General features: G+C 42.9%; 48 protein-coding genes and 2 tRNA genes (1 of these 50 running past the window's edge). 31 read left to right on the top strand and 19 right to left on the bottom strand.

What is annotated here, in order from left to right; translation table 11 throughout:
• Positions 1-288 precede the first annotated feature (288 nt).
• The 7 genes from M0Q51_00825 to M0Q51_00855 form a co-directional block, all read right to left on the bottom strand.
• Entirely contained in the window at positions 289-519 is a 231-nt protein-coding gene (locus M0Q51_00825; GenBank protein ID MCK9398522.1) for a hypothetical protein, read from the bottom strand.
• Positions 520-668: 149 nt separating this feature from the next.
• Positions 669-1,718 carry a DUF4263 domain-containing protein gene (locus tag M0Q51_00830; GenBank protein MCK9398523.1) on the bottom strand — a complete coding sequence of 350 codons (1,050 nt, stop codon included), beginning with the start codon at positions 1,716-1,718 and terminating at the stop codon, positions 669-671.
• Positions 1,718-2,041, bottom strand: a complete 324-nt coding sequence (locus M0Q51_00835; protein ID MCK9398524.1) for a hypothetical protein — start codon at positions 2,039-2,041, stop codon at positions 1,718-1,720. Before M0Q51_00835 ends, M0Q51_00830 begins: the two co-directional genes overlap by 1 nt.
• 225 nt (positions 2,042-2,266) lie before the next feature.
• A complete protein-coding gene (locus tag M0Q51_00840) occupies positions 2,267-2,512 on the bottom strand; it encodes a hypothetical protein (GenBank protein ID MCK9398525.1) in 246 nt (81 codons plus the stop codon).
• 7 nt (positions 2,513-2,519) lie between these two features.
• Entirely contained in the window at positions 2,520-2,909 is a 390-nt protein-coding gene (locus M0Q51_00845) for a hypothetical protein (GenBank protein MCK9398526.1), read from the bottom strand.
• A 301-nt stretch (positions 2,910-3,210) separates the two neighbouring features.
• Positions 3,211-5,946, bottom strand: coding sequence for an adenosylcobalamin-dependent ribonucleoside-diphosphate reductase (locus tag M0Q51_00850; protein ID MCK9398527.1), 2,736 nt, complete (start codon positions 5,944-5,946; stop codon positions 3,211-3,213).
• A 343-nt stretch (positions 5,947-6,289) separates the two neighbouring features.
• Positions 6,290-9,628 (bottom strand): hypothetical protein, encoded by a 3,339-nt coding sequence (locus M0Q51_00855; protein MCK9398528.1) that lies wholly within the window; start codon positions 9,626-9,628, stop codon positions 6,290-6,292.
• A gap of 84 nt (positions 9,629-9,712) precedes the next feature.
• On the opposite strand from M0Q51_00855, the gene M0Q51_00860 reads away from it, so the two are divergent.
• Positions 9,713-10,354 (top strand): MBL fold metallo-hydrolase, encoded by a 642-nt coding sequence (locus tag M0Q51_00860; GenBank protein ID MCK9398529.1) that lies wholly within the window; start codon positions 9,713-9,715, stop codon positions 10,352-10,354.
• Here the strand turns inward: M0Q51_00860 and M0Q51_00865 are convergent.
• Entirely contained in the window at positions 10,327-11,316 is a 990-nt protein-coding gene (locus tag M0Q51_00865; GenBank protein ID MCK9398530.1) for a glycosyltransferase family 9 protein, read from the bottom strand. The two genes, M0Q51_00860 and M0Q51_00865, sit on opposite strands and share 28 nt — an antisense overlap.
• A 55-nt stretch (positions 11,317-11,371) precedes the next feature.
• Between M0Q51_00865 and M0Q51_00870 the strand changes: the two genes are divergently transcribed.
• From M0Q51_00870 to M0Q51_00900, 7 genes are all read left to right on the top strand, one after another.
• Positions 11,372-12,160: a TatD family hydrolase gene (locus M0Q51_00870; protein MCK9398531.1), complete on the top strand. Its 789-nt coding sequence runs from the start codon at positions 11,372-11,374 to the stop codon at positions 12,158-12,160.
• Positions 12,161-12,215: 55 nt separating this feature from the next.
• Complete coding sequence (locus M0Q51_00875; protein ID MCK9398532.1) at positions 12,216-13,247, top strand: type I asparaginase; 1,032 nt, start codon at positions 12,216-12,218, stop codon at positions 13,245-13,247.
• A 140-nt stretch (positions 13,248-13,387) separates the two neighbouring features.
• Positions 13,388-13,475, top strand: a tRNA-Ser gene (locus M0Q51_00880).
• 52 nt (positions 13,476-13,527) lie between these two features.
• On the top strand, positions 13,528-14,304 hold the full coding sequence (locus tag M0Q51_00885) for a MotA/TolQ/ExbB proton channel family protein (protein MCK9398533.1): 777 nt from the start codon (positions 13,528-13,530) through the stop codon (positions 14,302-14,304).
• A gap of 9 nt (positions 14,305-14,313) precedes the next feature.
• Entirely contained in the window at positions 14,314-14,730 is a 417-nt protein-coding gene (locus M0Q51_00890; GenBank protein MCK9398534.1) for a hypothetical protein, read from the top strand.
• Between the two features lie 11 nt (positions 14,731-14,741).
• Positions 14,742-15,320 (top strand): biopolymer transporter ExbD, encoded by a 579-nt coding sequence (locus M0Q51_00895; GenBank protein ID MCK9398535.1) that lies wholly within the window; start codon positions 14,742-14,744, stop codon positions 15,318-15,320.
• Positions 15,321-15,331: 11 nt separating this feature from the next.
• Positions 15,332-15,796 (top strand): biopolymer transporter ExbD, encoded by a 465-nt coding sequence (locus tag M0Q51_00900; GenBank protein ID MCK9398536.1) that lies wholly within the window; start codon positions 15,332-15,334, stop codon positions 15,794-15,796.
• Between the two features lie 51 nt (positions 15,797-15,847).
• Here the strand turns inward: M0Q51_00900 and M0Q51_00905 are convergent, their stop codons facing one another.
• Positions 15,848-16,792: a CPBP family intramembrane metalloprotease gene (locus M0Q51_00905; protein MCK9398537.1), complete on the bottom strand. Its 945-nt coding sequence runs from the start codon at positions 16,790-16,792 to the stop codon at positions 15,848-15,850.
• A gap of 114 nt (positions 16,793-16,906) precedes the next feature.
• Between M0Q51_00905 and dusB the strand changes: the two genes are divergently transcribed.
• The 14 genes from dusB to M0Q51_00975 all read left to right on the top strand — a co-directional run bounded on the left by dusB (position 16,907) and on the right by M0Q51_00975 (position 29,837).
• Entirely contained in the window at positions 16,907-17,833 is a 927-nt protein-coding gene (dusB, locus tag M0Q51_00910) for a tRNA dihydrouridine synthase DusB (GenBank protein ID MCK9398538.1), read from the top strand.
• Between the two features lie 55 nt (positions 17,834-17,888).
• Positions 17,889-18,968 carry a ketoacyl-ACP synthase III gene (locus M0Q51_00915; protein MCK9398539.1) on the top strand — a complete coding sequence of 360 codons (1,080 nt, stop codon included), beginning with the start codon at positions 17,889-17,891 and terminating at the stop codon, positions 18,966-18,968.
• A gap of 43 nt (positions 18,969-19,011) precedes the next feature.
• Positions 19,012-19,338, top strand: a complete 327-nt coding sequence (locus tag M0Q51_00920; GenBank protein MCK9398540.1) for a metalloregulator ArsR/SmtB family transcription factor — start codon at positions 19,012-19,014, stop codon at positions 19,336-19,338.
• A gap of 104 nt (positions 19,339-19,442) precedes the next feature.
• Positions 19,443-19,682, top strand: a complete 240-nt coding sequence (locus M0Q51_00925; protein ID MCK9398541.1) for a thioredoxin family protein — start codon at positions 19,443-19,445, stop codon at positions 19,680-19,682.
• A gap of 72 nt (positions 19,683-19,754) precedes the next feature.
• Positions 19,755-20,177 carry a nitrophenyl compound nitroreductase subunit ArsF family protein gene (locus M0Q51_00930; protein MCK9398542.1) on the top strand — a complete coding sequence of 141 codons (423 nt, stop codon included), beginning with the start codon at positions 19,755-19,757 and terminating at the stop codon, positions 20,175-20,177.
• Positions 20,177-20,878, top strand: coding sequence for an aromatic aminobenezylarsenical efflux permease ArsG family transporter (locus M0Q51_00935; protein ID MCK9398543.1), 702 nt, complete (start codon positions 20,177-20,179; stop codon positions 20,876-20,878). The genes M0Q51_00930 and M0Q51_00935 overlap by 1 nt, the downstream gene beginning before the upstream one ends.
• Before the next feature lie 50 nt (positions 20,879-20,928).
• Positions 20,929-22,269, top strand: coding sequence for a permease (locus M0Q51_00940; protein MCK9398544.1), 1,341 nt, complete (start codon positions 20,929-20,931; stop codon positions 22,267-22,269).
• Positions 22,270-22,323: 54 nt separating this feature from the next.
• Positions 22,324-22,737 carry a rhodanese-like domain-containing protein gene (locus tag M0Q51_00945; GenBank protein ID MCK9398545.1) on the top strand — a complete coding sequence of 138 codons (414 nt, stop codon included), beginning with the start codon at positions 22,324-22,326 and terminating at the stop codon, positions 22,735-22,737.
• A gap of 104 nt (positions 22,738-22,841) precedes the next feature.
• Complete coding sequence (gene arsB, locus M0Q51_00950; GenBank protein MCK9398546.1) at positions 22,842-23,885, top strand: ACR3 family arsenite efflux transporter; 1,044 nt, start codon at positions 22,842-22,844, stop codon at positions 23,883-23,885.
• A gap of 231 nt (positions 23,886-24,116) precedes the next feature.
• The gene (locus tag M0Q51_00955; protein ID MCK9398547.1) at positions 24,117-25,331 is read left to right on the top strand and encodes an ABC transporter permease; all 1,215 of its coding nucleotides are present in this window, start codon (positions 24,117-24,119) and stop codon (positions 25,329-25,331) included.
• 3 nt (positions 25,332-25,334) lie between these two features.
• Positions 25,335-26,033, top strand: coding sequence for an ABC transporter ATP-binding protein (locus tag M0Q51_00960; GenBank protein MCK9398548.1), 699 nt, complete (start codon positions 25,335-25,337; stop codon positions 26,031-26,033).
• Between the two features lie 115 nt (positions 26,034-26,148).
• On the top strand, positions 26,149-26,481 hold the full coding sequence (locus tag M0Q51_00965; GenBank protein MCK9398549.1) for a metalloregulator ArsR/SmtB family transcription factor: 333 nt from the start codon (positions 26,149-26,151) through the stop codon (positions 26,479-26,481).
• A 27-nt stretch (positions 26,482-26,508) separates the two neighbouring features.
• Positions 26,509-27,252 (top strand): hypothetical protein, encoded by a 744-nt coding sequence (locus tag M0Q51_00970; protein MCK9398550.1) that lies wholly within the window; start codon positions 26,509-26,511, stop codon positions 27,250-27,252.
• 221 nt (positions 27,253-27,473) lie between these two features.
• Positions 27,474-29,837, top strand: a complete 2,364-nt coding sequence (locus M0Q51_00975) for a CotH kinase family protein (GenBank protein ID MCK9398551.1) — start codon at positions 27,474-27,476, stop codon at positions 29,835-29,837.
• Positions 29,838-30,140: 303 nt separating this feature from the next.
• On the opposite strand, the gene M0Q51_00980 is transcribed toward M0Q51_00975, so the two are convergent.
• Positions 30,141-32,399 carry a YCF48-related protein gene (locus tag M0Q51_00980; protein ID MCK9398552.1) on the bottom strand — a complete coding sequence of 753 codons (2,259 nt, stop codon included), beginning with the start codon at positions 32,397-32,399 and terminating at the stop codon, positions 30,141-30,143.
• A gap of 150 nt (positions 32,400-32,549) precedes the next feature.
• On the opposite strand from M0Q51_00980, the gene M0Q51_00985 reads away from it, so the two are divergent.
• A complete protein-coding gene (locus tag M0Q51_00985) occupies positions 32,550-35,258 on the top strand; it encodes a carbohydrate-binding protein (GenBank protein ID MCK9398553.1) in 2,709 nt (902 codons plus the stop codon).
• Between the two features lie 57 nt (positions 35,259-35,315).
• Here the strand turns inward: M0Q51_00985 and M0Q51_00990 are convergent, their stop codons facing one another.
• Together M0Q51_00990 and M0Q51_00995 are read right to left on the bottom strand one after the other, a co-directional pair.
• On the bottom strand, positions 35,316-36,161 hold the full coding sequence (locus M0Q51_00990) for a prohibitin family protein (protein ID MCK9398554.1): 846 nt from the start codon (positions 36,159-36,161) through the stop codon (positions 35,316-35,318).
• A gap of 425 nt (positions 36,162-36,586) precedes the next feature.
• A complete protein-coding gene (locus tag M0Q51_00995; protein MCK9398555.1) occupies positions 36,587-39,049 on the bottom strand; it encodes a T9SS type A sorting domain-containing protein in 2,463 nt (820 codons plus the stop codon).
• A gap of 303 nt (positions 39,050-39,352) precedes the next feature.
• On the opposite strand from M0Q51_00995, the gene M0Q51_01000 reads away from it, so the two are divergent.
• The 3 genes from M0Q51_01000 to M0Q51_01010 all read left to right on the top strand — a co-directional run bounded on the left by M0Q51_01000 (position 39,353) and on the right by M0Q51_01010 (position 43,778).
• Entirely contained in the window at positions 39,353-40,432 is a 1,080-nt protein-coding gene (locus M0Q51_01000) for an energy transducer TonB (GenBank protein MCK9398556.1), read from the top strand.
• Between the two features lie 445 nt (positions 40,433-40,877).
• Positions 40,878-41,957, top strand: a complete 1,080-nt coding sequence (gene amrB, locus M0Q51_01005) for an AmmeMemoRadiSam system protein B (GenBank protein ID MCK9398557.1) — start codon at positions 40,878-40,880, stop codon at positions 41,955-41,957.
• Positions 41,958-42,002: 45 nt separating this feature from the next.
• Complete coding sequence (locus tag M0Q51_01010) at positions 42,003-43,778, top strand: M28 family metallopeptidase (GenBank protein ID MCK9398558.1); 1,776 nt, start codon at positions 42,003-42,005, stop codon at positions 43,776-43,778.
• Between the two features lie 98 nt (positions 43,779-43,876).
• Here the strand turns inward: M0Q51_01010 and M0Q51_01015 are convergent.
• A tRNA-Ile gene (locus M0Q51_01015) sits at positions 43,877-43,950 on the bottom strand.
• Between the two features lie 246 nt (positions 43,951-44,196).
• Between M0Q51_01015 and M0Q51_01020 the strand changes: the two genes are divergently transcribed.
• Positions 44,197-45,327 carry a T9SS type A sorting domain-containing protein gene (locus M0Q51_01020; protein MCK9398559.1) on the top strand — a complete coding sequence of 377 codons (1,131 nt, stop codon included), beginning with the start codon at positions 44,197-44,199 and terminating at the stop codon, positions 45,325-45,327.
• Complete coding sequence (locus M0Q51_01025) at positions 45,324-45,893, top strand: hypothetical protein (GenBank protein MCK9398560.1); 570 nt, start codon at positions 45,324-45,326, stop codon at positions 45,891-45,893. The genes M0Q51_01020 and M0Q51_01025 overlap by 4 nt, the downstream gene beginning before the upstream one ends.
• Before the next feature lie 52 nt (positions 45,894-45,945).
• Here the strand turns inward: M0Q51_01025 and M0Q51_01030 are convergent, their stop codons facing one another.
• Positions 45,946-48,744, bottom strand: a complete 2,799-nt coding sequence (locus M0Q51_01030) for a cytochrome c3 family protein (GenBank protein MCK9398561.1) — start codon at positions 48,742-48,744, stop codon at positions 45,946-45,948.
• A 229-nt stretch (positions 48,745-48,973) separates the two neighbouring features.
• Between M0Q51_01030 and M0Q51_01035 the strand changes: the two genes are divergently transcribed.
• Entirely contained in the window at positions 48,974-49,537 is a 564-nt protein-coding gene (locus M0Q51_01035) for an HAD family phosphatase (GenBank protein MCK9398562.1), read from the top strand.
• Here M0Q51_01035 and M0Q51_01040 read toward each other — a convergent pair.
• From M0Q51_01040 to M0Q51_01050, 3 genes are all read right to left on the bottom strand, one after another.
• Complete coding sequence (locus M0Q51_01040) at positions 49,534-51,789, bottom strand: patatin-like phospholipase family protein (protein MCK9398563.1); 2,256 nt, start codon at positions 51,787-51,789, stop codon at positions 49,534-49,536. The two genes, M0Q51_01035 and M0Q51_01040, sit on opposite strands and share 4 nt — an antisense overlap.
• 96 nt (positions 51,790-51,885) lie before the next feature.
• Positions 51,886-52,785 (bottom strand): DMT family transporter, encoded by a 900-nt coding sequence (locus M0Q51_01045; GenBank protein MCK9398564.1) that lies wholly within the window; start codon positions 52,783-52,785, stop codon positions 51,886-51,888.
• A 41-nt stretch (positions 52,786-52,826) separates the two neighbouring features.
• Positions 52,827-53,714, bottom strand: a complete 888-nt coding sequence (locus tag M0Q51_01050; protein ID MCK9398565.1) for a hypothetical protein — start codon at positions 53,712-53,714, stop codon at positions 52,827-52,829.
• 123 nt (positions 53,715-53,837) lie between these two features.
• Between M0Q51_01050 and M0Q51_01055 the strand changes: the two genes are divergently transcribed.
• Positions 53,838-54,944: a hypothetical protein gene (locus M0Q51_01055; GenBank protein MCK9398566.1), complete on the top strand. Its 1,107-nt coding sequence runs from the start codon at positions 53,838-53,840 to the stop codon at positions 54,942-54,944.
• Between the two features lie 53 nt (positions 54,945-54,997).
• Here M0Q51_01055 and M0Q51_01060 read toward each other — a convergent pair whose 3' ends face one another.
• Positions 54,998-55,252: a HypC/HybG/HupF family hydrogenase formation chaperone gene (locus M0Q51_01060; GenBank protein ID MCK9398567.1), complete on the bottom strand. Its 255-nt coding sequence runs from the start codon at positions 55,250-55,252 to the stop codon at positions 54,998-55,000.
• A gap of 236 nt (positions 55,253-55,488) precedes the next feature.
• On the opposite strand from M0Q51_01060, the gene hypA reads away from it, so the two are divergent.
• Positions 55,489-55,830 carry a hydrogenase maturation nickel metallochaperone HypA gene (gene hypA, locus M0Q51_01065; protein MCK9398568.1) on the top strand — a complete coding sequence of 114 codons (342 nt, stop codon included), beginning with the start codon at positions 55,489-55,491 and terminating at the stop codon, positions 55,828-55,830.
• Positions 55,831-55,927: 97 nt separating this feature from the next.
• Here the strand turns inward: hypA and M0Q51_01070 are convergent, their stop codons facing one another.
• Positions 55,928-57,671, bottom strand: partial view of a PKD domain-containing protein gene (locus tag M0Q51_01070; protein ID MCK9398569.1) — the 3' portion only. The gene runs 1,427 nt beyond the window's last position; only the last 1,744 of its 3,171 coding nucleotides appear in the window; its start codon lies off the right edge, out of view; the stop codon is at positions 55,928-55,930.

The raw sequence follows: 57,671 nt of genomic DNA on the forward strand, positions 1-57,671 counted from the left end.
TAATAACCAATGAGTTATAAAACAAAGGAGATTATTTGCAGTTCTCAGAAAAAGAGGGGGTCAGTATCACCGGAATGGGGGGTCACCTTGCTCCGGAATGGGGGGTCAGGATCGACCGGAATATACAATCCCAATATAAAGCAACTTTGATTTGTCAAAGGGATATTGAATAAAAGTTTTTTGTGTGAAAACAAAATACAGTCCTACTATTCCGCCAAGAGATTTGATATTTGATGGCTCAAAGGATTTTGGCTTGTCAAAGTATATTGAGATAGTATGCATTATTTTTTATTGTTCTACTCGACCCCATAAGTAATTTTTTTGTTCGTCCCACAATTTTATATCATTGCCTTCCAGTCGTCCCCAAATAAATTTATTCTGGTCGTCCCATAATTTAATATTCCTTCCTTCTAACCGTCCCCAAATGTATTTGTTGTCTTTATCCCAAATACGGAAGCGACCATCTTCTAAATACCCCCATAAATAATTATTGTCTTTGTCCCAAAGTTTAACGCTCATTTTTTAAACAATATTTACAGTAAAGCCGGTATTTATTCAAGGTATTCCCAAAGCTATTTCTTCGCCAATGCTATTTCGTAAATTGTTTATTAGTTTATTGGCATCAATCGATTTATCAATCATTATTCTCAAACATTATGCTTCTCTTCTTACGTAATTGTTTCTGTCGTGTTTGCACTTAATTTAATTGGCTGCTTGTAATAAGAAATAATATTCTCCCCGCACAAATATAAATAGTCGTAAGAAATTACTTGAATGTGATTTAAGTTTGAGTTTAACATTCGTAACGCTTCAAATTCTTCGTCTCCAAATTTATTAGTTCGTCCAACAATGATTTTTATTCTTGGCCTAAGCAATTTGAATTTGTGTTGCTTCTCAAGTATCAGTTTATAGGTATCCAAAATTTTCAAGTATTGCATACATTGTCCAAGCACTTTAGAAAGTTCTTTAGAAGGAAAGAAGCTCTGATGGCTGTCATCAAATGAAAATAGGTCAAACTTTGGTCGTTTTAATTCTATGAGGTCGATGAAACCATCAGTAGTTTCCATAATCATATCGCTTTCGGAATTTATTCCAATTTGTCGTGCAGGATGTTTTTGTATGTAGTCAATTCCTAAAGTCCAAATATTTTTCTCTATCCAGTTTTGAAATATCTTTTCTGGTTGTCCAGCAATATACTCAGCTAAATTTTCAAAGGTTCTTATGCTTTCAATGATGTTTGTCGTTTCTTCTAAATCAAGTAAATGTCGCAGATTGAACAATGCTTTTTGATGAGTGGTTTGCTTTATTGAAGCTTGAAGATTTTCAATTTCACTTTCTGTGAGTGCTTCAACTATCAGTTTAAGCTTTTCATTTTCTCCAGCTTTGTCAAGAATTTTTTTTACTAAAGAACTATCAACTGTCTTAATAAGAGAAAGAATTTCTGCAATGTCATTTGTTACCTCAATAAATTCTCCCGTATGAGTTGTTGAATTATCTCTTATTATTGATAGGCTGTTTAAATGATTAAATAATTCTAAACTCTGCTGGTAGTTCAATGTTTCTGAAAATACGTGGCTGTAGTCAGCAGTATTTATAGCGTAAATCGTTAGAGAAAAGTCAGTTGTGTTGGTAAAGTTATCATCACTTATACCAGTAAAGTTGATATATAGTTTTAAACTGCCTTTTGAAAATATTTCTTTCTGATATTGAACGCTCATTATGCTCTTGCTATAGCTCTTTTATACATAGGTGAATTTGGTTTGTATCCATCCGCTAATTCAAAAGTCCCTTGGTCTTCAATTATTTTTATACCAATAATATGTTTTATTTTATATTCCCTCCAAGCTGGTAAAGGTTTTGTCAAGTCAGAGCTGACACCACCTGTTTTCCATATGTGTATGTTCACATTGTCTGTAGATGCAATAAAAATAGCGTGAGGGTTTCCAAATCTAATTCCAACGGCCCTGTCAGCTGCATTATATTGAAAACTGATAGGCTTTCTTTGTTCAATTGCTGTCTTTAAAATCTCTATTGTATCCATGTGTTAATGTTGTTAAATGCTGTTTAAATTTTTCACTTTTCCGATTGTCTCTTGAAAGATGCACTGGTCCAAATGCATTAGCTTCAAAGCCCCGCTGGCATCTACAGTGCGGGTTTTAGATAGATTTATATTTATGTTTGGTCATCATGTTCGATAGTTCAACTTCCTTTCCTTATCAACAAGCTCCACTTTGCTTAGCTGACTGTTTATTTTGTTACGTCTTTTTTAATATTCAATAGTTTTTAACTCATTCATTTTTTGGTTATACTCGCCATTTAAATCATGAATTCTTTTTTCATCTTTTTCACTAAGTTCTTGCCCGTCCGAAAGTTTTTCAATTTTTCTCCTGTATAAGTTTTGTTCATTTTTAATTCTTTGAAGTTTGTTATTAATAGAATTTACTTTGTTGATAATTTCTTGCTGCTTTCGGATTTGATCAATCTTTTGTGCTAATTGTTCTTTATAGTCCATGGTGTCTTTAATTAATAATTAAACTTAAAATTTTTGATTGGATACTCTTATTGAATTCCTCATATAGAGTATTGTTTCTTACATTGTATTTATCATGGAAATCCCCCAGTACTTCATTCCCTGTCCAGAGCCATTTAACTCTAACTCCAGTTCCAAGCTCATCATTAAACACTAATTCATTGTCAATAATGATCCCAACCGCTTTAACCCTTAAATCTTGGCCAATTGGAGCAGATTTAATATATATTATATCTCCAACCTTCAAATATCTTAATATCTCATGTAAACTTGGCGCATCTGTTTTAGACCATCCAACACATGCCAATTCGTTATCTATAAAATCCCCAGATACATCCGTTGAGCCTTCGTAATATGCTCCAATACCATAGATTGCCATAATTTTTAATTTTTTAGTAATTATAAATGCACCATAACATCTCCCTAACCAAACCAAGTAATATTATTAAACATTTAACGCTAAATATCTGAAGTAAAAGATTTTCCAACACCTCTTTTCCCTAATCCCCCTCCCCTAGCACCCTCGCCAGCCCTTGCAGCAATATCAGTAAATGGCAGTCATATCTTTAGAATCCAGTAAGGTTAACTTCAAATAAGGGACTCTATCCCTTTTGCTTGTAGAGACGTTGCATGCAACGTCTCTACGACAATTGAACTGCTGCATCTACGCAGCTACACCATCAGCTGCACTTCGAATCCCCGCAGGAGGTACAGGTCACACAGCCTTCGCGGTACTCGAGGGTGTCGCGCTCGCCGCAGTGCGGGCATTTTTCTTTGGATAGCTTTGTGCCGTCGGGGATATATTTTTTCAGGGCGCGGACTACGCCGTTTTTCCAGGTATTGATCGATTCGGTCTCAAGTTGCAGGTTATCTACCAGGTGTACCACAAATGGTATGGGCATACCATGGCGCAAGATGCCGGAGATCAGCTTGGCGTAGTTCCAGAACTCGGTGTTGAACTGGCATGACAGGCCTTCCATAGTCACTTTGTAGCCATATTTATTCGTGTACTGGAAATCGTAGCGGGAGTGTACTTCATCCAGCTTGTTCTTGATGATCTGCCCGGTCTTGACCCATTCCGGGACGAAAAACCCTTCGGCTTCACCGGTGAATATTTCATAGGGCCTGTTATCCAGTATACCGATAACGGCTACCCATTTCTGTTTGTCATTCTGAAAGTGCAGCACCTCGGCCTCGAGCACTTTCGGCCTCTTGGGAGCCGAGGTTTCCCTGAACTGCAGTTCTGCTTTTTCCTGCTCTTTTTTCTTGTCATCCTTCAGGAGCACACCGGAACGGCACCCGTCGCGGTAAATCGTCATGCCCTTGCAGCCGCTCTCCCATGCAGCCATGTAAATCTGGCTGACCAGGTCTTCGGTCGTGTCTTTCGGAACATTAACCGTCACGCTGATGGAATGGTCCACCCACTTCTGGATGGCCCCCTGCATCTTCACTTTGCTGAGCCAGTCGATATCGTTGGATGTCGCCTGGTGATAAGGCGATTTTTCTATGAGGTGACCGAGTTCCTCGTCGGAATAATTTCTCAATGCATGTGTATCGTAGCCGTTGACATGCAGCCATTCTTCGAATTTTGGATGGAACACGTTGTATTCTTCCCAGGAATCACCCAGTTCGTCCACGAAATCGATCTTGACATCCAGATCGTTCGGGTTGACTTTCCTTCTTCTTTTGTAAGACACCATGAACACGGGCTCAATACCGGAGGTGGTGCGGGTGCAGATGCTGACGCTGCCTGTCGGGGCAATGGTCAGCATGGCGATATTGCGGCGGCCGTGAGTGGTCATATCTTCATACAACGCCGGATCGGCTTCACGGATACGGAGAATGAAGGGGTTGTTTTTCTCCCTTTCGGCGCTGTAGATGGGGAAAGAACCGCGGTCTTTCGCCAGGTTGACGGAAGAACGGCAGGTTTCCAGCGCGAGCAGCTTATGGATCTCGGTGGAGAAGCTGATCGCATCGTCTGAGCCGTAACGCAAACCCAGGGCGGCAAGCATGTCACCTTCGGCTGTTATGCCTATGCCGGTGCGCCTTCCCTGGATGCACTTTTCGCGGATATTCAGCCAGAGGTTCTTTTCGATCCGCTTGATATCTTCTTCTTCAGGATCGGCTTCAATTTTTGCAATGATCCGGTCGATCTTCTCCAGTTCCAGGTCGATGATGTCATCCATGACACGCAGGGCATGCCTGGCGTGCTCTTTAAAAAGGCTGCCGTTGAAAACGGCGTGCTGGGTAAAAGGCTCGTCTACATAGCTGTAAAGGTTAATAGCGAGCAGGCGGCAGCTATCGTATGGACACAGCGGGATTTCTCCGCAGGGGTTGGTGCTGACCGTGGTGAAACCAAAATCAGCGTAGCAATCGGGAACTGCTTCCCGTTTTACGGTATCCCAGAACAACACACCCGGCTCGGCTGATTTCCAGGCATTATGGATGATCTTGTTCCACAATTTCATCGCGTCAATCTCCTTGCGGAACATCGGATCCGGTGAATTAACCGGGAATTGCTGAACGTAAGGGATATTGTTCTTAACGGAATTCATGAATTCATCATCGATCTTTACCGATACATTCGCACCGGTAACTTTTCCCTGTTCCAGCTTGGCATCGATAAACAATTCGGCATCGGGATGTTTGATAGAAATAGACAGCATCAGGGCACCCCTCCTGCCGTCCTGGGCGACTTCACGGGTGGAATTGGAATACCGTTCCATAAACGGCACGATCCCGGTGGAAGTCAGGGCGCTGTTTTTGACCGGGCTCCCGGTCGGGCGTATGTGCGACAGGTCATGCCCGACACCGCCGCGGCGTTTCATGAGCTGTACCTGTTCCTGGTCAATTTTCATGATGCCGCCGTAGGAATCGGAGTTGCCTTTATTCCCGATGACAAAACAATTTGATAAAGATGATATCTGGAAATTATTTCCTATCCCGGCCATGGGGCCTCCCTGCGGGACGATATAACGGAAATCCTTCAGCAGGTGAAATACTTCCTCCTCACTGAGCGGATTCGGGTATTTGCTTTCTACACGGGCAATTTCAGCGGACAGCCTGTGGTGCATATCATCCGGTGTAAGCTCAAACAACTGGCCGTCGCTGTTTTTTAAAGCATATTTATTGATCCACACATTGGCAGCCAGTGTATCGCCCTTAAAATATGCTGTAGCCTCACGAAGCACATCCGCGTAAAGATGTGACTGCAAATCCGCATGAGGTTTTTGTTCACCGTTGATCCGTTCAGTTGGTTCCACCGCAACAAGGTTTTGTTTTTCTACTTCTTCCACAGGTGGTCGTTGCCGTTGTTCCAACATCTCCTGAAAATAATCGCCTTTTTTTTTATCGGCTTGATCCTGCGCTTCTTCCGTCTGCAAACTGTCGAAAAGGGTATTTTCCAATTCCTTCATCTCACCTGGTTTAAAATGAAAATTCTACTATAAACATTTATAATTCAACTAATTTACTATTCAGACTGGGGGGAAATTTCTCTTTGGCTAAAATACTATAAGAACAATGGTTTTGTACCATCAACTTTTCAACATCAGGAGGTTGAAAATTTATAAACTATTGACTTATTGCACTATACATCGTATAAGTTATATTTTTCAACAATTTCTAATAAATATTTGTACCCTGAAAGCAAATGCACCTTAAGATTTTTACCGTGCCAAACAGAAGATTATCAATGGGATAAAAAGCTCAAAACTTTTTATAAAATTTAGTTTTCAACAGGCAGTACTGTATAACAATTTAAAAATCGAGGCTTAAAGAAAGATAGAATTTAGGTTTCTGCACTTTGCGATCTTCCATACCCCAGGCAAGGTCAGCACGAAGGAAATAACCCAGGACGCGGGTGCGGGCGCCGAAGCCGAAACCGCCGACCAATGGCTCTTTTTGCTCCCTGACCTTGATCCAGAGCGACCCATCCTGGATATATCTTATATAAAAGGAATTATTCTCCGAATAAGGATCTTTACCGGCCCAGGCAAGACCGACGTCGCCAAAACCTACGATCTGGAAATTATTCAGAAAATCGGATTTGATCGGCCGGTTGAAGAAATAGCGGAAAACCGGGAACCTGAGTTCTGAATTGTAAACCACAAAACTGTTACCGTTCCGGGCATTCTGGTTAAAACCGCGCAGGTTGGTTGCCACAGCCTGGTAGGCGTAATTCATGGTATAATCGATCGGCGTGGCGCTCTCAAATTTCGGGGAAAGCCAGTTATCCACGCCGCCAAGATAATATATCAGCCTGTTTTTCCCGAAAGAGGTACTGGCAGCCAGCCTGTTGGCCCAGATAAAGGAACGGTGTATCCGTTGGTAATTCCTGACATCAAATCCTACAACAAACATGCTCTTGTTATTTTTTTCAAGGACTTGCGTGTACTCCCCGAATATTTTAAAGCGGGTGCCGGTCATCAGGTTCAGTCCGATGTCTTTGGTGTCATCGTATATGACCTCGCCCTTTACACCGCCCCAGTATTCATTCAGATCGGGTTCCCTGAGCGCCGGTTCGTTAGTAGATAACCATGTTGATTTCTGGTACCTGACATTTGCAGTCCCCCTGACAGCAAAGACCGGTGAAAACGGGTATTTCAGGATGTAATAAAGCTGATAGGACCTGAGCCGCTCAATGAAAGTGTAGAATCCGTAATAGTACTCATTTTCAGTGGCTTGGCGGACTATCATTATTTCTTTGTCAAGCCTTTTTTCCAAATCGGCATAGCTGAAAATGTATTCAATATTGCTTAAATTCAGCGGTATCCTGAATCCGCCAATGATCCGGTGATTTTCCAGCAGATCCGTAAGTCCGATCTGGAAAAACCCATTCAAACCAAGGTTATTGATTCCATTGTCACCTCCACCGCCAAAGGGCTGGTAGAAAAAGTTCAGCGCTGCGAAATCCAGCTGGGCCGCCATCTGGTTGATTGAATATTCCACCCGGTAGTTCAGCCTTTTGGGGATAATAAACGCATCCCTGAGCTCAAGTTTCCCGCCAGGTCTTTCTTTTCCGCCCGGTGAAATGGTATCCTGTTTGGTTGTTGCAACAACAGCCTGATTATCGAAAACATAGTTATTGATATCGATCTCTGCCGGCTTTTTCTGAACTGGTTCGGGAGGTTTTTCATCCTGCCGGAATACATTACGGAACCGTTTAGTGTATTCACCGTAAGATTCTTTTATCTCTTCAACCAGTTCCTTCTCCTTGACGATTTCGGCTTCTTTTATCAGGATACCCCGGAACATGGTTTGCTCCAGCGCCACCGGTTTCATCTGCTGCAGGGTATCAAATTCTTCAGACTGCATCAGGTATTTCCCATCAGAAAAAATGACTTGCGACAGCCATGAAGATCCCTGGTTTATATGAAAGTCAAGGATACTCCTGGAATAATTCGTGGCCGGATAGGTTTCGGAAAAATACCTGTAATGGATGGTTGTATCCACGTAGCTGATTGTGCTGTCGAAGCGGCCGAAATAGCGGTTATTGATCCCGTTTTCATCGCTCAGGAAAGCAAACCTTCCCTGGCCGGTCATAACCGGACGCAGCTCATTTCCCAGGGGGGTATTGGTCACGCGGCGCAAAACATTCTCCTGGTCTTCTCTCACCAGCAGGTATAAATCAGTCTTTTGCGGCACAGCCACCGGTGCATCTTCGATATCTTCCCATTGGAAATTTTCGTCCGGCCGGTTGGAAGCAAAGAGGATCGATCTTGTGCCATCAGCAAAAACCGGGTGGAGGTCATCATAAATATCATTGGTAAGCTGCTGGTGTGATCCGGCGGCGATATTGAAAATATACAGATCAGACTGCCCCTTCTGGACGGCAGAAAAGACCATGAATGTTCCATCGGGTGAGTAAGAAAAGTCTATTACCTTTTCAAAATTATAAAGGATGATATTCTCCAGGTGCTTCTCTTCCAGGTTATAAAAATAAAGATAGACTTCGCCTTTTTTTTCCAGGATGATTGCCAGCAGTCTCCCTGATGGGTGCCAGGCAAGCAACGGATAGGTATAATCGATCTTTTCCTCCAGTCTGAACCCACCCCTGAGGGCCTTAATTTTCTTTCCGGAAGCAAGGTCCTGGATTATAATTTTGTACCTTCCTTCGTCATTTTCTACGAAAGCAGCCATGCTCCTGCCGGGGCTGAATTTAAACTGGCTGTAAACCCGGTCTTTCTTTACTTTTTTGAGAAAGAGATTTTCCGGGACACTTCTCCCCTTTTCTTCAGCCTGGTAAATCTCCTTAAAATGTTCCAGGCAATCGGTAACAAGGGTTTTGTAAGATACTCCTATTACATACAAAAAACCATTGTCGATACTCCGGCTGATCTGGGTCATACTGACTATATCGGTCAAAGCCTGGGGGCCGAATTTATCAGCTATATATTTCCAGAGCATATGCCCGGCAAAGAGGGCATCCTCACCGGTCAGGTTGTTCAGCCTGTCATATCTTCCTGACAATATACCATCTTTAACCCGGTTGTCAATTTCCGTATTCCATTCTTCGGACAGGAAAGAGATCAACCCATTGCTGTACCATTCCGGAAGTGAAAACAAGGTTGTGTTTTTGACCTGGGAGCCTACACTGGTGCCATAAAATGCCTGGTTCAGCAAAACATTGGCTATTCCTGCCCTGATCTGCTTTTCAAAATTACGTTGTTCGCCGTTAAAATAAAGGAATACTTTGCTGCCAATAATATGGGTGATCCCACCCGTATTATAGCGGGCTTCATTCGCAAAACCGATGTTGCTCTGCTTCAGGTCGGTAAGATTATTATAAACGAGGAACTGGATTTTCTGTTCCAGGCCGGTTTCAAGTTTTTTCTCCAGGAGCGGGATTTGCTCAGTGGCATATTTCGCCGTAGTAACAGCCAATTCCCTGCCGTTCAGATAAAAATAGATATCGAAATCATCAAACTTATAATAGGTCCAGAGGAACTCCTTGTACTGGATACGGTTTTTCCCGAAACTCATCTGGCTTCCGTTATAAAACTGGGCAAAACCTGATGAAGAAAAAGACAGGACCATAACAAGCACCAGTGCTGTATAAAATAAAAATCTCTTGATTATTTTCAGGTTAGTTATCATCCTGGAGAATTTCCGCAATTGGGGCACTAAATTAAACTAAAAAAAGGCAGAATTGTTATCTTTACCACCGTTTAAATAGTCATTATGCTGCAGATCCATCGTTTCGCTTTCAATCCATTTCAGGTAAACACTTATGTTCTTTGGGATGAAACCAAAGAATGTGCCATCGTTGATGCCGGTTGCTACGGTCCGGAGGAACAGGCTGAAATCACCGGTTTCATTAAAGAAAAAGGATTAAAACCGGTAAGGTTGCTAAATACCCACTGCCATATCGACCATATTACCGGGATGGCCTTTATCAGCCGGGAATACGGGCTGGAACCCGAAGCCCATCCGGGCGGGTTGGAACTTATCAGGTATGCAGCAAAAACAGGTTTTATTTATGGCTTTGATAACTTAGAAACCATCGTTCCGCAACTCCTGTTGAAAGAAGGCGACACCATCAGGTTCGGCCATGCTGAATTGCAGGTAGTCGAAACGCCAGGCCATGCTGACGGCAGTGTTTGTTTCATCAGTCATGCTGATAAATTCGTGATCACAGGTGATGTCCTGTTTTACCAGAGCATCGGCAGGACCGACCTTCCAACCGGCGACTACGACCTCCTGATCAAAAGCATAAGGGAAAAACTTCTGATCCTCCCGCGCGATTATAAGGTCTACCCGGGGCACGGCTCCGACACAACGATAGGTTTTGAGAGCTATAGCAACCCGTTTCTCACGGAATAAACCACCTCCTCCTCATCGATCCACTCCATACACCTGAAATGTCCCTTCGGGCAGCGGTCATAGCCAAGTTTGCTGCAAGGACGGCATTTTAGCCCGTTAACTTCGATAATGGCAGATTTTTTTTCATCTCCGGGCATATAAGGGTACATGCCAAATTTCGGCACAGTATTTCCCCATATAGAAATAATCTTCTTCCGGAAAGAGGCGGCAATATGCATCAGGCCGGTATCATGGGAGATTACCACCTGTGCCTGCCTGACCAGTGAAGCAGACTGGTTCAGGTTCAGGCTGCCACACATGGAACGGACCAAAGACCCGCAAGCGGCCGTGATAATTTCTGCCTTTCCGGCATCCTCCGGTCCGCCAAGCAAAATAACCGGCCGGTTCAGCTTATTGCAGATCGAAATAATCTTATGATCAGGCAGGCGCTTGGTAGTGTGCTTAGCGCCAATGACAAATGCGGTAAAACCCTCCCGGAAGCCTGCCGGCAGGGAAGCCAGGTCAACTTCATCTTTCGGGGGAATGTAATAATCCAGTCCTTTTCCGTCATTGACCGCTCCCAATGCTGATGTGGCTTTAAAATACCGGTCAACCAGGTGAACATCAGGCATGGTATTGATTTTAAACCTGGTGAGCAGCCATTTCCGGACATTGATCTTCGGAAAACCTTCAGACGGAACTTTTAAAACCATCCTGATATATTTTGACCGGATACTCTGGTGTAAATCGACAATGAAGTCAAAATTTTCATTTTTCAGCTTCTTTGCAAATCCTTTCAGGTCATCTTCCTGGAGATGGATTTTGTCAATATACGGATTAGCCTGCACTAAAGGGAAAAAGGCTTTCTTGACGGCAAAATGAATTTCAGAACCTGGGATCTGTTGCTTAAGACACCTGATTACCGGTGTAGTCAGTATAATATCGCCGATAGAGCTGAACCTGATGATGAGGATCTTTTTCAAGGCCGATTTTTTACAAAAATAAGACTTCGGCTTTAAATTCCTCTAATTTTGTCGCATGATCCTGACAGACTCACATGCACATTTGTATTTAGAGCAATTTGACCCTGACCGGCATGAGGTTATCCGGCAGGCCATCAAACACGATATCAGGTACATGATCCTTCCAAATATCGATAAAGACAGTATCCTACCCATGATGGAACTGGTCAGGGATTTTCCGCAGAATTGTTTTCCGATGATGGGGCTTCATCCCACTTCGGTGGGAAAGGATTATTCCGGTCACCTGGAATCAGTCATTGAATGGCTTAAGAAGGAGAAGTTTTATGCCATTGGGGAAATGGGAATTGATCTTTATTGGGACAAGACTTTTTTCACGGAGCAACGGGAGGCTTTCCGTATCCAGATCAGGCTGGCCCTGGAATATGACCTGCCGGTTGTCATTCATTCGAGGAATTCATTTGATGAAATATTCCTTTTGCTGGATGAATTTAATGAGCCAGGGTTAAGGGGAGTTTTTCATTGTTTTACCGGAACCCGGGAACAGGCCGGACATATCATCAAGATGGGCTTCATGCTGGGCATCGGCGGGGTGCTGACTTACAAAAACTCTGGTTTGGCAGAAGTCGTGGAAAAGATCCCTTTAGCGCACCTGCTCCTGGAAACCGATGCACCTTTCCTGGCTCCGGCTCCGCACCGGGGCAAAAGAAACGAAAGCGCTTTTCTTGTTGAAATAGCAAAAAAACTGGCTGAAATAAAAGGAATGAAGGTCGAAGAAGTCGCCGAAATTACCACACAGAATGCTATTGAGCTGTTTAAGTTAAATGGTGACTGGGTGACTGGGTGACGGGGTGACGGGGTGACGGGGTTAATTTTTGATTTCTAATTTCTAATTTCTTATTATGCTTTCTAAAGTTTCAATTCTAATAATTTATACAGGCGGGACCATTGGTATGGTCAGGGACAAGGAGACGGGCAGTCTTCATCCGGTTAATGGTTCAGAGTTGTATGAACATATCCCTATCCTGGGCAAGCTGGATTACCAGATTGAGTTTTATTCCTTTGATCCGCTGCTTGATTCATCCAATATGAACCCTCAGCATTGGGTGGAGTTGGTTTCAGTGATCGAAAAGAATTATGAAAAATTCGATGGATTCGTCGTTTTACATGGTTCCGATACGATGGCTTACACGGCTTCTGCTTTGAGTTTCATGCTGGAGAACCTGAACAAGCCTGTAATTCTGACCGGCTCACAGCTACCTCTTGGAATGATCCGAAGTGATGGACGGGAAAACCTTGTCGCCGCCATTGAAATCGCTGCTGCCCGGCAGGATGACACCCCTATCGTGCCTGAAGTGGCTGTTTATTTTGAGAATAAGCTGCTCAGGGGCAACAGGACAATTAAATACAACGCCGAAAATTTCGGGGCTTTCCGGTCGGGTAACTATCCGCCCCTGGCTGAGGTTGGTATAAACATCAAGTACAACCATAATGCTATTCTCAGACCCAACTTCAAGTCATTAAAAGCTCACACCACGCTTGACAATAACATCACGATTCTCAAGCTATTTCCCGGAATTTCTGCAGGCTCCGTTGCGGCGCAATTGGCGGTTAAAGGGTTAAAAGCCGTAATTCTCGAAACCTACGGATCAGGCAACGCAATGACGGATGCATGGTTTCTTGAGCAGATCAGGCAGGCCATTAGCAGGGGAATCATTGTTCTCAATGTGACCCAATGCAAGGCCGGGTCTGTCGAAATGGGAAAATACCATACCAGCGAAGAACTTGGCAGGATTGGGGTAATCTCTGGATCAGATATCACTACAGAATCCGCAGTGGCAAAACTGATGTACTTATTTGGCACCGGGCTCAGTAAAAAAGAAATAGAAAGTTTGCTCCGGGTTTCCCTAAGAGGGGAAATAACAGTCAGTTAAGGGGCCTGGAAGAAAAATCTTTAAAAATTAAACCATAAGTTTAGATTAGATTGTTTATAAATTTCAAATCTAAAATTTATTTAAAAATTTTATTATTACTTTAGCGGTCGATTTTGGAGAGATGAACCGTTATAATGATGGGAGAGATGGCCGAGCGGTCGAAGGCGCACGCCTGGAAAGTGTGTAACCGTCACAAGCGGTTCATGGGTTCGAATCCCATTCTCTCCGCAAATTTTAATTTTAAACCAAAATAACAAATTAATAATCAATCCGTTAAACTATGAAACGTCTAGTCGCATTTTTGACACTTACAGCCCTGCTAACCTTCGGGGTTTGCAATCACATGGTCGCACAGACTCAAGGCACAGGAAGCCAAACTGTTACACAGGCACAAACTTCATCGGCTGCATCAGGGCCAACTGAATCCAGGGGTTTCCACCAGGTGGTGAAAAGTTATTTTATCCAGGGTGGCGCTGGTTTTATGGCTTCAATCCTGCTCTGTCTTATCTTTGGCCTTGCTATTTCCATTGAAAGAACATTGTACCTTAGTCTTTCCGGGACGAACACCAAGAAGCTGTTGAACAAAATCGAAACGGCACTGGAATCCAAGGGAATTGAAGAAGCCAAAGAGGTTTGCAAAACTACGCGTGGCCCGGTTGCAAGTATCTTCTTCCAGGGCCTGTCGCGTGACGATGAAGGCCTGGATATAGTTGAAAAAACTGTCATTGCTTATGGCAGTGTACTTATGGGTAGGTTGGAAAGCGGGCTCTCCTGGATTGCACTTTTCATCGCTACCGCGCCTATGCTCGGATTCCTCGGGACAGTTATCGGGATGGTTTTAGCGTTCGACGCTATTGAAGCCGCCGGGGATATCAGCCCGACCATTGTTGCAGGTGGTATCAAGATCGCTCTTTTGACCACCGTATTCGGTCTGATCGTCGCCATCATCCTGCAATTCTTCTATAATTATCTGGTTTCCAAGATTGACAGCCTCGTCAATGATATGGAAGACAGTTCGATTTCTTTCATTGACATTCTGGCAAAGCACAAGAAATAAATCACTACCATGACTGAAAAGAAATTAAAATACGTTCAGTGGCTGCTTTATGGAATTATGGCAATTTCAGCAATACTCACGCTGCTGTTTTATTTAAATCCAGGCCAACCTGACTTGATGCTTTATTGGGGATATGTCCTCGTCATTTTTTCAATTGTGGTCACCTTAACTATATCCTTCACTAACATTATCAAAAACCCGAAAGGATCTATGAAAGTGGTGGTAATAGTGGCAATTATGCTTATTTTGGGATTCATTTCCTATGCAATTTCGGATAACACATTATCCACTGATCAGCTCGAGAAATATAGCTTAACTCCTAATGGCGTAAGAATGGTAGGAGCTGGTTTGATTATGACTTATTTCATAATGATTGGAGCTATTGGTGTTTTCATTTATACATCGGTAATCAAATTCTTTAAATAATATCCCTGGTTATGAGAAATAACAGAGAAGTACCGGAGATCAATGCAGCCTCTATGGCCGATATCGCTTTCCTTCTCCTGATTTTCTTCCTGGTTACGGTAACCATGGATGTGGACACGGGTATTACCAGGAAACTGCCACCCCCGGTTGAAGATAATTCAAGCGTTGACTTTAACAAGAGAAATATCTTTGAAGTACTCGTAAATAGCCAGAACATGCTCCTTGTTGATGGAAAAGAAGGTAACCTGGCTACGTTGAAAGACGAGACCAAGAACTTCTTCCTGAATCCTAACAATGACCCGAATTTACCGGAGAAAAAGCTTGAACAGATCGCTCTTATCGGTAATGTTTATGTTTCAAAAGGAGTTATTTCATTAAAGAATGACCGAGGGACTTCATATGAAACTTACATCAAAGTTCAGAATGAGCTGACCAAAGCTTTCCAGGAAATGCGCGATGAGCTATCTATGGAAAAATTTGGTGCGCGATTTGATAAACTCGTTGACCCCCAAAAACAGGAAGCCATCCAGGCAGTCATTCCAATTGCTATTTCAGAAGCTGAACCTGAAGATGTCGGTAAAACTAAATAAGGATATACGTTATGGGACGATTTAGACAGAAAAAATCTGGCGGGATACCAAAGATCAGCACCGCATCATTACCGGACATTATGTTCATTTTGCTTTGCTTCTTTATGGTATCTACCACAATGCGCGAGACAAACCTCATTGTGAAAATCCGTCTTCCGGCAGCTACTGAAGTGCAGAAACTTGAAAGAAAAAATCTTGTCAGTTTCATTTATGTCGGACAACCGATAAAAGGCACTTATGGCACTGAATCCAGGATACAACTCAATGACCAGTTCGCTACCGTTCAGGATATTCAGGGTTTTGTAGCCGTTGAACGTGAAGCCCGTAATGAAGCTGATCGCAGGTTAATGACGACATCTATTAAAGCTGACCGTGATACCCGTATGGGAATTATTTCCGATATCAAACAGGAACTGAGAAAAGCAGGTGCCTTTAAAATCAACTACTCATCCAGAAAAGCTGCTAAAATTCGCTAAAACCCCCCAAATCGTTCAGAATATTTACGGCCCTGGTCCCGCTACGCGGGATCAGGGTCTTTTTTTTGCGAACTTTTTGAAATATCCTTTCTCATGAAGGTAAATTACGCTCATCGTAAAAATCGTAAGCAGAAAACTTCCGATAATTACCAGGTTGTTTTGTGATGTGCCGAAAGTTTCCAGGTTTGTAGTGATAACCCCCCGCTGGTCAAGAAATGACACGATCACTGCCATTGCGTTATTCAGGAAATGAACTACGATTGGCACCCATAGTGAGCCTGACCAGACAAACAGGTAACCCAGAATAATTCCCAGCACCAGTCGGCCGAAAAATCCATAAAACTGTAAATGCAGCGTGCTGAACAGCAAAGCGGGAATTATGACGGCCAGATGCACGTTTCCGGTCCATTCCCGGAATAACTTCACAAGGATCCCCCGGAAGATCAGCTCCTCTCCTATAGCAGCGAGAACGGCGATCATCAGCAGGTTGACCATAAAACCGCCCCATGTTTTTGTAACAAAGAACGCATCGGTCAGTTTTTGGGCATTATCCTCCGAATTTCGCATCCAGGTTTCAATGCCGGCTAAATAAGACGGCAAATGCATTTCATTGTTGATTTGAACCAGCCAGTTGATAAAAGGCATGGAAACCCATAGGAGTATAAATCCAAAAATGATGCTTAACCGCCTGATTCTATTATCCAAATTCAGATATCTGGAATAATAATCATCCGTGAGAATAACGAAAATGATAGCCGGCGCAATGAATACACCGACCTGGTTTACGATCTGGAAATATTTAAGCGCGAAAACGGTTTGCGGATCTGAATAATCGGAAACTGCTGCGATGCCTTCAAACAGACTCCGGCCGAAGAATGGAATGGAAATAGCTACGCCCAGTGCTAATACTACCAGGAAAGTGATGATCATGACCATGATAAGGGCCAGTATCTTTAAATAAGGCGGAAGATTGCGAAAAGGGGGTTCCCTGAACATAAATTTCTGAAATGCCCTGCAAAATTACTAATTTTGTACCTTGAATTACTTTAGAACAATTTGGTAAAAATAGGTCCCATAGAAGCCGGTGAATTCCCGATCTTGCTGGCGCCCATGGAAGATGTCAGCGATCCTCCATTTCGCTACGTCTGCAAGATGCTCGGCGCCGATATCACTTACACCGAATTCATTTCGTCAGAAGGGCTTATCCGCGAGGCTGCCAGGAGCGTGAAAAAACTGGAATTCACGGATTTCGAAAGGCCCATCGGGATCCAGATCTTCGGGCATGACATCGATTCGATGGTGCAGGCGGCCAGATTCGCTGAAGAAGCCGGCCCCGATATCATCGACATTAATTATGGTTGTCCTGTTAAAAAGGTGGCAGAGAAAGGCGCCGGTTCCGGCATCCTGAACGATATACCTAAAATGGTAAAAATGACTGAGGCCGTGGTGAAAGCCGTGAGCAGGCCCGTTACCGTGAAAACGCGCCTCGGTTATGACAACCATAGAAAAGATATAGTAGAGATAGCCGAACGCTTGCAGGATGTGGGTATCCAGGCGATCACCATCCACGCACGGACCAGGGTGACCCGATCGAGTGAACCGGCCGACTGGACCTTGATCGGAGATGTAAAGAAGAATCCGGCTATGCATATTCCCGTATTTGGTAATGGCGATGTGTTTACACCTGAAGCTGCAAAGCATTTTAAAGAAACCTATCATGTCGATGGGATTATGATTGCCAGGGGAAGTTATGGTAACCCCTGGATCTTCAGGGAAATCAAGCATTACCTGGCCTCAGGGGAAAAGCTTGCTCCTCCGGATATCCGGGAACGGGTTAAAATTTGCCGGATCCACCTGGAAAAATCAGTCGACTGGAAAGGTGAGCGGGTTGCCCTTAACGAAATAAGAAAGCACTATTCGGATTATTTCAAAGGATACCCGGATTTCAAACATTTCAGGGTATCTTTGATGGAAGCATGTTCCCTTGATGAAGTGAACCAAATATTGATAGAAATAAAGGAAGTTTATACTAATTAAAAGAATAGCCCTGCCTGAAAATGCAACAGGCATTTAAAGTAAACTTTAGTTAAAGATGAACAAAAACATTTTAATTACCGGTACCGGAAGTTATATTCCAACCGAAATAGTCACCAATGAAGATTTTTCCGGTATTGAGTTTTTTGATACCGACGGAAAAGCTTTCGAAACCGTTCATGAAGAAATTGCAGAAAAATTCCAGGCTATAACTGGTATTGCTGAACGGCGTTATGTCACCGATGAGCTGGTTTCCTCTGATATTGGAACTAAAGCAGCATTTCGTGCCATAACGGATGCCGGGATCAATAAAGAAGAGCTTGACCAGTTGATTGTAGCTCACAATTTCGGGGATGTCAGGAAACATAGCATCCAGACAGATACCGTGCCCAGCCTGGCTGCACGGATAAAGCACAACCTGGGGATAGAAAACCCTTATTGCGTTGCCTATGATATCCTCTTCGGCTGCCCGGGATGGATACAGGGCATCATACAGGCAGAAGCTTTTATGCGGACCGGCATGGCGAAAAAATGTCTTGTTATAGGCTCGGAAACTTTATCAAGGGTTGTTGACTTGCACGACCGGGATTCGATGATCTATGCCGATGGGGCCGGGGCTTGTGTCCTTGAATTTGTCGAAGGTGAGAAAAAAGAAGGGATTTTATCTTCTGTTGCAGCTTCTTACAGCAAGGATGAAGCTTATTATCTTTACCTTGGCCCAAGTAATAATGAAGACACGGACCCGAAAGTCCGGTATCTGAAGATGTATGGTAAGAAGATCTATGAATTTGCTTTAACCTATGTGCCCCAGGCTATGAAAACCTGCCTGGAAAGAACTGGTGCCGATATTCATGAAGTTAAAAAGATCTTCATCCATCAGGCCAATGAAAAGATGGACTTTGAGATCATCAAGAGGTTTTACCGTATGTTTAAGATCAAAGAGGTGCCGGCAGATATCACACCCATGAGCATCCATAAACTGGGCAATAGCTCCGTGGCAACAATTCCCACGCTATATGACCAGGTGCGAAAAGGACAAGGCGAAGAACGTTACCACCTCCTCCGGAAAGGAGATCTGATCCTGTTTGCTTCCGTTGGCGCAGGCATGAATATCAATGCCATAGCATACCGCTACTAAAGTAGTCTTAAGGTTTAAGGTTAAGGTTTAAGTTGGGGAAAGAATGAAAAAAATAAATATTCCTTTGATCAAAAAAGAAGACGAGGCATTTAGCGGGGATCAATTGAAAATAGCCCGCTTTGCCAAAGCCATGGGGCACCCGGTGCGGATCTATGTCCTGGAACTCCTTTCCAGGCAATCCTGCTGCTATAGCGGGGACCTGTCGGAAATCCTGCCGATAGCCAAATCGACCTTATCCCAGCATTTGAAGGAACTGAAGGATGCCGGCCTGATCCAGGGTGAGATCGAAGCACCAAAGGTTAAATACTGCCTTCATCGTGGAAATTGGAAAATTGCTCAGGAATTATTTAAAGATTTCTGGCAGATATAATATTTTTTCTTATTATTGTTCGTACTTTTACGAATGGACAGTGAAACGGTGAAACGGTGAAACAATAACCACTACCCAATAACGAATAACCAATAAACAATAAAATGGAAATAAAAGTATTAGGAATAGGATGCACGAAGTGCAAAGCATTGGAAAAAAGCGTCCGGGAGGCTATATCGGAAATGAATATCCAGGCCAATATTACCAAGGTTGAGGATATCGTCGACATCATGAATTATGGCATCATGAGAACCCCCGGCCTGGTGATCAATGAAAAAGTCGTCAGTTCAGGCCATATCCTGTCCGTTTCGCAAGTGAAAGAAATCATTACAAAGAACCAATGACCAGTCGGCAGTTAGACAATTGGACAGTTGACAACTTTATGACTATTTAATGACCACTTTATGACCAATAGTATGAAAAAAATTATTTTTATTCTTGTAATCTTAATGGCCGGTACCGGGGCCAACAGTTATGCCCAAACCGGGGACCAGAATGCCAACTTTAAGGTTTCGGCAGATCAGGTCATCGAGGTTTATTATTTCCATATGAGCCGTCGTTGTTCTACCTGCCTTGCTGTAGAGGCTGAATCAGAAGCGGCTTTAAAAAAGCTCTATCCCAAACAGATGGAATCGGGACAGATCACTTTTCAATCCTTAAACCTTGAAGAAGAAATCAATGAGCCTCTCGCCAAAAGGCTCCAGGTATCGGGGCAAACTTTGCTGATAGTAAAAGGGGATAAGAAAATTGACCTGACCGGTGATGGTTTCACTTATGCCCGCACCAACCCGGAGAAATTGCAGGAAAAATTTAAGACTTCCATCGACCCGCTGTTGTAATGGAAGAACTTCTTACCGGATGGCTTGACAGCACGCAGGTGCCAATCTTATCGGCTATAATCCTGGGGCTGTTGACTGCCATCAGCCCCTGTCCGCTTGCTACGAATATCACTGCCATCGGTTATATCGGCAAAGACATCGGGAACCGGAACAGGATTTTCATCAACGGACTGGTATATACGGCAGGGCGGGCGATTTCTTATTTCGGCATAGCCCTTATACTTTTCTTTGGGGCCAGCCAGTTTAAAATCTCAGGCTTTTTCCAGTTTTATGGAGAGAAAATCATCGGCCCGGTGCTGGTATTGATCGGGATATTCATGCTTGGCATTATCAAACTGAATTTTGGTTTCCTGAACAAACTGACCGACCGCTATGAAAACCGGGGTGTCCGCGGTTACTGGGACGTTCTGCTGCTAGGCATGCTGTTTGCCCTGGCATTTTGTCCTTACAGCGGCGTGTTGTATTTCGGCATGCTGATCCCCATGACCCTCAGCAGCCCGTCCGGACTGCTGCTGCCTGTTGTTTTCGCCATCGCTACCGGTATCCCGGTGATCCTGTTCGCCTGGCTTCTGGCCTACAGCGTATCGGGCGTGGGAACCATGTACAAACGCATCAAGGTCTTCGAGGTCTGGTTCCGCAGGGTAATTGCCGTGGTATTCATCGGGGTGGGCATTTATTACATCATCATCGTATATTTTTAATTTTTTTGCCTTAATAGTTCGTAATTTTACGAACAATAGATCATTAAATTATGGAATGGAAGAAAGAAATTAAAATACTGTTTTGGATCATCGTCATTTTTGGACTAGCGTTTTTTCTGCCGATTGAAAGTGTAAGGTTTAATACCGCGGTTGATGCCACATTCGACCTTGTGAAATGGTATGCCCGGGAACATTTTATCCTTTGCTTATTACCTGCATTATTTATTGCAGGCGTTATCTCGGTTTTTGTCAGTCAGGGTTCGGTATTACGTTATTTCGGCGCCAATGCGAAAAAGTGGCTGGCTTATACTGTAGCCGCATTATCGGGCACCATACTCGCCGTTTGCAGTTGTACCATATTGCCCTTGTTTTCAAGCATTCATAAAAGAGGTGCAGGTTTAGGGCCAGCTATTGCTTTTCTTTATTCCGGCCCTGCCATCAATATTCTGGCTATTATTTTAACTGCAAGGATTTTAGGGTTCGAAATGGGCTTAGCCCGGACAATTGGAGCTGTTTCTTTCAGCGTGATCATTGGCGTCATCATGTCATTAATTTATCATAAAGAAGAAAATGTAAAGCGGGAAAACCAGTTGAATATTCCGCTGGAACCCGAAAAGCGTCCAATGTGGCAAACCTCATTTCACTTTTTTACCCTGGTTTTGATTCTGGTCTTTGCAAATTGGGGAAGCCCGGCAAACGATGATACGACAAGTGTTTGGTATTACATTTGGGCTTATAAGTGGTATATTACCGGCTTTTTCAGTTTATTATTAGGTTATTCACTAATTGCTATTTTAAAGATCAAATGGCAATGGGTCTTAGTTGCTGCAGTCGCAACAATCGTCTCAGCCTTACTTGCTTCCAATTTGATCGGGAACCCAAAACTAAGTCCGCTTATCCCAATGGTTGTGGGTATCATATCTTTGAGCATCATAACTATTTTAGACAAACGAGATGATGAAAATAAGGAGTGGACGATGTCAACCTGGGATTTTGCCAAACAAATTTTGCCTTTACTGGCGATAGGCATAGTTGTCGCAGGATTCCTGCTGGGATCGACCCATGACGGAAAAACGATCGCCGGTGTGATTCCCAATGAATGGATACAATGGATGGTAGGTGGTAATTCGATTTTCTCAAACCTGTTTGCATCAATCGTAGGGGCATTTATGTATTTTGCCACATTAACTGAAGTCCCTATAGTACAAGGATTGATAGGTTCAGGTATGGGTAAAGGCCCGGCGCTGGCACTTTTGCTTTCAGGACCATCAATGTCTTTACCCAGTATGCTGGTAATACGCGGTGTAATTGGAACTCAAAAGACGATAGTTTATGTGATCCTGGTTGTAATTATGTCGACCATAACCGGATTGATTTATGGAGCGATCTGAAGAATCGAAAAGAGTAAATTGTTGAATGAAGTATACAGTTGAAATCATCATATTATGCCCATTCAAACAGAAAAATACGGTTTCGTGATCAATGGCCTGAGACACATTTCTGGCAGGGAATGTATGGAGATCTGCCGGGAAGAAGGGATCCTGCTTGACGTCCGACCGGAATACGAGCTGACAAGCCTGTTTGATCTCGAACGGGTGCTTTATTTTCCTTATGAAGAGATTAAAGAGTGTTATGGCGAACTCCCTGAGGAAGTTATCCTGGTAATCGCTGATGCCGTGGGACTGCGAAGCAAGGAAACCGCGATTTTTTTACAGGAAAAGGGATTCAGGAATATCCTTCACTTGTCTGGCGGAATAGTCGATTGGGAAAGGGATGGATTACCCGTTACACTTGATAAGACAAATCGTTTAAGCGGGTCATGTGTTTGTCAGTTGAAAAGGAGAGAAAGAATTAAATAGCGATGCATTAAATCCCTGTTTAGAATGAAAATAAATATGACGTATTTTTACGTTATTTAATAATACGACGTATATTTGCGTCGTTAGAAATTAAATAAAATGATATGAGCAAAATACAAGGAATTTCCTTTTTTGACAGATACCTCTCATTGTGGGTTGCTATTTGTATCATAGCCGGAATTGCATTGGGACAGCTTCTCCCTGTCATCCCGGAAACATTAAACAAGTTCGAATATACGAACGTATCTATCCCTATAGCTATTCTAATTTGGGTCATGATTTTCCCTATGATGCTTAAGATTGACTTTGCAAGCATAGTCGACGCAGTTAAAATGCCCAAAGGACTTACAGTCACAGTGGTGGTGAATTGGTTAATCAAACCGTTCACCATGTTCGGAATCGCATGGTTATTTTTCTACGTCATTTTCAAAATGTTTATCCCTTCCGAATTGGCGAAAGAATACCTCGCCGGAGCAGTGCTTTTGGGTGCAGCACCCTGCACTGCTATGGTGTTTGTCTGGAGCCACCTTACTAAGGGCAATCCGGCCTATACATTGGTGCAGGTTGCGATTAACGATTTGATAATTCTTGTGGCCTTTATCCCGATTGTTACCTTTCTTTTAGGGGTTAGCGGAATTGCTATCCCCTGGAAAACGCTTATCCTTTCTGTCGTTCTTTTCGTCGTTATTCCTTTAGTGTTTGCCATGCTTACCCGGAGGATTCTTGTCAAACGTAAAGGATTGGAATATTTTGAGAATGTATTTTTGAAGAAATTCACCAGCACTACTATTACCGGCTTATTACTGACCCTCATCATTATTTTTTCATTCCAGGGCGAAAAAATTCTTAAAAGTCCTTTCAACATCGTATTAATTGCCGTTCCGCTTATCATTCAAACGTTTTTAATTTTTTATATCGCTTACACCTGGGCTAAAAAATGGAAACTGCCGCATAACATTGCTGCACCTGCAGCCATGATAGGGGCCAGCAACTTCTTTGAATTGTCTGTAGCTGTGGCTATTGTTCTTTTTGGGCTTAACTCGGGAGCTACCCTTGTAACTGTAGTAGGTGTTCTGGTTGAAGTGCCTGTAATGCTCACATTGGTTAAAATTGCAAATAATACCAGGAATCATTTTGTTTACAATTAACAGGAATGAAACAGTTGGAAAATAATCAATCTGGATACCAAAATTCTTTGATCAATTTGCCAAAGACTGAAAGGAATATAATACCCTGTTTAGAATGAAAACAAATATGACGTATTTTTACGTAACACTAAAAACCATGACGTATATTTGTGTCATGATTTTTAAGAAAGAGCATGAAAATTGAAATATTTAAAATTCATTCAAACTGAGATCATTAAAACATAATATTCTATGAATATTTACAAAATCGTTTGGTTGGAGTTGCTCAACCGCAAATCACAGCTCATTAGTGGTGTTTTAGCCATTACCCTTGGTATTGCTGTCATTGTTGCCATACAAAGTGTGTCAAAGGTTTCGAAAGAAAATGTGGCAAAAAAACTCGACAACCTGGGTGCAAACATACTGGTATTGCCTCAAGGAGGCAGCATCGATGATTATTATACATCAGATATAGATGCACCGACTATCCCGATGGAATACGTGGAAAGGATTCTGACATCTACCATTCAGGGTGTGGATAACTTGTCGCCTAAGTTGACCCGCCGGGTAAAAATTGGAGAAAATAGTATCGTATTGACGGGAATTTTACCTAAAAGTGAAATTGCATCGAAACCACTCTGGCAGGGTGTTGGGCTGGCAGGCGATGAAATTATTGCAGCCTGTGCACCTTCAGCTAATCAATCCCTCGGATATAAAGATGAAAAATTACAGCGAAAAGGAGTTGACACTTTGCAACAGTCTGATTGCCTGGTAGGATCTCAGGTAGCCACTAAATTAAACCTTTCAGAAAATTCGAAATTGACTATTTCCGGAAGAGAATTTAATGTGGCAAAAATTCTGCCTGAAACGGGCACTGTTGACGACGACCGTGTATTTGCTCACTTGACGGTCGTTCAGGACTTATTAGGTATCCCTGACCAGATCAGTGCCATCGAAATCATGGGATGCTGTAATGCTATTTCGGACGGGCTACTTGGAAAGCTTCGCAACATTCTTCCGGATACGAGAATTACCACCATCAGCCAGATTGTTTCCACGCAAATTGAGACCAATCAATTGATGAACAAAGTGTCCCTGGTTTTCCTCATCATTATTTTTTTTGTGGGCAGCGTTTCAATGGGTAACTTTATGTGGGCCAATGTGAATGAACGGAAAAAAGAAATCGGAATCCTGCGCATGATAGGAGCTTCAAAAAGTACTGTATATCAGTTATTTTTATTGAAGGCCATATTCTTAGGCATTAGCGGTGGTCTTACCGGCTATATTCTTGGCACATTAGCCGGTGTTATTTTAGGGCCATACCTGGCAGGAATATTAGTCCAGCCGGTATATATGTATTTATTATGGTCGATGATTTTATCGGTAATGATTTCGTTGGCAGGGACCATAATTCCTTCTTACATGGCAGCAAAAATTGATCCACATACTAACTTACAGGAGGCCTGACAAATGATTATTAAAGTTGAAAACCTCACTAAACAATATAAACACAACGATGGTCTGGTCTATGCGTTGAACGATATAACCTTTGCTGTGGAGAAGGGCAGTTTTGTAACCATAACAGGTCCTTCCGGTTCGGGAAAAAGTACGTTATTGCTGTCGTTGTTCGGTTTGATCAAACCTACATCGGGAAAGATATTCTTTAACGGTCAGCAAATCAGCGATGCTTCAGACAGTGAATTGGCCGCCATACGCCAAAAACATGTCGGCTTCATCATGCAAAATTTTGCGCTTATCCCTTATTTAACAACCATTCAAAACGTAATGGTTCCCTTAGCTTTGGAAAAAATTGAAAAGAAAGAGCAGGAGAAGAGGGCAACTGAAGTGTTGAAGTTTGTAGGATTGGAAGATCGTATAACCCACTTACCAAGGGAATTATCAACTGGTCAACAACAACGGGTGGCTATTGCCAGGGCCTTGGTTCATCACCCATCAATAATATTAGCCGACGAACCGACAGGGAATCTGGATCCTGCTTTGTCTTTGGAAATTCTTGGTTATCTGAAAAAAATTAATCAGGCACAAGGCATAACCGTTATATTGGTAACTCACAGCCCGATTGCCGCCGCCTATGGTAACGTTAAAATTCATTTGCAGGATGGCCAATTATCAGAGCACAAAGTAAAGGAAACTGTACTTGTTGCCTGATCCGTGGATTCAGAAAATATGTTTACTATTTATAATTCCTATAAATTAGAAACAGCAGGTTTTTTTTAAGAGTTTTTTCTAAATATGACGTATATTTGCGTTATACAGACTTATTATGAGCTCGCCGAAAACCCATTTATTCGAACCCAGGCTTACAGCAATGGCTGAAATGTTTAATGCATTGTCACATCCGGCAAGGCTTCAGATATTAGAGTACCTGGCTGAAACCAAGACTTGCATCTCTGGTGACATTTCAGAAGAGATACCGCTGAGTAGAAGTACTGTCAATCAACATCTTGATGAACTGAAAAAAGTCGGCTTAATTCAAGGCCACACTTCCGGAGTTAAAGTGAATTATTGTCTGAATCCGGAAGGGATAAATAAATTAAAAGCGTTTATCACGGATTTTCTGAATGAAGTGAATTATTGTTACAAAACGAATTGTTAAATATTATAAAACTTTAAATTATTGATTATGAAATTATTAACCATTTTTACCTTTGTGCTCCTTACAAGCATCAATCTTATTGCAAGTACTGCACAGGAAGCCATTGAAAGTGCAAATAAATCAGGGCTAATTGTCTTTCTGGTAATTACTGATCCCGGAAATGCAAATACCCAAAAAGCACTTGATATCGCCAACCAGGCGCATGCACAGTATCTTAAATCCGAGGTAATCCAGATGAACAGGTCAGATGCTGCCAATAAAGATCTGGTTGTTAAATATGGTGTCTCCGGGGCTCCTCTGCCACTGATCCTTGTTATCGCAAGTAATGGCGTGGTCACCGGGGGATTTACATCATACCAGGCTACTGCTGACTTGCTGGTAAATGTAATCCCTTCGCCGGTCAAAGCAGACGTCATGAAAGCTTTAAGTACCGGGAAATCGGTATTCCTTGTAGTCAGCAGGAAAAATATGACTGAGAAAAATGAGGTCATGAATACCTGTGCTCAGGCTTGTATCGAAATGCAAAACAATACCAAACTCATTGCCCTCGATTTGGATGATCAAAAGGAAAAAGCTTTTATCGCGGAAATGAAAATTGATCCGGCCCTTACATCGCCGCAAACCTTTGTAATCAATTCAAAAGGACAGATCACAGGGACTTTTAACGATGATGTCAACACAACAACTTTGGTTGCCACCGCGAAAAAACTGCCGGCAGCAAAAGGATGTTGCCCATCAGGCAGTGGAGCAGGTTGTGGAACAAAAAAATGAAGGGAAAGTCATCAACTGAAGTCTTCCCGGATTCAGTATGGCTTTCATGGACGTTGGACGATTGTCAATTGTCGGTTGTCGATTTTCGGGTATTGTCAATTTTCGAACATTGACAATGCCGAATTGACAATCGCGTAATTAATTAAACAGTCCCGATACTGGTTTTAAACGTAATTTTGTGATTCAAAATCCGGAAATCATGATTACCAGGTAAAAAGGGAATGAAATATCTTTTAATTCAACTTCAGTTATTATTGGTCTTCGGTTTTGTGATGCTTTTGTGCATCCCTTCAAATGGCCAGACCTACGACACCATTTCCAACTGGGATGGCATCACTCAAAACTGGTACGTTTCAACTCCTGGTTTTGAGGTTGTTGTAAATCCTGCTCCGGATGAAGTCAATGCATCTGAGCATTGTTTTAAATTTATTACCGGAGAAGGACCGTATGATTATATGATTTATGACATGGCGGAGCCGGTCAATTTCGATGTCGATCCTCGTTACCGGATCAAGGTTCTCGCTCCTCTATCCGGTGGAAATGTCACACTGAAATTTGAGAATTATAACAACAGCTTCTGGCAAGAGATAGTTAAGACACCGGTGCCCGGCCAATGGACCGATCTGGAGTATGATTTCTCAGGCCTTGTTTACAATGATCTTATTAAAATGGTGATATTCCCTGATTTTGAGGGCACGACTCCCGGAATTGACTGGTATATTGACGATGTCCTGAAAGAAATTGGTGAAATTCCCGGACCGCTTGAACTCGAGTCCAATCTTCCCGTTGTCGTGATCAATACTTTCGGCGTTCCGATTCCCGACGATCCTAAGATTACCGCTCACATGGGTATTATTGACAACGGGCCGGACGTACCTAATAACCTGAACGATCCGTTTACGGATTACGACGGCGCTATTGGCATAGAAATCAGGGGCCAGTCGTCCCAGATGTTCCCCAAAAAGTCCTTTGCCTTTGAAACCCTTGACAGTGCCGGCGAAAACCTCAATGTCCCGCTTCTGGGCATGCCTTCGGAAAATGACTGGGTGCTGTATGCACCGTATTCCGATAAATCCATGTTGCGCAATGTCGTATCCTTCGAAATAGGTCGCATGATGGGCAATTACTGCTCACGCTCGGTTTTTTGCGAACTTGTTCTAAACAATGATTATAAAGGCGTTTATACCTTGATGGAAAAGATCAAGCAAGATGACGACCGTGTTGATATTGCCACTTTAAAACCGGATGAGATTTCCGGTGACGATCTGACCGGCGGGTATATCATCAAGGTTGATAAACTCGATTTGGACTTCACTTATGGTATTGACGGATGGAAGTCAAATCCGGTGCCTTCTTATCCGAATGCAATGGATATTACTTTTCAATATTACTATCCCGAGCCCGATGAAATAGCAGACCAGCAGAGAACGTATATAAAAGAATTTATCACCACCGCTGAAAATACGCTCAGCATATACTTCTTTGCAAATCCTTATATCGGCTATCAACAATATTTCGATGTGCTCTCATTTGTCGATTTTATGTTATTGAGCGAGATATCGAAGGAAGTGGATAAGTACAGGTACAGCACGTATTTTTACAAGGAGAAAGATAGCGATGGCGGCAAGCTTTACGCAGGTCCTGCCTGGGATTTCGATCTTGGTTATGGCAATGTAGATTACTGGGCTCCTGGAATTGATTACACCGGCTGGCTGTATCTTATGGTCGAGCCTCATGATTACAGCATCATGTTCTGGTGGAAAAGGCTGATGGAAGATCCTTATTTCAGGGACCTGGCAAAAACAAGGTGGACATGGGTTCGGCAAAATCAACTGAGCGACGCCGGCATACAAGCTCTGATTGATTCCGTCCTTATGCATATCGAAGCGGCAAAAGACCGGAATTATCAGCGTTGGCCAATACTTGGACAGTATGTATGGCCAAATTATAACTGGTATGGCAACACCTATGCAGATGAAGTCGATTATTTTGAAGATTTCTTGTTTAACCGCCTCGGCTGGATGGATAATAACTTCCCGGGAACAATCCTCCATCCGGAGGCAGGCATTTCTGCTGAAGCCAACAAAATCAATTTCGTTTTATACAGTGATTATTTTAGGGATGATGAATTACAGAAAGACTATTTCAGGATAAATAATGCTCCGGAAGGGATTCATATAGAAAGTGTCACTTACAAAAACAGATCCGAATGCCAGCTTAATCTCACAGTCAATGTCAGCGGATTTCCGGAGATTTCAGTGACTGTATCTGAAGAGGCAATCAATTATTGGCAGGATATTACAAGCAGTACACTTGAATCGGCAGGTTTCGGTGATTCTCAGGCTACTTTGCCGGAGATCAGCCTGTTTGAGAAAAATCACCGGTTGCATATCCGCTGCAACCAGCCTGAATGGCTTCCTGCACAGGCAGAGATCATTAATCTGGCAGGCCAACGCATCATGACCTTTCAACTGGAAAAGAAAATGGAAAACATCCTGCCGCATCAATTAAACCCAGGAATCTACCTTTTGGTGATCAAAGCCGTAAATGGACCGCTGGTGCTAAAGTTCCCGGTTACGATTTAGAGAGTAGATAATGATAAATCAGGCGATTATCTATTCGATTTCTTGCCTTTTTCCATAGGAACCGTCAGGCCCACCTGGGCCAGAACAATTATATATACAATTGATAATCAATAGTCTAAAAATTCATAAATGAAACTCCCCGCCGCAAGCAGCGGGGTATCTGTTTAACTGACGGGTTAACCCGTCAGTTAGAATACTTTTGCCCCAAGGGGCGGGGAATTAACCTAACAAGATTAAATTCTTTTTGAAATTGTACAAAAAAGCCTCCTATGATCGTCTTGGTTTGGCTTAGCATATGTTCATTCAGAATTTGAGGATTTTCAGAGTTTCCTGGGATGAATTATGATTGATACAGATGATATAAATACCAGATGACACTTTATTACCATGATCATCCTTTCCGTCCCAGATGAAAAACGTTTCATCTGCTATAGCTGATGAACCTGAATAATATTTTATAGGCCGCCCGGTGAAATCAAAGATCCTGATTAAAATGTCATGAGATATATCTAAAGAAGAGATGATATTGATGTTATTTGAGAAAGGATTTGGACTGCATTTCCACCCGGATTCCTGTGTCGAATTTATTGGGGGTTCAGCAACGTTTACCATTCCTCCTGTCTGGGTTCTGAAGATTAAACCATTATTTCCAAAGATAAGGCCTTCTTCTTCTGTAAAAAAATTAATTACATTCAGGGTAGATGATGTTGGCGCACTCAGACAATTCCAGGTGTCACCGCCATCGACAGTTTTTAAGATACTCAGAAGGCTTGATGACCCATTGATTGCATATCCTGTTTGAGATGTGGGAAAACTCATATTTTTTACATTCAGGGCATCTTCAGTATTTACGGTAACATGGAACCAGTCCTGCCCGCCATTTATTGTCTTCAGGACGTTCCCGTATCCGTAAAGAAACCCTGTATCAGGATTTAAAAACTGAATACCGTCAAAACTATGGGTATAAGGAAGGGTATCAATCTCCCAGGTATTGCCTCTGTCGTATGTAACAATGATATTGCATTCATTGCCATTTCCAATTTCCCCTACAATAAACCCGACGGAATCATCCTTAAATTCAATTTCATACGGCAACATATTATCGACCGTAATAAATACATTTGAAAAAACCTCTATCCAGGTTTCACCCTGGTCCTGGGTGCGGTACATTGTAATTCCATAACCTTCTCCTGATCCTGCAGCAAAGCCGGTCTGGTCATTGACGAAATCTATGGATAAGGTCTGAAATTCAGAAACTTCCAAATCATAAAAATTCCATGAATTTCCATTGTCGGTTGATTTATAAATTCCCTCGGTGCCATCGACATAAAATGCGACAGAATCATTGACGAAGGATATAGAAGATATACCATCAGGATATTCCGGAGCTACCGACCAGGTGGCTCCCCGGTCAAGGGATTTCATGGCATGGTTGTTCGGAACCCCGAGGCTGGTGTATATATTGGCAAGAATTGTACTATCTCCGGTTATAAATGTTTTGGTGATTGAAAATCCCAGGCAGGCGTTAGTGTATACTGCCTCCCAGCTGCTTCCGAAATCTTCACTTCTGTATATCTGCCCGTAAGATCCCACAATTAATCCATCGCCTTCGGTATTCATACATAATCCTTGAAATGACCAAGTTCCCATGTCATCTGATATTAATTCCCAGGATTCACCACCATCGGTGGTTTTCGATACAAAATTGCTGTACCAGGGAGAACCACAGATCGTTAATCCCGTGTCCTGGTTAATAAAGAAGAATTTGCTCGCGCCCCAATAATCGGTAATTACTTCGTGCCAGGACAGTCCCCCATCAATTGTCTTTAATAAGATACTATACCAATTCGTTCCGCCCACTGCACCATCAATAAATCCAGTATCTTTGCCCGTAAAATAAATAGTACCCACTCTCAGTTCTTCGATTCCCGGATCGACCTCTATCAACCCCCAATTTTCACCCCCGTTGGTGCTTTTAAAAAAGTAGTTTCCTTCTCCACCACTTAGAAATCCAGTATTTTCATCCACGAACTGCACCTGGTTAAACATTCCACCGGTGGTTTGAAACGCAGTATCCCAAGATTCTCCACCATCAGAAGAATGCAACAAAAAGCTATTGTTTTCGTCACCTGTGATATAGCAGTTTGATGGATTTCGGAAGCACACATCTTTATAGTCATAATAATAATACTGGGCGCCAGGTGAAATGTCTGACCAGGTCACGCCCCCATCATCGGTTCTTATAATCGAAAAATAAGTCCCAACCGCCATCCCATGCAATTCATCGGCAAAATCTACGCGGGTAAATCCAACGCCTCTTGAAATGTTATCAGGAGTGTAAATGATTTCCCAGTCGGCGCCAAAGTTATCGGAGTAAACCACCGTAGCATTTGAACCGACGGCAACAATGCGGTTATCTGGTAACAAGCTGATATCATTCAATGAACTCTCAACAGGTCTGGGATTAATTCTTTCCCAGGCGTCAGTCTGCGCCTGAAGGAGAGGAATTGCAACGATGTGTAACAGTAAAAGTAAGAAATGCCTCGTTCTAAATATATTCATTTAAAGTGAATTACTGCGTAATTCCACTAAAACTAATTAATTATGATGTAAATATAAGGATTTTAAATGTAAATTTATACAAAAATGCATAAGAAATCAGAGCAAAGAACCTGCAGTCATTTGTGTCGGGATTTGATAAACTATCATAATATGAAGAAATTGATATTCAGCATGATAATCAGCTTTTTAATAGCCATACCAGGATTACAGGCTCAGGGATTTTTGCATACCAACGGAAAATACATTTTCGATGCCAATGGCAATGAAGTGCTTTTAAGAGGTATTGGAACAGGAAACTGGCTTCTCATGGAAGGATACATGATGAAAACGGCTGATTTTGCAGGAACGCATACCCAGATTCGTAATAAACTGATAGAAACGATCGGAGAACAAAACACCGATATTTTTTATGAAAACTGGTTGAATAATCATTTCACCCGCAGAGACGTAGATTCCATGAAAGTATGGGGATTCAACAGTGTCAGGGTTGCCATGCATTATAAATGGTTTACTTTACCCATAGAATCTGAGCCGGTAACCGGACAAGACACCTGGTTTGAAATGGGATTTGTACGCATCGACAGCTTGCTCGACTGGTGTGGTGACAATGAAATGTACCTGATTCTTGACCTTCATGGTGCACCTGGAGGACAGGGGCATGACAGGAATATTTCAGATTACGACCCGACAAAGCCTTCTTTGTGGGAAAGTGAGGAAAACCGGCGTAAAACTTCGGCATTGTGGAGGAAGCTTGCTGAACGGTATGCCGGGGAACCCTGGATCGGAGGGTACGACCTGATCAACGAGCCCAATTGGGAACTGCCCGGAGGCACCCTGCTGAGACAAACATATATCAATATAACGAATGCCATCCGCGAAGTGGATCAAAACCATATGATTATCATTGAAGGCAATTGGTTTGCAAACGATTACACCGGTTTAACTCCACCCTGGGACAATAACATCGTTTATAGTTTTCACAAATACTGGAACTATAACACCCAGGAATCCATTCAATGGATGATCAATATCCGCAATACACATAACATCCCGATCTGGCTTGGCGAAACGGGTGAAAACTCAAATTCCTGGTTTGCCGGCCTGATTGAACTTGCTGAACAGAACAAAATCGGCTGGTCATGGTGGCCGGTAAAAAAAGCCGGGATCAATAATGTTTTAATGGTACCTGAAAGCCAACAATATAACAATCTGATCTCCTACTGGCAGACTGGTTCACCCTCAATGACTGCTGCTCAGGCTTTTAGTGCCGTACTCGATTGGGCCAATAACCATCGTATTGAGAATTGTTCTGTACAGCGCGATGTGATTGACGCCATGCTGCGCCAGCCACACAGCAATACTACCATCCCATTTAAAACACATCTTATTGATAACCCAATCAATTTGGCAAACTATGACCTTGGGAAATGCTCGTTTGCTTACTGGGATACTGACACGGCTAACTACCATTTGAATACCAATATATTTACCAATTGGAACCAGGGATGGTCATACCGCAATGATGGCGTTGATATTGAAAAGTGTGACGACAGTCATCCTTCCGGCAATGGTTATGATGTTGGATGGACACAGGATAATGAATGGCTTCAATACACTGTTTATAGTGACAGTGCTGCTGCCTATCAGGTGCTTTTCAGATCCGCATCTGAATCAAACCCGGCAATAGTGCGTCTTGAACTGAATGGCACGGATGTTTGCTCCCAACACCAGCTGCCGGTTACAGGTGGCTGGCAAACATGGATTTCGTCAAGCATAGCAAATGTGATCATTACCTCCGGCGTAAATAAAATAAGATTTCATTTCGACAAAGGAGGTTCAAATGTTAGTTTCTTTCAATTCATCAATCCATTGCATGTAAATATGGTTCCATTTAACTTCATTTCAGGTTCAACAAATGTTGCAGGAACTACTATCGTATTGACGCTTAATAAACAAATAACAACATTCAATGCAACGGTCTCTGATTTTGAGGTTCGGGTAAATGGAAACTTGCATGAAATAACTACCGTTGAAATTCATTCTGAAAACAACCAACAAATTATAATCCAACTTAAAAATGAAATCAGCTACGGACAAACGGTAACAATTTCATACACCGGAAATTCGGTAATCAGCAACAATCAAACTTTAGAGATCTTTTCTGACAAGCCAATAAAAAACAGCTTACCCCGACTCTTTATCCTTCCGGCTATGATTCAGGCAGAAGATTTTAATGTGAATCATGGTTTCCAGTTAGAGGATTGCACGGATGTAAATGGAGGGAAAAATGTCGGCTTTGCCAATAACGGAGATTTTCTGGATTATAACATTTATATCCCGGAAGCCGGTGAATATGATTTCAGGTTTCGGGTAGCCTCACAATACGCAAACGGAAGTGTATCTGTAAGATTGGGAAACGGAGGTACGTTTACTCCGCTTCAAACCGTAAATTTCAGCGCAACTGGAGGTTGGCAGTCGTGGACAACCCAGGTTTATAAAATAAATCTTCCACAAGGGAATCATACACTCAGATTGTTTTCAGTTGCAGGCGAGTACAATATCAACTGGTTTGAGATAAGTCAGACTACAGGCCTCAATGATATTCCTCATCTGAAACAACTCAGAATTTTTCCCAATCCTTCAGACGGTTGCTTCATGGTGGAAGCCGAGTTCAATGTAAAAACACCCGTGACAGTTACCATCTTTGATTTGCATGGAAATAAAATATTTAATCACAGTATTTACAAAACCTCATCCTACAGCAAGCGCATTGAGTACTTGGGTTGTAAACCCGGGATATATTTACTGGACCTTTCAACGAATATGGGTCATTTAATAAGGAAAGTAATTTTAAACTAAGGTAATATTTAAGAACGTAAATTGACAATCGCGTAATTAAACTACTCCTTCTGTTGATTACTTCTTGTCCAAATTAACCATCGGAATTAGATTCTGTCCATAAGGTACCCAAAATGTTGCACTTGGACCTTCCGCTGCTTTTTCCATAACCGCAGTGAATCTCCATTGCAGATAAGGTGTCGTAAGGCTTTCTGCGATAATCTTCTGAGCGTCTGCGATACCTCTCGCCTCAATCCTTTTACGTTCGGACTCCTGGGTTTCTTTCAGAAGGGTAAATTCCATTTGTTCTGATGCCTGTTTTTCTTTTATTTTACGCTCGATAGCTGCTTTTACTTCAGCGGGAAGCTGAAGATCTCTTAATAAAACGGACTCTCTGCCATCCTTGTTATCCAACATAATATTTCTTGATAAAAACTGTTTTTCAAGCTTGCTAGAAATATCAGATGCGATAGTAGTACGGCTCTTACTGTAAAGGTCTTCACTCTTGTAATTTGAAATAACATCACGAGTCGCACTTCTCAAGTTTGGAAGCACGATCTTTTCAACCCAATTTGTCCCATATTCTTTATACATTCCGGGAGCACCACCCGGCAACAAACTAAAAAGAAGAGATATGTCAACTGTCGCGGTAAGACCTTCTGATGTAGGGGTTTCCATATGTTCTTTAACCTCAATAACCCTTGTGTCCATAGTAATCCTGTTCGCCAGGGGATTGGTTAATCTGGGTCCTGGTTCAAGAGGCCGCTTACTGACACTACCCATAAAGTCAACGACCTTTACGTTGCCCGCAGGAACAATAGTGCAAGATCTTAATACAAAGATCATAGCGAGAATACCAACAATTGTCCAAATAATCAATTTTTTTGTTATTACGGGGAAAATCCGTCTTGTCTGTGTTTCCATTTTTTATAGTTTTAGGTTAATAATTCAATCATACTCATATCAACCAAAGTTCGTTATTAATTTTAAGTCCGGAACATATTTTACTTAGAATTTCACGACTGTTAACTGTCAATTTTAAATTTTCGTTTAATTGAAAATGAGCAATATCAGATTTAAAATTGAAATATTGACCGAAAATCGACAATGCCGAATTGACAATCGAAAATAAAGGTAAAAATTGACAATAAAATGTTTGACACTAAATTTTTAAAAATCTGCTGAAGATTTTTAATAAAATACAACGGTAAATGATCTTATATTTGGCACAGATCATGCTTCTCCATGGAAACACAGAAAAACCGGTCACCACAATAAAATTATCCGATAATTGCCGGTGTTGCCAAAGCTTTAAACCATTAATGACCTCATTCCCCAGAAATGGTCGATTAGTAAATTACTATTTTCTGACATTCGGTCGCCTGATCATCAAAGGCAGTCAGGAAATAAATACCCGCAGGGAAACCTGACAGGTCTATATCTATCTTTGTTTCGCCGGTTTTTGGTGACATTTGGGTGTTATATATCTGATCACCCCAGGTATTCCAGACTATGATATTCAAATCACGGTAGCTGCCGGTAATAACCAAATGGGTGTTACCATCCGAAGGATTCGGAAAGACAGTGATCCGTGATGCAAGCAATTGATCTTCGATGGAATAGGGACTCAAAGCGATTCCCCGGATTACGGATAGGCCATTCATGGAGTAAACAGTCGAAAAGTCCGGCGTCTGGGTGTCAAACACGGGTGTCAGACTATATTCTTGTTGATTTTCAGAAGAATATGCCCTGAACGTGAAGGATTCATTTTCAGTGAAGCCTTCAGAAATTGTATCAGTCATTTCATCATCACCAAAGGCAACAAGGACTGTGTAACTGGTTTGAGGATCATACGTTGCATATCCGGCGCATAATCCTTCCTGAGTAAAGCATCCGAACATCATTCCTGGCTGAATCTCAGGAGTCGTTTCGAAGGCACTGTGATCTATAGCGATGAGGTGCGAGTAACCCGTTTTTATGACATCATTCCATGGATTCTCAACTATATCACGATCCGGTTTCACATTCTCCGAAGATTTTTTGGAATCAATAAAAGTATAGGAACAGGGATTGGTGACTTTAATGAAATAGGCTTTTCCCGTTTCCAGTTGATAAAGGTTCCATGAAAAACTTGTCCAGTAATATCCATTGCCACCGATTTCCTTTATTATGGTCACCGTATCACCCAGTGCCTCGGTAACGTAAGACCTGTTATAATCACTTTCAGATAACACAGGAAGTATATTCCATCCATTATGGTCCATATTGAACTCAACGGTCCTGTCCTCTGATGGGATTCCATATATATCTAAATCAACAGAGTCAAATGTCTTGATAAGATAACCCTGATCAGGAGCCCAGTATAATAGGGTATTATAAGTCTGTACAGGACTGTAAAACTGATCAATGGTCCGCAGGATATACACCTGGTCCTCGATAGGAAAAAGCATTGTCTCCAGCAATGTATAGCAGGGAAAGACATAACTTGAAACACCACTCCAGCTGGCAGGGATATTTAACTGCTGTTCGGGTTCAAAAAAGCAGTCTTTATATACGTCGATCTGATCTGAATATTCATGGTTATTGATACTGATTTTTGCAATTACGGGATTTATATCAGTCATTAATGGAGTAATGCAAGTAAATGTTCCATTGTCCACAGGATGTGATACCTCATTCAGAAAAACTTCTGTAACTGTTGTATCGGCTACTATTCCCCTGACAGTTAAAAGCGAGCCCATCGTATGGATACGCGTACAGGGTAAATTTATAGAAATAAGCCGGGAATTGTCGCTTCGGTTATTGATTTCCGGGACCTCTGTGATCGTCGAGCCGGGAATTGCAAGTACGCCAAAGGGATGGCAATAATCGGGAATGGGGTCTGCAATGTACCAGCCATATGGGAAAGAGGAGAAATCATCATAGTCCGGGAACGGAACGGTGCAATACTGTGGATCAAAATACAGCCACCTGTTGGCAAAATAAAGCATGGGGTAATAGTGGTCATATGATCCGATATTATAACGGCAATAAGCTACTGCCAGCCTGTTTTTAAGAATACCCAGCCTGTGTAGAATGGTCGTGAAGATGATGGCTTTATCGGTGCATATTCCCCAGGGAATCATGCCGTATCGGTAATATGTTCTTGAAATCCGGTCAATGGAAGGCCATCCGACGCCTCCATGCATAAAATCATCCGCCACCTGATACAATGAATCAGGTGGTCCCCCCGAAGCATGATTATCTAAAAAATACCAGAGGGTTGTACATTTCAGCCATACCAGCGAATCATCAACCGTCGGCTCGATGCCGGTTCCTATCTCCTCCAGGAACATATCTATGGTATCGGACTGGGCATTGATATCAGGAAAGAAATAATCATCATAAGACACTATACCACTATCCAGGTAACAATATAATCCATTGAATTTGTAGTTCTGAAGGCCTTCGTAGAGCGTTTCGACAAGGAATCCCGATTCAGGTTTATTCATGAGGATAATATAATGATCCGGCTGTTGATCCTTCATCACAAAGGATATATAACCCGGCATGGTAACCACTATGCTAAAGGCTAATCCATCCTGAACGATAAAATCAAATCTGCCCAGCCAATCCGTAGTATCGGTAAACGAAATCGGATCGGGAGGATAGGAATCCCAGCCGATGGTCACAACAGCACCTTCGATGGCATTTAACTCGACTGCATCATACACTGATCCCGAGTATTCAGCTGCAATGATTGGCTCATGGTCAGCAAAGACGATGATTAACATGAAGATGAGTCCGGACGTAAAAATCCTGAATGGTTTCATAGTGTGGAAAGATAAGATGTTAAGAACGGTTTAAAAATAATCAAGATAGAGTGAAAATGCAACTATTTTTTTACTAAAGAATGTGAAGCACTTCCGGCAGGTTTATTTTTAGATGATTACATTATATCAAAGATTATAATTTATTATAACCTTAATTAACTCAAAATCAACAAATTTAAAAATAAACCTAATCCCATTATGTTAGATATGAAATAATCTTCCATAATAACATTATTGAAGATTTCATTAAAAGTGATAAATTTGTAATCCTTACATAAGTCATCATTATTTCTATACTAGATTATGTTTTACGGCTCAAGCAGATTTTTAGGGACTATATTATTGATTTCCATTTTCAGTTCTGAAATCTTATCCCAGGCAGATTTTAAGTTTGATGATTATTACGAAGGTGGAGAGCAAGGATTATATTCATATTTTTCTAGTACATCTATCAAATACCCTAATTCATCAATTTCATCAGCATCAATTGGATTATCTGTGTCAGAACTGGTATTAAGTTCTAAAGGTAAGATTCTAGCAGTAAATATCATAAATCCTATTGATAAACAGATAGATTCACAAATTATTCAAGGTATTAAAGGAACAGAAGGTCAATGGAAAAAACACGGTAATAGTGACACCATTAGATTATATTTTCAGTTCCGATTTAGAATTATTACAGATAAATTCAATCACCAAAACTATCAGTTCATCGCTAATGACAGATTCTTACTTCCTGTTTTCATTACAACTATTGAATATGATAATGACGCAATTATTCTAATACCTGATGACAGCCTTGCGCAGTTGTCCGATAAAGCAATTTATGAGAGAAACTATGGTTTAGCTGTTCAATACCTTGATGAAATGATTCGTAGAAATCCATATTATCTTCAGCTTTACCAATTAAGGATCTCAGTGAATTCTAAACTTAAAAATAGCGAACAAATAAAATCTGATCTAAATAAGATTACGAATTTTGCAGATGGAATCCCTATGAATCAAATCATTATAGCAGATTACAAAGAATTAAAACAGATAGCCGACTCAGTAAATCATGATTCTGAAGGAATATTTATGGTTACTGAACAAATGCCAGAATATCCAGGAGGAGAGAAAGCATTGTATGATTACCTTCGGCAAAATCTCAATTACCCAGTTGAGGCAAAAAAAAATGGAATTCAAGGATCTGTCTATGTAATTTTTATTGTGGATATTGATGGATACATCAAGGATATTAGAGTTTTACGGGGAATTGGTGGAGGCTGTGATAAAGAAGCGGTCCGCTTGATTGAAAATATGCCAAGATGGAAACCCGCTATTCAAGATGGTGATCCTGTCAAAGTTCAATTCAACATACCCATACGATTTTCATTAAATTAAAGTAGTAAAAAATTGATAGATTAAATCATAGAATTGTGGCCACGCAACTCTAAATAACCAAAAGAAGAGAATCTCCACCTGATAACAACATAGATGGAGGTTTTCAATTTAGCGTTTAAGCAACTAACTCGTTTTCTGTTTGTGTCATCATAGCATCAAAGAGTTCTTCATATAACTTACTGATGAGTTCAACGTTATTCTTGTTTCTGTCAATCGGTTTCTGTTTAGCAGTTTTGTATCTGTTATTCAGTATCTCAAGCAACCGAAAATTCAAAAATCCCGACTTAGCCGGGATTTTTTGTGGGCCCACCTGGGCTCGAACCCTGTTTCTAAATACTTGTTAAACAGTGAAAATAAAAATTTCATTTAATCTTATATTTGTTGGGATGCAAATAAAATAAAAAAGGGACCGAACGACCACATCCCTTTCATATCATTTAATCCAATGAAAAATAAAATTTCTATTTGCTGTTTGCTGGTTTCCGGAATACTGTTCCTGGGGGCATGCCGGCAAAATGTGCAGCAAGAAACTAATATCCGTCCGCTGGCCGATACAGTGGGCTTTGCTCACCTGGACCGGCAAATGGACAGCATCATGGCCAGGATAGAAAGGCAAAATCCTCTTGCTGAAACCTTCCATTACGAAGGCACCCCAAGGGTAATTATCTCACCGCATGATGACTACTCGTATGTGGGCAGCTTATATCCTGCAGCGCTGAAAAACATCAGGGCAAAAACTATCCTTCTCTTTGGCGTCGCCCATAAAGCTAAATTGATGAACCTGGAAAACCAGGTCGTTTTCGACAGCTACGATTACTGGAAAGGGCCTTATGCCAATGTGAAAGTATCAGATATCCGTGAAGAAATCATAGAACAATTGCCCCTTCAGCTTTTCCAGGTCAACGACTCCATGCAGCGGATGGAACATTCCGTGGAGGCCGTTATCCCATTTTTGCAGTACTATAACCGCAATGTTCAAATTGTTTCGATCCTTGTTCCATACATGTCTTATGAGAAGATGCAGGAGATCGCAGGGCCTTTGTCAAGTGCGATCAAAAAGGCAACAATTGATAAGGGCCTTGAATGGGGAAAGGATTTTGCGATCGTGATCTCCACCGATGCGGTTCATTATGGCGATCAGGATTGGGGCGGCAGGAACTATGCTCCTTATGGGACTGACAGCGCCGGATACAGGCAGGCGATTGCCCATGAAAAGGAGATCATGGATACGTTATCCGGTTTATTGAGCCCTCAGAAAGTTAATGCTTTCTGTGATTTCACCGTTGATGCAAATGATTTCCATGAATACAAATGGACATGGTGTGGCAGGTATTCAGTGCCACTTGGATTGCTTACGGCTTTCGAATTGAACGAAATAACAGGAGGTAAACCTTTGGTTGGGAGTATCATCGGTTATTCCAGCAGTATAGATCATCCTGCTATCAAGGTGGATGACCTGGGAATGGGCCAGACGGCGCCTGCTAATATACATCATTGGGTTGGTTATGCTGCGCTGGGATATTAAATATCATTAAATTTATAGTCTTAACCGGATCTAATTATGGCTCACATGCAAAAATCTGTTGGACTTATTCCTGTTTTCGCCGTTGTAGCAGCACTTTTCTCTGCTTCATTATCATCTTTCGGACAAACTAACGTCACCCTCTCCAATCCTGAAGCGGCAAATATCCTGGCCGGAAATTACGACCCGGCTATGTATACCCCGGCAGTGATTATAAATGAACCGGATTCTGTTCTTCATGGCATCATTAACGGAGTATCAAAAGATTCCCTTCTCAGCTACCTGATGCATATTGACAGCTTTTACCAGCGGAATTCAGGTTCTGATACCATCAGCAGCAATTATGGCATTGGGGCGGTGAGGAAATGGATATTCCAGAAATTCGGTGAATTCAGCTCAACCAATGAAAACAGGCTGGTATTGACTTATATGGATTTTGACAAGTTCATCTGTAGTAATAACCATCATAAAAATGTCCTGGCCATATTGCCCGGCCTGGATACAACGCAACATGATATCCTGATCGTGGAAGGGCATTTTGATACCCGTTGTGAATCTGTTTGCGATACAACCTGCTACACTCCTGGTATGGAAGATAATGGCTCAGGAACAGTCCTGGTCATGGAACTGGCAAGGGTCATGAGCAGATTTGCCTTCAACCATACCATCGTGTTTGCCAATGTGACAGGCGAGGACCAGGGGCTTTACGGGGCAAGGGCTTTTGCCAAATACGTCTGGGATAATAATATTCCGGTTATGGCCGTCATTAACAACGATGTCATCGGCGGAATTATATGCGGCGCCACATCCTCTCCTCCCAGCTGTCCATACATGAACAATATTGACAGCACTCATGTGAGGATTTTTTCCTATTCCCAGTCCAATGATTCCAGCGCAAATTCAAGTCATAAGCAACTTGTAAGATACATCAGGCTGCACCAGGAAGAAGATATCAATCCCTTGCTTGAAACGCCCATGAACATCAACATGATAATCCGTGAGGACCGTGTGAACCGGAGCGGGGATCATATTCCATTCCGGGAAAAAGGTTACCGGGCAATTCGTTTCAGCTCCCAGAATGAGCACGGTAACGGTACCGGCACACCCCCGGACCGGCAGCATACCTCCAATGATATCCTGGGGCTGGATCTGTCCATTCCTCCGGATGGTGTCCTGGACACGTTTTTTGTTGACATGGGATACCTGCGGCGAAATGCTGTCTCTAACGGGGTAAACCTTGGCTACCTGGCTATTGGGCCTCCCCAACCACAACCGGTGTTTGAACCTCTGCCGGATGGCATCGGGATTACCATGACCGGGAATGATACCGTTTATAAGCATTACCGCGTCGGTATCCGGTCACAGGGCTCGGGAACGCTTTATTTCGACACCGTGATCACTTTCACGGATTCGATTCATTTCAACATAACAGGGCTTGATCCCGGGAAAGAATATTATTTCAGCGTGATGAATGTCGAAAACGGCCTGGAAAGCCTGATATCAGACGAATATACTGTCGTCACCGTCGGTATGAAAGACTATATTAAACAAAATTGGGGTATATGGATGGATCAGAATTTTCCCAATCCTTTTTCCGGTGAAACCGAAATCCGGATAAATGTAACAAGCCTGCATGAGATATATGATGCCAGCCTTCAGCTCACGGACCCTGCAGGTGTCGTCCTGCAGCACATCCCATTTAATCCCGGTACGGGTGAAAACATAGTAAAGATAAGGCCTCCGGCTGGCTACAGGGGCTTGATCTTAACATCACTTATCGTTCATGGAAAGGTTGTCCAGACCTATACGATGGTTGTTCTTTAGGTTATTAACATTCCCGGGCAATAGATCGTAGGATGACATCATTTTGTTGAGAGCCCAAATGCTGAAATAAAAAATCCCGACTTGGCCGGGATTTTTTGTGGGCCCACCTGGGCTCGAACCAGGGACCTACTGATTATGAGTCAGTTGCTCTAACCAGCTGAGCTATAGGCCCGAAGAGGGTGTGGGTGTGGGTGTGCAAGTGAAGTGTGGGTGTGGATATACGATGTGCGATTTAAGGGTGCAAAAGTAAGAAATTCTCTGGAAAAAAAACGCTGATCATCTTGTTTATTGATCTTATTATTCTGTAAGGATTAATAGAGTCATGGCAAATAAATGCTAAATGAAAAATCGTCCATCGTAAATCGTCCATGAATTTTGTATCTTTGGATAACTGATAATCGACCAAACCATGAAATCAATGAAATCCCTTAGATCCTTGAAAAGGATCATATTCAAGTTTTTTCTCATCATTTGCATGGGATGTTTTTTAAACTTCCATTCTTTCAGCAACCCGATTGAAATACCGCCTACGATCCTGGAAATTTATTTTGGCTCCGGTGATTGGTCAATTGAACTGCTTATATCAGAATTTTACGGGGGAAATAACCTGGACAACATGAGGATAACAGGGCTTTACGATACAGCCCAATTTCTTCCGGGAATTGAGTATACCCCGGGAGAGGTCTTTTTTGTTACACAGGCTGATTTTCAAACCCCTTTCTATATCAATCAGGCCGGAGATTGCCTTTTTTTGGAAGAGCAAATGGGAGATGAGTGGTGGCAGATTGAGTATTATGGCTTACAATTCGGAGTCATTTCGTATCCCACCTATTACAGTGAAGTCAGTGCTCCTGCAGGTGAGGAATCTGTTGCATGGCAGAAGTTTTCCGATTCTTATGATAACTATGAATTCTGGACTGTGAAGGAACTTCCTAATACTATTGGATACAATCCGTTCCAGGTGGCGAAAAGAGCAGTGTTCAGCGGTTATGTGAAGGATAAGAGTGATGAGCCTTTGGCCGGGATCAAACTTTATTATTGCCCCGAAGGATATCATTATGCTACTTCACCTACCGTTCCTGAGATATTCACGAATGAGAACGGCTATTTTTATACCGACAATATGTTTTGCAAAAAGTACTGGATCAGGTTCTTATATCAAGAGGGCGAGATTGGCGATACCACGATTTTTGTAGAACCCGATTCGGCCAATTATTTTGAATTCAAGCTGGATACCCTATTGACGGGAATAGGTGAATATAAACTCGCTCCTGCTTGTTATTCAATCGGCAATATTCCAAACCCATTCTCAAATAATACCACTTTCGTCATTGAAACGAACGGCCAGGTGCATCATCAGAAGGGAATTATAAAAATTTACAGCAGTGAAGGCTTTATTGTCGATATTCTTCCTATAGAAATTTCCGGAGAAAAGCAGGAACTGAACTATAATCTGAATGACAAATCCCTGGTTACCGGCATCTATTACTATTCTCTCGAGATCGGGAATCAAAAGAAGGTTGCGGGTAAAATGGTGATCAGCCGATGAGAAAAACACTATTTCTTATCATTCTTACAGTCTTACAATCCTGTTGCCTTACGGTCAACGGCCAGAACCTTCAATTTTACCGGGAGGATATTCTGTTCAGCCTAAAGGAAAACAAGGTGGTCACCGATGCAGAATATTACTTCTGTAATGTCGGGGATAAAGACATCCGGGTAACCCTTTTTTATCCGTTTCCAGAAAATACAAAGGAACTGATCGATTCGCTGGTGGTGGAGGATTTGAAAACAAGCACTGTCATTCCTTACCACGATGCCCGTTCAGGAATATTTTTTGAAATTTTCGTAAAAGCTTATGGACAATCGGCTTACCGGGTTTATTTCCGGCAACGATTGAAGGAAGATCATTTTAGCTATATCCTGAACAGTACTAAAACCTGGGGCAAGTCATTAGATTTCGCTAATTATGAGCTGCAAATACCATTATCCATCATTCCCGATTCTCTTAGTTATCCTCCGGACACATCATTTATTTTGAATGACACTCTGTTTTATAGATGGAAGATGGTGGATTTTATGCCTGATAAGGATCTTGAAGTATTTTTCCATTAAAACCGCGGAGACGCGGAGAAAGTCCAAATTTCAAATTTCTAATTTCCAATTTCTATTTGTACCCGAACAGCATCGAGTAGATGATCAGCACCACAAGGATGAGACCGATGGTCAGCATGGTAAATCCAAAAATCCTGATAGCCTTATCCCATGCGCTTTTCTCTTCCCTCTTCACTACTACTTTCTTTAATCTTCCTGAATTCTTCAGCTCTTCAAATTCCCTCGGACGGTCATGCTTGTATTCTTCAAAAGGAACAGTCCCGGTAAAGATGACGGTGTCCATCGGAAATGCATCCGGACGGAGGTGGGTGTTAAAGAAATGGATCGTGAAGATAAAACCCACGGCCAACAATGCCTCATCGCTGTGGATGATCATGGCAACATTGATCAGCCAGCCAGGAAATATATTGGTGAAGTACTCGGGAAACCAGAGGATCAGTCCGGAAAAACCGATTATGGCAACCCCCCAGAACACGGCAAAATAGTCAAACTTTTCCCAGTAGGTCCAGCGGCCGTAATCCGGGCGCGGGCCACGGTTCAGGAACCATTTAATAGTACCCCAGAAATCTTTTACGTCCTGTTTATTGAACATCAGTGAGTTTTTGCCGAAGATAAAGCTGCCCCATGCAGAATGACGCTTGATCTTCATGCGGATAAGTGAACCAACATGAAAAGCAAAATAACCGAAAGTGATAACAGCGGCAAAGCGATGGATGTTCCCGGCAGCATGGACCCCTCCCAGGAATTTTGCAAGTTGGTTTGCCCAGGGCATACTGGCAAACTTTAGGGTCATGCCGGTCAGCGCCAGCATGATAAAGCTCAGAATCACAAATAAGTGGGTGATTCGCTGGCCTGGTGTAAACCGCCGAATATAGTATTTATTGCTCAAAGCCTCGCGGTGTACCTTTTTTTTCCTGATGCCCTGGAATGACCTGGGGAGCCATAACAGCAGATGCAGCCCGAAAAAGCCAAATACACCGATGAGCAGGGACGTCATTCCCCAAAAGGTGAAATACAATGCCGGATACTTGTTTTTATTGTGATGAGTGGCATGGGTGAGGTATCCAGTGAACCGCATGTTTGCATCAGGATGACATTTTTTGCAGGTAGAGACGATATTCCTGCTGCTGACAGATGACAGGGGATTATTAGAATTATAAATCAAGTGCGCGCCATGACAGTCCGAACATCTGGCCGGCTTTTGGTATCCAAGCTGATATGCTTTGCCATGATAGGTGTCCATATATGTTTCCGCCAGGTCCTCATGACATTTACCGCATTGAAGCGTCACCTGGTTCATGAATTTATCCTGGGTGATATCAGAGATTCCATGGGCAGTATGGCAATCAGCGCAGGTCGGGAATTTATGTTTCTTATCGTCACGCGTAATGGCGTGATCGCTCTTGATATATTCATCGTAGATTCCTTTATGGCAGGCTGCACAGGTGGCTGGAATATTCTTTGGATTTACTGAAGATCTCTCGTCAGATTCCTTCAACACATAGTGAGTGGTATGACAGTCGGTACAAACCGCACTTGGAAGCAGCCCTTTCTCCGTAAGTCCTTTTCCGTGAACACTTAAAGAATAATCAAAAAAGGCGTTTACCTCTTTCAGTTGCACCGTCCCAACTGCTTTTCCACCCTTCCGGTGGCACTGGCCGCAGAGGGTAGGAATTGAAGCCCGGTAAGTGGGAGAGGTGTCGTCGTATCGTGATTTTACGACATGGGTGCCATGACAGGTCGTGCAATAGGGCGCCTCTTCACGTTTTTCAGCAAATGCCATTCCATGACCGCTGGCGGCATATACATTCGATACCTCTGCATGACAATTTGAACAATCAACTCTTCCGGCAGTCGTGCATGGCCTGGCCATCTGTGTTGACACATCCGAATGGCACTTGACGCACGTGATAGTCCGATGAACCGAATTTGCGATATCGGCTTTGTCGACCTTTAATGATACAATGGAGTCACCGGCCATCTTATGGACACCCTCCGCTTCGTGACATTTCAAACAGGAATTGTCGGACATTTTGTTGACAGTATTCTGGACATTCACTTTATGAGGAGGGTGGCAGTCGGTACAGGCTGGTATGGCACCTGGCTCCTTTTCCCACAGCTCTTCCTTGATGATTTTGGTGTGGACCTTTTCAATTTCCGCATGGCACTTCATGCAGGTCCTTGCAATGTTATTTGCCGCAATCGTGGAATTGGGACTTGTATGAGGAAGCACAAGGTGGTTCCCATGGCAATCGTTACAAGTGGCAGTGACGACCAGGCCTTTTTTGAACAAACCCTCCCCATGGATGCTCTCGGAGTAATTTTCCAGGATGTTGTGTTCGCTGATATTATATGTTCTTGCAACAGGTGCGCCTTCCCGGTGGCATTTCCCGCATAACACAGGTATATTCATCTTGTATGTCAGCGAGTTTGGATTTGATGAGGGCAAAATATCATGCCCTCCGTGACATTCCTCGCAATCGGGGGCATATAATGCTTTCAGTTTCAATGCCTGGCCATGGATACCCTTATCAAACTCCTTCATGGCATCATCATGGCAAAATCCGCAATCGACAGGTGCCAGGTCCTCAGGGTGAGGGAATTCCTCAACTTCTGCATCGGGATGGCAGGAAGCACATTCAATGTCCTTGTGTACAGAATTCTGTAAGATTTTATCGTTTACAAACAATGACACCATTTTACCCTGGCGTTCAACCGACAGGGCAGGATCTTCATGGCACATCAGGCAATCAGCGTTTCCCTGCCCGGATACAATATTTGAAAGAAATAACGGAAACAGGAAAAGCAGAAAAATCCTTCTGAGGATATATAACAAAATACTTTTTACCATTTAAATTATAAATAATGGCGACGAAAGTATTTAATTATATATGAAAGTACAAATTTCTATGTTATTTAAAAAGAGTCTAATAACAAATTATTGTTCTTCACATCTGTAAATCAATTTAGACGATTTTACATGGCAAATAAATATTTAAAATTTTACTTTTGCAGACACGAAACCAGTTGTTAAAAATATCATCTTTGATTTCGGGGGAGTTATCATCCCTGTCGATCCGATGGCTTTTGCCGGAGGATTGATGCAACTGGGGTGCACTGATGTATTGAGTCTGCATGAATACTTCCTTGAGGAAAAGGTGTATTCCCGCTTTGAAAAGGGTGAAATGAGCCCGGAAGAATTCAGGATGCAGATGAGATCCGGATTAAACGATCACGTGACGGATGAGCAGATCGATCAGGCCTGGAACCTTATCCTCGGTGAAATTCCTCCGCACCGCGTTGCCCTCCTGGAAAAACTTAAGCTAAACTACCGGACTTTCCTTTTAAGCAATACCAACAAGATCCATTACGATCACTACCAGGAACAATTCCGGAAATCATTCGGTTATCCTGCGCTTGACAGCCTTTTCGAGAAAGCCTACTATTCTTTTCAGCTCAAACTTTATAAACCGGATCCGGCAATTTTTGAATATGTCATTAACGACAGCGGGCTAACCCCTGCAGAAACCATTTTTATCGATGATTTCCATTCAAATGTTGAATCAGCCAAACGATGCGGAATGCAGGGCATACATCTGACAGACGGTATCGAACTATCCGACATCATTCACAGACATTTTTAAAACCAAAATCCAAGGTTGAGGAACAACATCGGTTTGCTGTTCAGGTTAGAACCCATAAAAGTAAGCTCCAGGGGGCCAATGAAACTGTCGTAGCTAAGGGTAGCACCATACCCGACAATAAAGTTTTCCGGTTGATAAACATCTTTAAAAACCTTTTCAACCGATCCGGCATCCAACAAGAAGGTCAGGTAGAGTTTTTTAAAGAAATTATATTGCAATTTCATTCTTAAAACGGCGGCGTGATAACCAAACTGCTGAATAAACTGCACGCCGGTGAAAGGCAGCATGGTACTTACATACTGGCTGGGATTTAAACCGCCAAAGCTGAAATAATGCTGAAACGGCGGCCGGTTTTCAGCCGACATTGTGCTGCCTATAAAAAGACCCGGACGAAGCACAAATTTACGTGCGATCGGATAATTGAATTCATACTTCCAATAAAGGATAAATGAACTGGTAAATAAATCTTTGCTCCAGTTTTTTGAGAGCGGCATGACATATTCCAGGTGAAGTTCCGATTTGGAACCGGAAGTCGGGAAATAAGCGCGGTCACGGGAATCGGCGCTAAAAGTCACGAAAAGAGTGCCGTAACTGCTGAAGTTATTGTATGCTTCCAACACGGAATCTGTAATAGGCTCATCCTGTTTAAAACGGAAATACTCATACTCGAAGCCGCCCCTGAAATTTAACAGATTCTTCAGGCTGTAATTTATAAAAGCTGAAGCTTTATAATTTGTGAAAATTATTTTATTGATTTTCGCTTCCTTTTCATACATGCTAAATTTAAAGGAATAATATTCAATTTTAGCGCCAACGCCGGGTTCTGCCCCATTATCGATCATGTAAAATGCCCGCAGTCGTGGATTCTCGCCGAGGACCAGGTCGGTGAACAGTTTGGTCCGCTTACCCAAAACATTGCGGAATGATCCAGTGATCAGCAGGCTCGAACTGTAATCATTGTCGTAATGGACCCCTGCAGAAATATATCCTGGATCTGCTTCTTTAACACGGATGATCAGATCGCTCCTTATCCCGTTTGATTTGATTTCATAATTTACCTGTTCAAAAAACCGGGTGCCATACATTTGTCTGATACTTTTTTCTATCTCCGCGAGCGTGAAAATAGTATCTTCTTTAATATTAAAATAATTTTTAAAATAAGATCCGGCAAATTTGCGGTAGCCATTGATCTGCACGGAATTGATATGGATCCCATCGACCGGATGGGCATTGAATGTCTTTAAAGGCTTATACTCAATGGCATTCAGTGAATCGGCCAGGGCTTTTAACCTGTTGAAATAAGGCCTTGATACCCTTTCACCAAATGCAATAATGGAATCATACTCGGTAAAATCCATGATACCATATTTCATAGCAAGCGGCACATACACATCTGTCAGCTCATAACCGATCTGGTTAGCCTCTCCGCGGTTAAACGTGATGATCTGGTCGAGAACACCTGTAAGGGAAATGAATTCATCCCGGTTGCTCCTGAGTGGTGGCTGCACATCTCCCGAAATAATAATATCGGCGCCCTTTTCTTTAATGTTTTTCACCGGGAAATTATTCACTACTCCCCCATCGACCAGGAAGTGACCGCCGTAGTCGATCGGAGAGAAATAGCCGGGAATTGACATACTGGCCCTAATGGCCATTGGAAGGTAGCCTGAATCAAGAACGATCTCGTTGCCGGTCAATAAATCGGTGCCCATACATAGAAAAGGCGTTTGCAGTTTGTCGAAATCATGGATTTTAAAAGCCGGCGAGAAATAATGATTCAGCAATAGGTTGATTTCCTGTCCCTGATACAGGGAAGAACTGAATGTAAGACTATTATTAGAAATGGGCAGGGTGATAATAAACTTTTCCCCGAATTCTTTTTCCTCGTAAGCAATATATTTTCTATCAATTTTATCGGTTATCAAAGCATCCCAGTCAATCGACCTGACCATTTTGGCTATGGAATCGGGGTGGTACCCGATCGCATAAAGTCCCCCTATGACGCTTCCGATGCTGGTTCCGCCAATGTAATCGATCGGCAGTCCGGCTTCCTGGATCACTTTCAGGAGGCCGATATAAGCAAAACCCTTGGCACCACCGCCGCTAAGGACTAATCCTACTGTCGGGCGTTTGCCCTGTGCAATGGTGTCGCCTTCCTGTGCAAACATTTGACCGGTTAAAATGCTAAATACCAGGCTAATAAAAAGAAAGCCCGGGATCTTCTTCCATCTTTTAATCCAAAGTATTTTCACGGATTTGGTTATTATTTGAAGCGGTGTAAATTTACAAAAATCATCAAAGCGAATGGCAGTTAGGATACACAAAACACGATGGGAGACGGGAGAAATTTACAAAAACATCAGCACCACACCTGCGACGCTGATAAAGGCCCCGACGATTTCCAGCCAGGTGAACCGTTGCTTAAAAAGTACGATAGACGGAGGAATGATGAGGATCGGCACAATGGCCATGATTGTGGCTGCAATCCCGGTTTCGGTATACTTTACGGCGAGTAATGAAAAGGAGATGCCCAGGAAAGGGCCAAAGACCGATCCCAGGGCGATGGCACGCATGCCTTTTCGGTCATTGACAGCATTTCGGATCAAAGATCCTTTTTTAAGCAGGATGATGATCAGGGCATAGCCGATCACGGCGGCGATGATGCGGATATGGGAGGCGGCAAATGCGTTATAATCGCCCATACCGTATTTGCTGAGCACGAGTCCGCCGGCCTGTCCTGCCGCCCCGATCAGGGCAAATAATATTCCTTTCATCGGATAGGTGAGCCGGATCCTCTTACCATTTTCCGGCCTGGAGAAAATGGCGAGGAATATCCCTCCTACCGTCAGGAACATCCCAAAGATGTGCAAAAGTGTCATTTTTTCACCGAGCAATAGCCAGCCAATGAGGGCCGTCATGGGCGGAACGGTTGTCATGAACAACATAGCAATCCTGGAAGAAATAATGGCATAGGCTTTAAAGAGGAAGTAATCGCCCAGTACGAGCCCTATAAGGCCTGACAAACCCAGCCAAAACCAGGCGAAAGGGGTTGCGTCGAGCGGGAGGAACATCCCACGGGAAAAAAAAGTAAAAAGAGCCAATAGCAGGAACGCCAGCGATAGCCTGATCATGTTGACGGCAAGAGAGCCGACCCGTTTACTGGCAAATTCGAAAGACAGGGCTGTGACAGTCCAGAAGAAAGCTGTGGCCAGGGCGGCCAGTTCACCATAATGGGTTTCCAGGCTCATGAAACAAAATTCAGGCAAAGCTCGTGAAATAAATGGCAGTCCTAACCGATCGACATATCCGAATCCCATTTTAAAACGGGAGGCAGGGCGCCTTTATGGATCCCTTCAATAAACCTGTCAACACACTCTCTGACATCCTGATGGTATCCGCCTTCGAGCACGGCGAAGATATTGGAAAAGGCCCTGCGAAGCCTGAATGCGCACTCGTAAAAAGCCCGTTGCGAAACCTGCATGCCCAGTAATTTATCTTTATAATATGAATCAAAACCTGCAGAAACAGCGACAATATCCGGGTTGAACTTCTTGGCTACAATTATGGCTTTATCAACCGCGATAAGGAATTCCTTATCGCCGCTGCCCGAAATCAGTGGAAAATTGAATGTAAATCCTGTTCCTGCACCTGATCCGGTTTCATCGGGAAAGCCTGTAAAAGGATAGGCATAATGCTGGTGAATGGAACAATACAAGACTTTGTCGGTATCATAGAAGATCGACTGGGTGCCGTTGCCATGATGCCCGTCAATGTCGAAAATAAAGACCTTTTTACCTTCATTTACCAGCTTTTGGGCGGCAATAGCGATATTGTTAAAAAAACAGAACCCTGCAGCATTTTCCCGTCCTGCATGATGCCCGGGAGGACGGACCACCGCAAAATCGCCCTGTTCGGATGCCCTGATGGTCATGCCTACTGCCAAACAAGCTGCTTCGTAACTTGCAGGGTTTAATGACACCTCGGCCACATAATCTCCATGCTCACAGGCATCCCTGATATATTCGATATAACGCTCCGAGTGAACCAGGTTAAGGTAAGGCTCCCCGACAACCCTGGGCGCTTCGTAAGTATCCATAAAACTCAACAAGCGATAAGCACCTTCGCTTTCACTATCGATGTTATGTTCAAGAAATTTCTTGTGAAATAATACTTTCATGGATCGCTTCCAACATCATCAACATAGCAAAAGTAAGAATTCATAATGAATCAACAAAGTATAAAATAGCGGATCTCTGTTTCAAGTCAGTTTTTCATAGTTTTGCAGTCCATTTTAAAAACAATGAAAAATATAACCCTGATCATCTTCATCATAACACTTTCCTGGGCCTGCCAAACCGGCATTCAACCAGGCAAGGAAACCTCCGGAAAATTTATAGTCTTACCAGATACATTGCGCTATCCCCAGGAGAAACACCTTGCAAATATGCGCCAGTTGACCTTTGGCGGCGATAACGCTGAAGCTTATTTCAGTTTTGACAATTCTATGATCACGTTCCAGTCCAACAACCCTGCCTGGAACCTGGAATGCGACCAGATCTTTTACACCCGTCTTGCACAGAGCGATATGGGCAACAAGCTGCCACAGCGGATCAGCACCGGGATGGGCCGCACGACCTGTTCCTATTTCATGCCCGGCGACTCTACCATCCTGTTCGCATCCACCCATGCCGGGGATCAGGCCTGTCCTCCTGTTCCGCCTCCGCGCGAAGACCATAAATACGTCTGGCCGATCTATGAGGATTATGATATCTATGTTGCTGATCTTGAGGGCAATATCATAGATACCCTTACCAGGGATCCCGGATATGATGCAGAAGCAACTGTGTCACCCAAAGGAGACAGGGTTGTTTTTACTTCCCTTCGCAGCGGTGACCTGGAACTATACACGATGAATATCGATGGAAGCGATATCAGACAGATCACCGATGAACTTGGCTATGACGGCGGGGCTTTTTTCTCCCAGGATGGGAACATGCTCGTTTTCAGGGCATCAAGGCCAAAAACCGAAGAAGAGGTTAGGGTTTACAAGGAGTTGCTGGTGCAAGGGCTGGTTATGCCGTCCAATATGGAAATTTTTATTTGTAATGCCGATGGATCCGGGCTAAAGCAGGTTACAAAACTGGGTAAAGCCAATTGGGCGCCATATTTCGATCCTTCTATGAAGAAGATTATATTCAGCTCCAATTACGCTTCGTCAAGGGGATACCAGTTCAACCTCTACATGATAAACCTGGATGGGACCGGCCTCGAGCAAATCACATATGATGGCGTTTTCGACGCCTTCCCGATGTTTTCCTTCGACGGAAAAAAGCTGATCTTTTCCTCAAATCGCAACAATGGAGGCACACAAGCAACGAATCTGTTTATTTCAGATTGGGTGGAATAGGATGGGAAGTTCTGAGTTCTAACCGGCAACCGCCGACCGCCGACTGTTGACCGTTATAGCTCCTCCAATTCCCTGTCGGGCATTATCTCACCAAGCTGGCGCAAAGCTTCAAGTGACTCCATGGCATCCTCTTCATTCAATAGCGTCAGAGCAGTTCCAACGTGGGCTAAAACATAATCGCCCACTTTGGCTTCGGGTAAAAATTCCAGGCAGATGTCGGTGACGACACCGTCAAAATCAACTCTACCCATTTTCATCTGAGCTGATTCATCAATCGAAAGTAGTTTTCCCGGAATTGCTAAGCACATTTTTTCCTTCTTTTAAATATAACCTGCCTGGAGGCATAAAATTATGCATAATAAAAGTCAAGTTTCACACATAAGTTTTCTGTATGTTGAATTTATTGCGAATCTAAATTAAGTTCGCAGTTCCCGGTTCGCAGTTCGCAGTCAGAAATAAGCCATGAGAATTCTGGTCATTCTAAGCGGAACTTTGCGTGTCCTTTGTGGAACTCTGTGTAACAATTTTTCCATATTTTTGCCCCATGCACGAACTATCCATCGCACTGAGCATTGTTGAACTCGCCGAAGAAGAGGCCAGGAAGGCTGATGCAATAAGTATTTCAAAAGTTGAACTGGAAATCGGCACGATGGCCGGAATAGAAACTGACGCACTTCTTTTTGCCTGGGATTCAGTGGTTCAGGGCACCATGGCGCAGCAGTCACAACTTGTTATTCACACCGTTGAGGCCGAAGCTCATTGCCTGGAATGCGGGAAAGATTTCCCGGCTGAGCATTTTTTCGTACAATGTCCCCATTGCAATAGTTTCCGTTACCAGATCACTAAAGGGAAAGAGTTGAGGATCAGCTCACTTTTGGTGGATTGATGTACCGATCTTCATGATCAATCCGGCTTTGTCCTGTAAAAGAAAGCCAGGAAGTACTTTAAATTTGACGGAAGGTCAGGTAAAGGATTTCACGGCATTATTTCCCGATAAAAACTTTTCCCTTCCAGGTATTTTCGCCGTCGGTAATTTGCAGGATCAATATGCCTGTGGAATTATGTCCCGCGTTCACAGTTTCGCGGACCTTCCCGTCGACCTTCAGATTATTCTTCTGGTAGATGACTTCTCCCAGTGCATTGGTCAACCGGATATCGAGGGATTTCATGGATAAGGTGGAGATTTCCAGGTTAAAGGTACCCTTGTTCGGGTTGGGATAAATCCGGATATCACCGATAGCATTTTCATCCACACCTTGAGAAGAGTAAACCTGTAATTCGAAGGACCCGGAGACTTCGCCGGTGTCGCAGTCATTGATACCGTAAAGCGTGATCATTGCGATCCCGGCATAACCGGCTAGCCAGTTTACGTCGGCGGTCAGGCCTGTTCCAGATATTGTCCCTGCTCCGGCAGGTTCAAGCATCCACTGGTAAGTATTGGCGTTTTCTGCGCCAGTAGATGTATACTGAGAGGAGGCAGTCAAATAGTTGTCGATGATGGCCGGGCCATTCGGTGTTGCCGAAACCCCGGTAAGCGGAAGAACAGTAACCCCGACAGTATCAGAATCAACACATCCAAATTCATTGGTGACAACCACCCAGTATTCTCCGACTTCAGTGACGGTAATACTTTGATCGGTAGCGCCATTGCTCCAGGTATAAGAAGCCATCCCTGTTCCTGCATCCAGCACCCTGGAAGTCCCTTCGCAGATATCGGAATCGGCTCCCAGATCAACCGAAGGAAGAGCATTTACTGTGATCTGCTGAATAGCGGTGTTGGTACATCCGTTCGTATCCGTATATGTATAAACAATATCGTAAGTCCCGCTGCCTGAAACCATTGGATCGAAAATGGCAGTGTCCACACCTGTACCGGAATATTCACCACCTTCGGGCATTCCCCCTGTAACTTCAAAAGGATCGGCATCCTGGCAGATTGCGGCAAAGGGTTCGAGTGTTACTTCCGGCAAGGCATTGATCGTGAGCGTGATCATAGTTGACTGGCTTTCACAATCTCCCAAAATCTGGGTAGCATAGAAAGAATAAACTCCCGGGTCGGTCAGTCCGGTTGCATAGCTGTTGCCTGTATCTACCAGGATTGTCAGTTCCGGGTCAGAATACCATTGCACGTTATCACCTTCAGCATACAGGTCGGGGATATTTCCGGCCTGGCAGACTGTGTCGCCGGCACCGACCGGAGCGGAAGGCACTTCATACACGGTGATGAAATCTGTCTTGGTAATGCTGTTGCTGCCTCCGACATTGGTAGCAGTCAGGCTTACGCTATATTGACCGGGGGTGTTATAAACAATCCCTGTCGGGTTTTGAAGGGTTGAACTATCCGGAGTGCCACCTTGAAAACTCCACTCCCATGAGGAGGGAAAATTTACAGAAAGGTCTGAGAAATTCACTGCGAACCCGGCACAAAATTCGGTGGTATCAGCAGTGAAATCTGCAACCGGTGGGCTCTGGATATCGACAGTCGCGATGCGTTTATGGATTGGAGTGCCGTTTGGTCCTTTGGCAATGATCTGCACCAGGTATGGTCCGGTGGGCACTTCAGGGCTGGCCGTTACAACGATCGGGACTTCACCAGGAAGGTTATTCAGGATGGTATCGTTTGGATAGCTTAAAGTGATGGTTCCTGCTCCCGGATTCTGAACCTGTGCCGAAATGATGACCGATCCAAAATAAAGTTTAACTTCCGGAAACTGGGCATACAAGGTG

It is taken from the genome of Bacteroidales bacterium (assembly GCA_023229505.1).
Lineage (GTDB): Bacteria > Bacteroidota > Bacteroidia > Bacteroidales > JAGOPY01 > JAGOPY01.

Coding starts and splice junctions, on each gene's coding strand:
- M0Q51_00840 (MCK9398525.1), bottom strand. CDS start 2,512: ATGGACTATAAAGAACAATTAGCACAAAAGATTGATCAAATCCGAAAG.
- M0Q51_00995 (MCK9398555.1), bottom strand. CDS start 39,049: ATGAAACCATTCAGGATTTTTACGTCCGGACTCATCTTCATGTTAATC.
- M0Q51_00960 (MCK9398548.1), top strand. CDS start 25,335: ATGATTATTAAAGTTGAAAACCTCACTAAACAATATAAACACAACGAT.
- M0Q51_00975 (MCK9398551.1), top strand. CDS start 27,474: ATGAAATATCTTTTAATTCAACTTCAGTTATTATTGGTCTTCGGTTTT.
- M0Q51_00955 (MCK9398547.1), top strand. CDS start 24,117: ATGAATATTTACAAAATCGTTTGGTTGGAGTTGCTCAACCGCAAATCA.
- dusB (MCK9398538.1), top strand. CDS start 16,907: ATGGAAGATGTCAGCGATCCTCCATTTCGCTACGTCTGCAAGATGCTC.
- M0Q51_01050 (MCK9398565.1), bottom strand. CDS start 53,714: ATGAAAGTATTATTTCACAAGAAATTTCTTGAACATAACATCGATAGT.
- M0Q51_00895 (MCK9398535.1), top strand. CDS start 14,742: ATGAGAAATAACAGAGAAGTACCGGAGATCAATGCAGCCTCTATGGCC.
- M0Q51_00900 (MCK9398536.1), top strand. CDS start 15,332: ATGGGACGATTTAGACAGAAAAAATCTGGCGGGATACCAAAGATCAGC.
- M0Q51_01020 (MCK9398559.1), top strand. CDS start 44,197: ATGAAATCCCTTAGATCCTTGAAAAGGATCATATTCAAGTTTTTTCTC.
- M0Q51_01030 (MCK9398561.1), bottom strand. CDS start 48,744: ATGGTAAAAAGTATTTTGTTATATATCCTCAGAAGGATTTTTCTGCTT.
- M0Q51_00835 (MCK9398524.1), bottom strand. CDS start 2,041: ATGGATACAATAGAGATTTTAAAGACAGCAATTGAACAAAGAAAGCCT.
- M0Q51_00930 (MCK9398542.1), top strand. CDS start 19,755: ATGAAAAAAATTATTTTTATTCTTGTAATCTTAATGGCCGGTACCGGG.
- M0Q51_00925 (MCK9398541.1), top strand. CDS start 19,443: ATGGAAATAAAAGTATTAGGAATAGGATGCACGAAGTGCAAAGCATTG.
- M0Q51_00965 (MCK9398549.1), top strand. CDS start 26,149: ATGAGCTCGCCGAAAACCCATTTATTCGAACCCAGGCTTACAGCAATG.
- M0Q51_01055 (MCK9398566.1), top strand. CDS start 53,838: ATGAAAAATATAACCCTGATCATCTTCATCATAACACTTTCCTGGGCC.
- M0Q51_00990 (MCK9398554.1), bottom strand. CDS start 36,161: ATGGAAACACAGACAAGACGGATTTTCCCCGTAATAACAAAAAAATTG.
- M0Q51_00945 (MCK9398545.1), top strand. CDS start 22,324: ATGCCCATTCAAACAGAAAAATACGGTTTCGTGATCAATGGCCTGAGA.
- M0Q51_00855 (MCK9398528.1), bottom strand. CDS start 9,628: ATGATAACTAACCTGAAAATAATCAAGAGATTTTTATTTTATACAGCA.
- M0Q51_00870 (MCK9398531.1), top strand. CDS start 11,372: ATGATCCTGACAGACTCACATGCACATTTGTATTTAGAGCAATTTGAC.
- M0Q51_00905 (MCK9398537.1), bottom strand. CDS start 16,792: ATGTTCAGGGAACCCCCTTTTCGCAATCTTCCGCCTTATTTAAAGATA.
- M0Q51_00970 (MCK9398550.1), top strand. CDS start 26,509: ATGAAATTATTAACCATTTTTACCTTTGTGCTCCTTACAAGCATCAAT.
- M0Q51_00845 (MCK9398526.1), bottom strand. CDS start 2,909: ATGGCAATCTATGGTATTGGAGCATATTACGAAGGCTCAACGGATGTA.
- M0Q51_00850 (MCK9398527.1), bottom strand. CDS start 5,946: ATGAAGGAATTGGAAAATACCCTTTTCGACAGTTTGCAGACGGAAGAA.
- arsB (MCK9398546.1), top strand. CDS start 22,842: ATGAGCAAAATACAAGGAATTTCCTTTTTTGACAGATACCTCTCATTG.
- M0Q51_00830 (MCK9398523.1), bottom strand. CDS start 1,718: ATGAGCGTTCAATATCAGAAAGAAATATTTTCAAAAGGCAGTTTAAAA.
- M0Q51_00915 (MCK9398539.1), top strand. CDS start 17,889: ATGAACAAAAACATTTTAATTACCGGTACCGGAAGTTATATTCCAACC.
- hypA (MCK9398568.1), top strand. CDS start 55,489: ATGCACGAACTATCCATCGCACTGAGCATTGTTGAACTCGCCGAAGAA.
- M0Q51_00985 (MCK9398553.1), top strand. CDS start 32,550: ATGAAGAAATTGATATTCAGCATGATAATCAGCTTTTTAATAGCCATA.
- M0Q51_01035 (MCK9398562.1), top strand. CDS start 48,974: ATGGCTTTTGCCGGAGGATTGATGCAACTGGGGTGCACTGATGTATTG.
- M0Q51_00935 (MCK9398543.1), top strand. CDS start 20,177: ATGGAAGAACTTCTTACCGGATGGCTTGACAGCACGCAGGTGCCAATC.
- M0Q51_00825 (MCK9398522.1), bottom strand. CDS start 519: ATGAGCGTTAAACTTTGGGACAAAGACAATAATTATTTATGGGGGTAT.
- M0Q51_00980 (MCK9398552.1), bottom strand. CDS start 32,399: ATGAATATATTTAGAACGAGGCATTTCTTACTTTTACTGTTACACATC.
- M0Q51_01000 (MCK9398556.1), top strand. CDS start 39,353: ATGTTTTACGGCTCAAGCAGATTTTTAGGGACTATATTATTGATTTCC.
- M0Q51_01010 (MCK9398558.1), top strand. CDS start 42,003: ATGCAAAAATCTGTTGGACTTATTCCTGTTTTCGCCGTTGTAGCAGCA.
- amrB (MCK9398557.1), top strand. CDS start 40,878: ATGAAAAATAAAATTTCTATTTGCTGTTTGCTGGTTTCCGGAATACTG.
- M0Q51_00875 (MCK9398532.1), top strand. CDS start 12,216: ATGCTTTCTAAAGTTTCAATTCTAATAATTTATACAGGCGGGACCATT.
- M0Q51_01060 (MCK9398567.1), bottom strand. CDS start 55,252: ATGTGCTTAGCAATTCCGGGAAAACTACTTTCGATTGATGAATCAGCT.
- M0Q51_00885 (MCK9398533.1), top strand. CDS start 13,528: ATGAAACGTCTAGTCGCATTTTTGACACTTACAGCCCTGCTAACCTTC.
- M0Q51_01045 (MCK9398564.1), bottom strand. CDS start 52,785: ATGAGCCTGGAAACCCATTATGGTGAACTGGCCGCCCTGGCCACAGCT.
- M0Q51_00860 (MCK9398529.1), top strand. CDS start 9,713: ATGCTGCAGATCCATCGTTTCGCTTTCAATCCATTTCAGGTAAACACT.
- M0Q51_01025 (MCK9398560.1), top strand. CDS start 45,324: ATGAGAAAAACACTATTTCTTATCATTCTTACAGTCTTACAATCCTGT.
- M0Q51_00920 (MCK9398540.1), top strand. CDS start 19,012: ATGAAAAAAATAAATATTCCTTTGATCAAAAAAGAAGACGAGGCATTT.
- M0Q51_00940 (MCK9398544.1), top strand. CDS start 20,929: ATGGAATGGAAGAAAGAAATTAAAATACTGTTTTGGATCATCGTCATT.
- M0Q51_00890 (MCK9398534.1), top strand. CDS start 14,314: ATGACTGAAAAGAAATTAAAATACGTTCAGTGGCTGCTTTATGGAATT.